This is a genomic window from Pedococcus bigeumensis (genome assembly GCF_039531795.1).
Classification (GTDB): Bacteria; Actinomycetota; Actinomycetes; order Actinomycetales; family Dermatophilaceae; genus Pedococcus; species Pedococcus bigeumensis.
Window position 1 is genome coordinate 227,249 of sequence record NZ_BAAAQS010000005.1, and the last position, 55,166, is coordinate 282,414.

A 55,166-nucleotide genomic window follows, 5' to 3' on the forward strand; every position below is an offset into this window, starting at 1 on the left:
AGGGGAGCACCGCGGGGTACCCCTCCTCCGCCGGGAGCGCCCCGGAGCGGGAGCCGAACTCGCGCAGCGCCTCGGCCCACCGTGACGTCGAGTCGGCGATGACGACCACCTGGTAGCCCATGTCGCGGAAGTACTCCGCGACGGTGATGCCGCTGTAGATGCTCGCTTCCCGGGCCATCATGGGCATGTTCGACGTGTTGGCGATGATGACCGTGCGCTCCGCGAGCCGGCGACCGGTCGTGGGGTCGGCCAGCTCGCGCAGCTCGGACAGGACGTCGGCCATCTCGTTGCCGCGTTCGCCACACCCGATGTAGACGATCACCTCGGCAGTGCACCACTTGGCGATCTGTTGCAGGAGAACGGTTTTCCCGGTCCCGAACCCCCCGGGCACCGCCACCGTGCTCCCCTGGGTCACCGGGAACAGGGCGTCGAGCACCCGTTGACCGGTGAGCAGCGGCTCGGCTGCCTCGAGTCGCTCGCGCACGGGCCGCGGCCGGCGCACCGGCCAGTCCTCGATGCCCAGCACCGGTATCCCGTCCACCGAGGCGAGCGCTTCGTCGACGCGCCGGGTCCCCGCGGGGGCCACCCACTCCACCGTCCCGCCGAGGCCCGGGGGCACCAGCACGCGGTGCTCCAACGGCCCCCCGTCCGGGAGGATGCCCAGGATCTCGCCGGCGGACACGCGGGCTCCCGCTGCCACCCGCGGGGCCCACTGCACATCCACCGGGGCGGCGCCGGCTCGCGAGGCGTCCGTGGTCAGCCAGGTGGGGGCGTCGAGCAGCGGGCGGAGCAGCCCGTCGAACACTCCACCGAGCAGGTGCGGGCCCAGCCGCGCCGACAGGGGGCGCCCGAGGGCGGAGGCCGGGTCGCCCACCGCGAGACCACCGGTGTACTCGTACGCCTGGACCGTCGCCACCGGCCCCCGCAGGGCAACCACCTCACCCGGTATGCCGTGCGCGCCCAGCGCGACCACCTCCGACATCGCCACGTCGGACAGTCCCCGGACCTCCACCAGGGGGCCGCTCACCCGCGCCACCGCGGGGCCAGCACTCACGAGGCGGTCCACAGCTCCCCCAGGGCGAGCTGGTCCACGGCGCTGTCCGCCAGGGCGGCCACGGAGGCGGAGATGGTCTGCCCGTCGTCCGACACCGCCTCGAGCCCGCCGTCGGCGGTGGGCCGGATGGTGACCGAGCCGCCGAGCCGGCTTCGCAGGAGGGCCTCCAGACGGCTGCGCCGGCCCGGCCGGTCGAGGACCTCGGAGACGGTCCGACGGGCGGCTGCGCCCACCTCCTGGTGGGTCGCGGCCTGGGCCGCCAGGAGCCGGGCGCGAGACCGGCGACGCGCCCTGGCCAGCTCCGCCGCAGCCAGGGTCTCGCCCTCGGCCCACCCTCGCTCGGCGGCGGTCCGCACCTCCTCCTCGACCTGGCGCCGGCCGGCCTCGAGCGCCGCGCGGCCCTCGTCCTCCGCTCCCTGCACCAGCGAGGCGGCCTCCAGCCGCGCACGCCGCAGCAGCTCCTCGACCAACGGCTCGAGGGCGGAGCGTGGTGCGGTCAGGGTCGTCACGAGGGCAGCACCGCCGTCAGGGGACTTCCCGGGCTGAGTCGCTCGGACCCCAGGACCTCGGCCGCCGAGTCCGTGAGCACGACCAGCCCCGCGTCGTGGAGGTCGGCCCAGCCCTGCCAGACCTCCTGCGGAGTCGTCACGACCCGGATCCGCACACCGACGAGGCGCAGCCCGGCCAGCGCCACCTCGTCACCGAGGGCGGCGACGTCGAGCTCGCCGCGACGGGACCCGCGCGTCGTCATGCGTGGCCGATCAGGATGACGGACACGATCAGCCCGTAGATCGCGATCCCCTCGGCCAGCCCCACGATGACCATGGCGCGGCCGAACAGCTCGGGTCGCTCGCTGATCGCCGCGAGAGCTGCCGAGCCGGTGTAGGCCACGGCGATGGCGGCCCCGATCGACGACCCGGCGACGGCGATGGCTGCCCCGATCAGGGCCGAGCCGTTGGCGGCAGCAGGCTGCGCCGCGGCTGCCAGCTGGGCGACGGTGCCCGGTTCCGTGGCGTGCGCCGGGCCGGCCCGGCTGGCGAGCACCACCATGGCCAGCGCCGCCACCAGCAGGGCGCCATTGACCAGGGGCAGCCAGCGAAGCCGCCGGCCTCCGTGGCGCAGGACCAGGTACGTCGACGTGCTGACGACCGCGATCGCCGGAAGAGTGACAACCCAGCTGGTCATGCGACCTCCTCGGTGGTGATGGGGATGTGCCAGGGGCGGAACGGCACGCCCTCGCTGTCGAAGACCCGCGAGAACAGCTCGTAGTACTCCAGGCGCAGGGCCTGGATGGCGGCGACGAGACCCTCCAGGGCGAAGGTCACCGCGTTGCCCACGAGGAACAGGACGACCGCCCCCACCAGCGCGAAACCACCGCGCGACCAGAGTCCGGTCGTCCCGTCCCAGACCACCGCACCCAGGGCGGCGTGGGTCAGGCCGAAGGCCGCCAGCCGGGCGAAGCTCACCAGGTTCGACCCCAGCCGGACGACCAGGTCGAAGAGCTCGACCGCCGCCTCGACGGCGCCTGCCGCACCGCCGCCCCCCGCGGCCAGCAACCCGGCATACGAGGCGGTCAGCCCGGCTGCGGCGAGCACCACCGCTGCGCCCACCAGCGCCCCCACCCCGAGGTAGAGGCCCGAGGCGAGACAGACCAGGGCCAGGAAGAGCGTCGCCCCCGCGAGTCCGGACGGGGCGTAGACGGCCCGCCGCCACCCGCCTTCACGGAAGCGGTTGACGCTGCCGAGCGCGTAGGCGCCGGCGAGCAGCACGCCCCCCACGACCACGCTGGCCGTGATCAGCTCGATCGGGCTCTGCAACGGTTCCAGCCAGAGCACCGGGAGGACGCCGGTCGGCCCGAAGAACTCGCCGTAGAGGGCCCCGAAGACGATGCTCATCAGGCCGGCCCCGGCGAGGAACAGCCAGACGGGTCGCGCCGGGCGCATCCAGGCCGAAGGACGCCAGCGCACCACCAGCGCGGCAGCCAGGAGCAGCAGCCCGTGGCCTGCGTCGGCGAACATCATGCCGAACATCACGACGTAGGCGAGCCCGGCGAGCAGGGAGGGGTTCAGGTCGGCGTAGGGCACCGTGGCATAGGTCTCGACGAGCGGGGCGAAGTCCCGGGACCCGGCGCGGTCGCTGAGCAGCGTCGGCGGTTGCAGCCCGCGCGGCGCCACCAGCGGCACGACGGCGCCGCCGTGTCCCGCGACCCGGTCGGCCAGCACCGGCAGCCGGTCCACCGGCGCCCAGCCCACGAGGGCGGAGACACCGTCGCGGGTGAGGGCCTGGGTCATCCGCTGCTCGACCGCGGCCTCCCCCGCGATGAGGTCCAGGCGTCCCATCCGCTCGCACCGGTCCAGGTCGGGTGACCGGGTCGAGAGGGTCGGGGGGAGCTCGGCCCGCACCCGCAGCCTGAGGAGCCGCTCCGCCGCTGCCCCGTGGCCGGCCTCGCCGTCCCCTTCCGGCTCCTCGAGCTGGACGCAGCCCTCGTCCGCGGCCTGCACGAGCACGTCGCGCAGGCTGTCACTGCAGGCGGCGAGGGCCACTCGCTGCATCGCCGCCGGTTCGAGGGTGTCACGCCACCGCATCTGCGTCCTCCCCTGCTTCCCCGCCACGAGCGGCCAGCTCCAGGGCGGCCCGCACCCGCCAGGCGTCCGCACCGAGCAGGCCGACAGCACCCACGAGCACGGCACGACCCGGCATGCTGCGGGCCACCAGGGTGGACGCGTCATGGTCCAGCCGGCTCCACCAGCGCGCTTCGGCGCGCCAGAGGTCCTCGGGCCGGTCGACGTCCGCGAGGGCCCACCGGGCCTGCCGCGGCAGGGCCGCCGCCAGCTCGGCGAGACCGGTCGCGGACACGGCCGGCCACCCGACCACCCGGGCGGCCGCCACCCGACAGGCCTCCGGGAGGTGTCCACGGCCGGAGCCCAGCTCCCGGGCCAGCAGGAGGGCGACCTCACCGGCGGTCCACTCCTGCGCCTCCGGCACGACCGAGACGAGCCGGTCGGCGGCGACCGCCTGCATCGAGAGGCCGATGGTCCGTGTCCCGTCGTCCCCCGGGTCGCCCCAGGGTGAGGTCGCGAGCACCTGGCGCAGCTCGGAGGCGTCCTTCGTCAGCGCGAGCCGCGACCAGGCGGTGCCCAGGCCACCGAGCTGGTATGCCGCCGCAACCGGGCGCCCCGCGAGCGCCTCGCGGTGGCGGAGGGTGTTGGCGATCTCCAGCCTGGTCACCATGGCGCGGAGGATGCCGACTCCCTCACGGGGCGCCCACCCGGCGAGGACCCGCAGGTTCCAGACCATCGTGTCCACGACCGCGTGCTGCGCTTCGGCCAGGCCCTGGCCGGGACGCACGCGGTCGCCATAGGTCGTGGTGGCCAGGGTCTCCACGGCCTCGGCCAGCGACCCGAGCCGGGCGAGCTGGGTCGTCCCCCGCGCTCCGAGCCGGCGGCTGGTCATGGCTCGTGCGCGGACGCTCACCGCCACCCAGCCGACGCTCACGACGACGCGCCGCCGGACTGGACCGGGCCCTGCGGACCGGAGGCGAGGAGGGCCTCCACCGAAGCGGCGACCTGCTCACGGTAGGACGGCAGACGGTCCTCCAGCCGGCGGTGCAGGGCGTCGAGCTGGGCGTCCGTGACGACGCCCAGTCGCTCGGCCTCCGGGCCGGCCTCGGCCTGGCGCTGGACCTTCGCGGCAGCCCGGGCCGTGGCCGCCCGGGCGTCCGACGAGGCGAGCAGCTGTCGGAGCCCAGTGTCGTCGCGGGCGTGGATCTGCGCCGCGTGCCGCCGGCCCTCCTCCACGGTGGCGCGGCAGTCGGCCAAGGTCGACGCCAGGCTGGCGAAGACGGGCTCGAGCTCCTCGGCCAGCGCCCGCTCGCGGTCCGCGGGGACGCCGGCCCGCGTCGCGGAGCCGGGGCTGCCGAGTGGGCGGAACCGGTACAGCAGGTCACGAACGCGGGGCACGGCTGACCTCCTCTCCCCGCGTCAGGCTAGGGAGCGGTGATGGCCATCCGAAGGGCCAAAGGTCCTGCCGCCGTAGGTCGCTCGGGGCGGGACCTTGGTCCCCGGCGAGGGTGCCGGGCCCCGACGTAGCCTCGAGGGACAGACGCCGAGCGACCGACGTCGCCGGCTGGCGGACAGAGGTGGGTCATGTCAGACATCGAGCGCGCACGCATCCGCAAGGAGGCGGCAGACTCTGTCGTCGCCAAGCCCCCGCGGGAGGACGACGCCTCCGGCTCCGCAGTGCGCCGGTACCTCGGCATCGCCCTGCAGCAGACGCTTCGCCGTCGCCGCGAGACGGTGCGCAAACCTGCGCCACCCGCCACCGCGAGCCCGCCGGAAGCGAAGGGTGCGCCGGAAACGAAGAGCACGTCGGAAGACTCGGAGCAACGGCCGTGAGCGGCCGGGTCGACGAGATCCTGTCGTGGTACCCCACCACGAGCCACCGCGCCCTGGCCAACCTGCGCCGGATGCTGGAGCAGGGTCGGACAGGTGGCTCGGGGAAGCTCGTGGTGCTCCCCGTGGACCAGGGCGTTGAGCACGGCCCGGGGCGCAGCTTCGCGGCGAACCCGGCCGGGTACGACCCGCGCTACCACGCCCGGCTCGCCCTCGACGCGGGCTGCAGCGCGCACGCCCTCCCCCTCGGCGCGGCCGAGCTGGTGGCTCCGGAGTACGCCTCCGAGCTGCCCCTCATCCTCAAGTGCAACGGCTCCGACTCGTTGTTCACCGGTGCGGACCCGGAACCGGCTGTGGTCGCGAGCGTGGATGACGCCGTGCGACTGGAGTGTGCGGCGGTCGGCTTCACCATCTACCCGGGCTCGGCCGCCCGCAACCACATGTACGAGAACCTGCGTCGGTTGGCGGTGGATGCGGCCGATGCCGGCCTGCCGGTCGTGGTGTGGTCCTACCCCAGGGGCTCGGGGATCTCGACCGAGGGCCAGACCGCCGTCGACGTCGTGGCGTATGCCGCGCACCTGGCCTGCCAGCTCGGTGCCCACATCGTCAAGGTGAAGCCGCCCACGGCCCACATCGAGAGCGACGCGGCGCGCGCCGCGCTGGAGAAGGCGGGGGTACCCCTGGAGACGCTCGCCGACCGGGTCCGCCACGTCGTGCAGTCGGCCTTCGACGGGCACCGGATCGTCATCTTCTCCGGCGGGGCGGCCAAGGAGACCGCAGCCGTCCTCGAGGAGAACCGCCAGACGGCGATGGGCGGGGGGTTCGGGACCATCATGGGACGCAACTCCTTCCAGCGGCCGCATGACGAGGCAGTCCACCTCCTGCACAACGTCATGGACATCCACCTCGAGTACGCCCGCTGATCGCCCCCCTCTCGTCCCCTGCCCCCGGGCGTCCCGTCGAGGCACGGCCCCGTCGCCTCGGCGCCGTGCCGCCGTGCCGCCGTGCCGCCGTGGGACCTAAGCCACTGTCCCGGGCGCCGGCCACGGCATCGACTGGGAAGGAGGGGACAACCATCCCGGTCGTCCCGTGGAAGGAGAGAACGATGAGCACCAACACCCCGACGAGGTCGACCGAGCTGCGCGTCCGGTCGCCATGGGACGTCTCACCGTGGGCTGACCTGGCACCGTGGTCGCCGCGGCTGAGCGACCTCATGCAACAGATGTGGCCGTCCGGCACGACCTCGGGAGAGTTCAGCCCCGGCGTCGAGCTGCACGAGACCGACGAGGCCTTCGAGCTGGAGGTGGACCTGCCCGGTGTCGACCGCAAGGACATCACGATCGACATCACCGGTCGCAGGGTCCGCGTCCACGGCACCAAGACGGTGAAGGAACGCGACGGCATCCTGCGTCACTCCACGCGGTCGGTCGGCGCCTTCACCTACGAGGGAGTCCTGCCCGCCCCGGTGAACGAGGGAGCCGTGCAGGCTCGCCTCGCCGACGGCGTGCTCTCCGTGACCATGCCCAAGGCCACCGAGGCCAAGACCACCCACATCGAGATCACCTGACGACACCCGCGGGAGCTCCCGCGGACTGGAGGGCGCCGGGCCCGGCGCCCTTCGCCGTGTCGCGACGCGCCGGTCCGGCACAGTGTGTGCGGACCCCGAACTGGGGTATGCCTTCTCCATCGACGAAAGGCATCTCCACATGAGGTCGTGGCGCAAGTCCGAGGCCGGCGGTCTCGCCAGGCTGTTCGCGTGGCTCGTGGTCACGTTCCGCTGGTTCCTGGTGGCGGGGTGGGCCGTCGTCCTGGTCGCGGCCGCCGTGTGGCTTCCGGCGAAGACCTCCAACGCCGACCTCGGTGGCTTCGCGCCACCCGACAGCCGCGCCATCGCGACGGAGACCACGTCGGCCAAGGCCTTCGGGTTCCCCATCCTGTCCCGGACCATGCTGGTCCAGCGCGACGCCGGCGGCCTGTCTCAGGCCGCGCAGCAGCGTGCGGTCGAGCGCGCCGTCGCGGTGGCCAAGCACACCGCCGGTGACGTCGGTCCGATCGTGGCCGTCGTGCCGATCGCCAACGCCCAGGGCGTCTTCCCCTCCTCGTCGGAGCGCGACACCACCGCCCTGAGCTACGTCTTCACCAAGCCGGGCACGACCTTCGGCCAGGAGGTCGCCGCCGCGCGCACCTACGCCCACCAGCACGTGAACCAGCCCGATGACCACTTCGTCGGGGTCACGGGGACGATCCCCTCACAGCTCGCCCAGTCCGACCTCCTCTACGGCCACCTGGTGCTGCTCGAGATCGCCACGCTCGCGGTCGTCATCGGCATCGTGGCCCTCAAGTTCCGCTCCGTCGTCGCGCCGCTCGTGGCGCTCGTGACCGCGGCGGCGTCGTACTTCCTGGCCGTCCGGGTCACGAACTACGCCGGGAGCTTCGTCGAGGGCGGAGCGCCCGAGGAGCTCAAGCCGTTGGTGCTCGCGCTGGTGCTGGGCATCGTGACCGACTACGCGATCTTCTACCTCTCGAGCATGCGCACCGGCCTCGAGGACGGCTTGGACAAGGTGGCGGCGGCCAAGGCCTCGGCCACGCAGACCGGTCGGATCGTGCTGGTCGCGGGGATCGCGGTGGCCGCCGGCAGCGCGGCGATGCTGGTGGCCAGGTCGGGCTTCTTCCGCGCCTTCGGACCTGTGCTCTCGTTGTCCGTGCTGTCGGCGGTCGTCGTCTCGCTGACCCTGCTGCCGGCCCTCATGGCGATCTTCGGCCCCGCGCTGTTCTGGCCCAGCCGGCCGAGGCGGGCCGGCAGGCGGGTGGTGTCGCGGGCCGCCGCCCGGGTGCTGACGGTCAGGGTGGTGGCGCTGGTCCTTGGAGGGGCGTGCGTGGTCGGGCTGGCGGCCCTGGTCCCCCACGCGCAGCGCCTGCACCTGGGCGTGTCCTTCGAGGTCGCCCTCCCCGCCGACAGCCCGCCGCACCTGGCGGCGCAGGCCGCGTCGTCCGGTTTCGCACCCGGCATCGTCGCGCCGACCGAGCTCCTCCTCCAGGGCACGGGTGTCGGCGGCGACCGGGCCAAGCTGACCCGCCTGGGCCAGGAGCTCTCGGACCAAGAGGGTGTCGCGGGCGTGCTGAGCCCGGAGGCACTGCCCGAGGAGGTGGTCAGTGGTGCGCTGGTGACCAAGAGCGGCGACGCGGCTCGCCTGATCCTGGTGCTCGACCACGACCCCTTGGGACCCACGGCGATTCGCGACCTCAACAGGATGACGGCGGCCATGCCCGACCTCCTGCGGCAGGCGGGGCTGGGTGATGCCCGCTTCGGCTTCGCCGGTGACACCGCCGTGGCCAGCGAGCTCGTCGCCACGACCAACGCCGACCTGCGTCGCATCGCGGTGGCGGTGCTGCTGGTCAACCTGGTCCTGCTGATGGTCTTCCTGCGGGCCATCGTCGCCCCCGTCCTGCTGCTCGCCTGCAGCCTGCTCGCCCTCGCCGCCTCGCTGGGCTGTCTCACGCTGGTCTTCCAGGACCGGCTGGGCCACGAGGGAGTGGCCTTCTACGTGCCGTTCGCCGCCTCGGTCCTGCTGCTTTCCCTCGGGTCCGACTACAACATCTACGGGGTCGGCCACGTCTGGACGCGGGCGAAGCAGACCACCATGCGCAAGGCCATCGCCGAACGCGTGCCCGAGACCTCCGGCGCCATCACGGCAGCGGGCATCACCCTCGCGGCGAGCTTCGGGATGCTCGCCCTGGTCCCGCTCCGCCAGTTCCGCGAGCTGGCCTTCGTCATGGGGCTCGGGGTGCTCATCGACGCCCTCGTCGTGCGTGCCGTCATGGTCCCGGCCCTCCTCGCCCTCCTGGGCGGGTTCAGCGCCTGGCCGCGCAAGCTCCGCGGTGCCGACGTCCCTCTGACCCGTCGCGGCGACGTCCAGCCCATCCGGCGACCGGCTGACGAGCGTCCCTCCGGCGGAGCACACTGGCCGGAGGAGTCGTCGCCAGGAGGCCCAGCATGACCGCGTCGCCATCGGAAGCACCCCCACCACAAGGCCTTCCTGCCGGAGTCCGAGCGCAGATCCTCGCCACCGAGCACTGGAGCCTGCTGGCCACGCGAAGCATGACCTGGTCCGAGGTGATGAGCCGGATCACGATCCACCTCACCGTGGCCTCGGCGTCGCTGGTGGTGCTCGCCCTGTTCGCGCAGGCGTCCGGGTTCGACACCGCTTTCAAGGTGATGGCCATCGGGCTCGCCGCGGCAGTGCTCGTCATGGGCACGCTGACCCAGATCCGGGTGGTCAACGCCAGCGTCGACGACGCCTCGACCATCCTCGGCATGAACCGCCTGCGCGCGGCCTACCTCGACCTCGACCCCGGGCTCGCGCCCTACTTCATCACCTCACCCCACGACGACCAGCAGGGCCTGATGCAGACCTACCTGATGGGCTGGCCCCGATCCACGCTGAGCCATGTGGCGGGGAGCACGAGCATCTTCCTGACGGTCGTCAACGCCATCGTCGCCGGCACGCTCGGTGCCCTGGTGGCCGATGCGGCCGGTGCCACGTCGCTCGTGGTCGTGGTCGCCGGTGTCCTGTGCGGCGCCGGCTACGTGGCGGGCCAGCTCGTCATCGGGCAACGGTCCTTCGCCACCCCGCGGCAGGAGTCACGCTTCCCCACGCCCGGAGACCGCTGACCCCCGTCCGTCCCGATGCCGCCGGCGCCGGTCGCCGTCCGGCCTGCGAGACGCGATGCCGACCTCGTGGACGAGTCACATCGACTCGTGCTCCACTGGTGACATGTCTTCGACCGCCGCAGTGACCGCCACGCACATGGTTTCCATGTGCTGCGGCGTCATGCGGCGTTGCTGCTGCGCCTGATCCCAGCCCCGCACCAGCCCGGCGCTCCATCTGAGCGAGCGCCCCCACCGCACCGGAGACCAACCCATGAGCACCATCCTCGCCAGCCACGCGGCATACCACCGCATCCACCTCGACCTGCACCTGACCCAGGGCTCTGTGTGTCACCGAATGTGTTGCCACGTCTCGCATTCCGACACCCAGACCACTGAACAGGAGCAGTTCCATGACCGCCATCACCACCGCCGGGACACCCGGCGTCAACCGCTTCACCCGTAGCCAGCTGCTGCGCACCGCGCGCCTCTTCGCCACCGATCCCGACCTCGACCGCCTCGTCGACCCCGGGGCCACCGAGCGCACCTGGCAGCGCCTCGACGCGACCGCTCACCTCGAGATCTGGCTGATCAGCTGGCCGGTGGGGGCCAGCACCGGGTGGCACGACCACCTCCAGTCGGAGGGCGCCTTCCTCACCGTCAAGGGTGCGCTCGCCGAGCAGTCGTGGACCGGCAACACCGCCCACGACCGCTACCTCTGGGAGGGTGAGGGCCGCACCTTCGGCCCGCACCACATCCACAACGTCGCCAACCTCGGCGACCGACCTGCCCTCAGCGTGCACGTCTACTCCCCCTCGCTGCGGGGCATGACGCGCTACGCGTTGCTCGACGGCCGGCTGAAGCAGACCGCGATCGAGCGGGCGGGTGAGCAGTGGTGACCGCCATCGCCGCACCGAGCACCATCGCCGCACCGAACACCACCGCCGCGCCGGTCACCCAGGGCGCCCCGACCGTGCACTGGGAGACCCGCCTCTTCAGCGACCCGACCGCGACCAGGGCGCCCTCGTCGGGCCGGGGCTGGGACGCACCCACCTACGCGGGCATCGACGACCAGCTGGGCGACGCGCGCAGCCGGCTCGAGCGGGTGAGCGTCCGGGCTGCCTACCAGGAGGTGCTCTACCGGCGGGCCCTCCTCGTCGACATCCGACCGGCTGCCCAACGCCTCGTCGAGGGCGAGGTGGCACCGCACCTCGGTGTCCTGGTGGTCGAGCGCAACGTGCTCGAGTGGCGGTTCGACCCGCGGCACGACGCGCGGCTCGATGTCGCGGCATTCGACGCGCGCGTGCTCGTGCTGTGCCAGGAGGGATACACCTCCTCACTGGCCGCAGATGCCTTGCTGCGCTTGGGGATCCACCGCGCGACCGATGTCGTGGGTGGGTTCCGTGCCTGGCGCGAGGCGGGCCTGCCCGTCGCCGCCTGACGCCTCACCCTGGCGACGAGCGTATGCCGCACGGCTGGCTCAGCCGCGCGGCGTGCTCAGCCGCGTCGGCGGCGGATCGCCCCCAGGCCGATGAGGGCGACGGCTGCCGCTGCCAGCGCGGCGATGCGCTCGGTGCGCAGGTCACCGGACTCGGTGCGGGTGGCCTCGGTGAACTTCGCCTTGGCCGACTCCACCTGACGCCGGGCGATCTCCTGAGGTGCCGTGCGGGTGTGCAGCTCGTCGACCGTGCCGGCGAGCCGCTCCCGCGCAGCGGCGATGTCGGCCTCGATCTGGTCGACCGACCTGCTCGCCTCTGCCGGGGTCTTGCCGTTCTGGTTGTCGCTCATGGGGTGCTCCTCGGTGGGTCGGTCGTCACGCCAGGCCCAGGTCGCGGCGGAGCTTCGCGACGTGGCCGGTGGCCTTGACGTTGTACCAGGCGTTCGAGACCTTGCCATCCTCGTCGACCACGACGGTGCTGCGGATGACGCCCTCGACGGTCTTGCCGTAGAGCTTCTTCTCCCCGAACGCGCCGTAGGCGTTCATGACCGACTTGTCCGCGTCGGAGAGCAGCCGGATCGCCAGGCCGTCCTTCTCGCGGAACTTCGCGAGCTTCTCGGGCTGGTCGGGTGAGATGCCCAGCACCTCGTAGCCCTCGCCGCGCAGGGTGTTGATGTTGTCGCTGAAGTCGCACGCCTGCGTGGTGCAGCCCGGGGTCATGGCGGCGGGGTAGAAGTAGACGATCACCTTGCGACCGCGCAGGTCGGACAACGTGACCTCACCGCCCTGGTCGTCGGGCAGGGTGAAGTCGGGGGCGGTGTCACCTGTGGTCAGTCGCTCGGCCACTGCTGTCTGCTCCTCGTCGTCGGGATAGTGTTATTGCGAGTGAGTTGCAATAACGTGGCTGTCACCAGCGGTTCCCAACCTATCCCAGCCGGGCAGGGAACACCTCAGGACAGCATCACCGCAGCAGCACCGGCACCCACAGCAACGACGACAGCAGCACCCAGCAGCGGCAGCCCAGCAGCAAGGAGCAACCCGTGCACGTCCCCGACGGTTTCCTCGACGCCCCGACGTCGGTCGGCACCGCGGTCGTCGCCGTGAGCGGGGTGGCCCTGGCCCTGCGCGGCGCCCGTCGCGAGCTCGACGACCGCACCGCGCCGCTCGCCGGACTGGTGGCGCTGTTCATCTTCTGCACGCAGCTGCTCAACTTCCCGATCGCCGCAGGCACCTCGGGCCACCTGCTCGGTGGCGCGCTGGCCGCGGTCCTGGTCGGGCCCTGCACCGCCACCCTGTCGATCACCGTGGTCCTGCTGGTCCAGGCGACCCTGATGGCCGACGGCGGCATCACCGCGCTCGGCACCAACATCACGCTCATGGGGCTGGTCGGGGTGTGGACCGGCTGGCTGGTGTTCGTCGCCGTGCGCCGGGTGCTGCCCAAGCGTCCGATGTGGGTGGTCCCGTCCGCCGCCGTCGCAGCGCTCGTCTCGGTGCCCACGGCCGCCTTCGCGTTCTCGCTGCTCTTCGACCTGGGCGGCACGGTGGACGTGCCGTTCGCCACGGTCGCCACGACCATGGTCGGGATCCACACCCTCATCGGCCTCGGCGAGGCGGCCATCACGGCGCTGGCCGTCCTCAGCATCGTCGTCGTGCGACCCGACCTGGTGCACGGAGCCCGGCCGAGCCTGCAGTCGCGCACCCTGGAGATCCGCGAAGGGGTGGCTGCATGACCGACCCGACGACCAGTCCCACGACCGACCCGACGACCAGTCCCACGACTGGCCCGACTGCGGGCCCCCGCCCTCGCGTGTCCACCCGGCGCCTCATGGTCGTCGGCGTCCTGGTCTGCCTCTTCCTGGCGGGGGTGGTCTCCTACTACGCCTCCAGCCACCCCGACGGGCTCGCGTTCGTGGCGCGGGAGAAGGGTTTCGCCGGCTCGGCCGGGCCCCACGCCAGCGACGGCTCGCCCTTCGCCGGCTACGCCACCCGGGGCATCGACAACGCCCGGGTCTCCGGTGGGGTGGCCGGCATCGTCGGCGGCGCGCTCGTCTTCGTCATCGCCGGCGGCCTCTTCCTCGCCGTGCGTCGACGTGACCGCGCCGGCAGCGACGCGGAGGCCGGCACCGGCGTCGCCGGCGACCACACGGAGCGGGACGACGACTGACGTGGGCGCAGGACACGGTCACCACCTCCACTTCCACGGGCACTCCCCCGTCCACCACCTCCCGGCGCACGTCAAGCTCCTGGCCCTCGTCGGCTTCGTCCTCACCGTCGTCCTCACGCCGCGCACCGCGTTCGCCGCGTATGCCGTCTACCTGCTGCTCGTGCTGGTCGCCCAGCGCGCGTCCGGTGTGCCGTTCGGCTACTTCGCGAAGCGGCTGGTGGTCGAGGTGCCGTTCGTGGTGTTCGCGCTGCTGATGCCGTTCGTCGCCACCGGCCCCCGGGTCGCGGTCGGTCCACTGCGGCTGTCCGAGCACGGGCTGGTCGGAGCCTTCGCCCTGCTCGCCAAGGGGACCCTCGGGGTGATGGCGTCGCTGGTGCTGGCCACCACGACCGAACCACGCCATGTGGTCGCCGGCCTGGAGCGGCTGCGGCTGCCCGGCCAGCTCGTGCAGATCATGGGCTTCATGGTCCGCTACCTCGAGGTCGTCACGGGAGAGGTGGCACGGATGAAGGTCGCCCGGGAGTCACGCGGGTTCCGTGCCACGTCGGTGCGGGCGTGGCCCGCCCTGGCCTCGACGGCGGGCGCGCTCTTCATCCGCTCCTACGAGCGTGGCGAGCGGGTCCACCTGGCGATGCTCTCCCGTGGCTACACGGGTTCGCTGCCGGTGACCCGTCCGGCCACCGCGACCGCCGCGCAGTGGCGGCTGGCCGGCATACTCCCCGCTGCTGCGCTGGCGACGCTGCTCGTGGTGGTGACGCGATGACCACCCCGGTGCTGGACGTGCGAGGTCTGGCCTACGCGTACCCGGACGGACACCAAGCGCTGTTCGGCGTGAATCTCCATGTGCACCAAGGCGAACGTGTCGCCCTCCTCGGCCCCAACGGCGCGGGCAAGACCACCCTGGTGCTCCACCTCAACGGCATCCTGACGGCCGGCGCGGGGTCGGTGTCGGTGTCCGGACTGCCGGTGACCGAGCCCAACCTCCTGGAGGTCCGACGACGGGTGGGGGTGGTCTTCCAGGACCCCGACGACCAGCTCTTCATGCCGTCGGTGCGCGCCGACGTGGAGTTCGGGCCGGCCAACCTCGGCCTGCGCGGCGCAGCGCTCGAGGCGCGCGTGGTGGCGGCACTCGGCCAGGTCGGCATGCTCGACTTCATCGACCGGCCACCACACCACCTCTCCTTCGGGCAGCGGCGGCGGGTCGCCGTGGCGACGGTCCTCGCGATGGAGCCGGAGATCCTGGTGCTCGACGAGCCCTCGTCTAACCTCGACCCGGCCTCGCGACGGGAGCTGGCCGACATCATCCGGTCACTCGACGTCACGGTGCTGATGGTGACGCACGACCTCCCCTACGCCTACGAGCTGTGCCCCCGTTCGGTGGTGCTGTCCGACGGCGTGGTGGTCGCCGACGGCGCGACGCGGGAGGTCCTGACCGATGACACCCTGATGGCCGCGCACCGCCTCGAGCTGCCGTTCGGCTTCGACCCGCGGAGCATCCCCGCCCCCTAGGCGTACGGACCTAGTCGGCTCGGTCCACCCACTCCGCCTCGTCGGCGCCGTAGCGCCGCCCCACCCACGCGAACTCGCGCGGGGAGTCGTCGAGGGTGAACGCCGGTCGAGCCTGGACGACGTGCCCGTATGCCGTGTCGGAGCCGACCGTCCACGGCGCCAGGTCGTCCAGGGGCAGCACGCTCCCGTCGAGGGCGTCGGTCTGCAGCAGCCAGTGGGCAGTGCGCGCCAGGTGGGCCTCCACCCGCCAGGTGCCGCCCTCCTCGGCGCGGCGACGCAGCGCCGACAGCACGCCGGCTGCGAGGAGGTAGCCGGTCGCGTGGTCGAGGGCCTGCGCGGGGAGCGCCCCCGGCACCTGCCCGTCACGGGACTCGATGAGGGAGATGCCGGTGGCCGCCTGCACGATGCTGTCGAAGCCGCGGCGCCGGCCCCATGGTCCGCTCGGGGTCCACGCGCTGAGGCTCGCGCAGACGAGGTGGGGGTGCTGGGCCGCGAGGTGCTCGGGATCGAGCCCGAAACCCGCGAGTGCCCCCGGGCGGTAGCCGGTCACGAGGACGTCGGCCGCTGCGAGGAGGTCGTGGAGGTGGTGGCGGGCGTGCTCGTTCTGCAGGTCCACCAGGGTCGAGCGCTTGCCGGAGTCGGTGTCGAGATGGATGGCGTCGAGCTCGGGGAGGTGGGGGCTGTCGACCCGCAGCACGTCGCAGCCCAGCTGGGCCAGCGCCCGCGTCGCGACCGGGCCGGCGAGGACACGGGTGAGGTCGAGGACGCGGGGCCGGCGCGGGGCGGGCACCGCAGCCGCGGCCCCGACCGACCGCACGGCCAGCACGTCGTGGCCGGCGACTGCGCTGGCCTGCTCGGAGGCCATCCACTCGGTGATCGTCCGCACCCGCACCGCGATGCCGTGGTCGGCGGTCACGAGGTCCTCGAGGGCCTGGGCCGGCCGGTCGGCGATCGCCGACACGGCGTCCTCACGGGTGGCATCCTCGCCCAACCCCAGAGCCCTGAGCAGCCGCATGCGGTGGTGGGGGTAGTTGGCGTGCGTGCGCACCCAGCCGTCGCTCGCCTCGAAGAAGCCGGACAGCGGGGCGAACCCGGGCTCCCGCCGGCCGTCGATCGTCTGTACCTGGTCGTTCCGGAACGCCACCGACACCTGGCGTGGATCGACTCGCACCCGCTGCGCACCGCGCAGGGCCGCGCCGGCCAGCCCGGCAGCAGCGACGGCACCACAGGCGAGCGTGTTGACGGGGAGGGCGGAAGGAAGGGCGCCGCCGGGTGCGAGCTCGAGGTGCGCCGCGGCATACCCCTCGTCGAGAGCCAGGGCGGGGAGCACCTCGCGCAGCAGGTGGTTCACACCTCGACTCTAGGACGCCGCGGGGCTTCGTCGCGGCGGACCGCGGACCGGGTCGTCGCCCCGGTCGCCGGCGCGGCCCACCCATGACACATGTCATGGGTGGGCCTGCGCCATTGGGCGGAGCCCTCCGGGGGGCGCCCCACCCACCGTGTGACCAGGGGACCACGAGGCCCCACTCCTCCATCCAGGGAGCACACGATGACCCTTCGAATCGGCCTGGCGACAGTAGTCGCCGGATGCCTCGGCCTTGCCGCCGGAGCCCCCGCTCTGGCCGGCAGCTCGGCACCGGTGTCCACCGGCACCTCACTGTCGGCGCGGGCCCCCGAGTCCGCGTTCCACGCTGCAGGTGGTGCCGCCAGCGCGGCCGACCCGGCCAGCTGCACGCGTCCGGCCCCTGACAACCGGGTGAGCACGACGATCCACTGCTACACGCCCGACCAGATCCGGGCGTTCTACGGGCTGGCACCGCTCACGCCGTCGACGACGGATGGGGCCGGCCAGACGATCGTCCTGGTGGACTCCTACGGCAGCCCCACCGCCGCGAACGACGTCGCCTTCTTCGCCCAGACCTTCCACGGCCCGACGCCCGACTTCGAAGCGGTCTTCCCGCTGGGCAAGGTCGACTACACCCACGCCACGGGCAACGGCAGCGGCACCGCCGGGCCGACGTCGGCCGACGGCTGGGCCGGTGAGGCCAACCTCGATGTGCAGTGGGCCTATGCGATCGCCCCGAAGGCGCACATCGTGCTCGTGGCCACTCCGGTGGCCGAGACGCAGGGCGTCCAAGGAATGCCCAACTTCATGAACGCCATCGACTGGGCCATCGCGAAGTACCCGGCCGGCACCGTCTTCTCCATGTCGTTCGGCACCAGCGAGGAGGCGTTCGGCGGGGCTTCGGCGAAGTCGCAGTTCGCCCGGTTCGACCAGACCTTCCAGCGCGGGCTCGCCAAGCACGACACCTTCCTCGCCTCGTCGGGCGACGACGGGTCGCTCGGGGTCGGCCGCGCCCACCACCAGGGCCAGTTCGTCGACCACCCGTCCGTGAGCTACCCCAACTCCTCCCCCTACGTCACCTCGGTGGGCGGCACACAGGTGCAGTCGGGGTGGACGTGGGCACCGACCCAGGACAAGCCGTTCAACGACGACGGCAGCCGCAACCCGCTCTACTGGGCATGGACCCCGGGTGGCAGCAGCCAGGCCGTCTGGAACGAGAGCTGGGCCTCGATCGGCACGGGCGGCGGTCTGTCGAGCGCCTACTCGCGCCCGGCCTTCCAGTCTGGCGTGGCCAGCGTCGTCGGCAACCACCGAGGCGTCCCGGACCTCGCGTGGAACGCCGCCGTCAACGGCGGGGTGCTCGTCTTCCACACGTACTTCCCGGAGATCGAGGGCCCCCCGGCCTGGGGTGTGTTCGGCGGGACGTCGGCGAGCTCACCGCAGGTCGCCGCGCTCACGGCCATCGCGAACGCCTCGCGGAAGGCAGCCGGCAAGGCAGGCATCGGCAACCTCAACGCGGCCATCTACGCCAACGGCTTCCCGCGGGCCAGCGCGTTCAGCGACGTGACCGCCCACACCTACGGCACCGTGCCCAGCGGCGTGCTGCAGGACAACCGGATGTGGGAGACGGGCGCGGACGGCTTCGTCACGCCGAGTGCGGTGACCGGCTTCCCGACGACCACTGGCTATGACCTGACGACAGGTTGGGGCAGCCCCAAGGCAGCCGGCTACGTCGCCGGGCTCACCGCGGCCCCCTGACATGCCCGAAGTCGGTCCCGGGGCGGTATCCGCCCCGGGACCGGCATCACGTCGGCGCACCGTGTCTTCGCAGTCGCTCCATGCGTCGCCCCCGTGAGGGCGGGTAGGCCCCCACGAGCACCCCTCGTCCCGGTGCCAGACCGACCGAGCAGCTCCGCCCGAGCGGGCCGGTCAGGCCGCTTGGTGGCCGTGGCGGTCCAGGGGTCGGGTGGTGTGGGTGCGGCCGTCGGGGGCGGTCCAGGTGCAGACGCCGAGTGCGTCCATCTCGACCTGCCAGCCGGCGTGGTGCTTGAACCCGTGGTGGGTCGCGCACAGCGACTGGAGGTTGGTGACGGTGGTCGGGCCGTCGGGATGTCGGATGACGTGGTCGAGCTGGCACCGCCCGGCGTTGGTGGCGCAGCCGGGGAACCGGCAGGTGCCGTCGCGGGAGCGGACGGCGCGCGCGGTCCGGGCGCCGGGGCGGTAGGTGCGCGGGTCCTGCCAGCGGGTCGCGCCGGTGACCGAGTCGCTGCGGGCCAGGCGGAGGGTGACGTCGGGGTCGTGCAGCAGGTCGACCACGTCGGCGGGCAGCAGGGACCCGAGCAGGGGCACCTCGGTGTGGCAGGACACGAACCACAGGTCACCGTCGTGGTCGTGCAGGACCCCGTCGTCGAGCTCCTCGCAACCGCCGAGGTCGACGTAGCCGCCGTTCGGCTCGGGCGACTCGAGGTCCGACAGCTCGTCGAGACACCCCGCAGAGACGCCGAGGCCTGGCCGGCTGGCGTGGCCGCTGTCGATCGGAGCGACCAGCTCGATCGTGGTGCTGATCGTGGCACTTGCTGCGATGAGGTCGCTCAGGGCGTCGACCCGTGCGGCCCCCATCCGCAGGCCCGGGTTCGCCCGGGCGTACTCACCCGCGAGGCCGTCCACGGCACCCCAGATGCGCATCGCCACTGGCGTCGGCAGGTCGGCCACCAGCCGAGTCATCCCCGAGCACTCCCCCGGACGCACTCGCACATCGCTACGGGCCCGGGAGAGCTCGGCCAGGTGGGCCGCGTCATCGGGGGCGCACCGCTCAGCCGCGCGCCGGGCCCGCCGCCGCAACGCCGCACACGAGGTCTCGGTGATGCCGCCCTCGAGCACGCGCGCCTCGAACTCGTGCCACCTCGACGGCGGCGCAGCCGCCGACTCGGCCACCACCGCGTCGACCCGGTACGGCTCCAGGTCACCCGACCACGCCAACGCCTGCACACCCGGCAACGCACACACCACCCGGCGAGCCCGGGCGATCCGGGTCGACATCGTGCGCGGCGACACGTGCAACAACGCCGCCAACGCCCCCGCCGCCACCGCGTGACCCGACCACCCCTGACGCCGCCCACCCCCCACCACACCCGCCGCGAACACGTCAGCCGCGTCGAGCTCGGCCCGCTCGTCGCACCGCCGGGCCACGGTCTCCATCGCCGAACTCTGCCGGGCCGTCACTGCGCTCACCACCCGTTGCGCGGCCAGCACCAAAGCCTCCGCCTCCTCAACCGACAGATCGACGATCGCCTCGTCCGTCAGTGCGAATACGGCGCCGGCGAGCGTGGCCGGATCGGCCACCTGCACCGCCGCCACGCTCTCGAACATGGGCCCAACCTAGTGCCCACCACCGACAGCGCACCCCGCCTGGCAGGCGAGGAGCACCAACGGCGGGCCGCCCGCATACCAGGTGAAAACCGTTGGGGAACAAAGGATCGCCGACGTCGTCAGCGGGCGACCTGCGCCTTCCAGGCCGCGTACTCGGCGCGCATGCAGGTGCCGCAGGGGCGGTAGCCCGCGGCGACGGCGGTCGGCTCGTCCGCGAAGAAGACCCGGTGTCGGACGTAGCCACCCTGTCGGATGGCTCGCAGCGCGGACGGACAGTCGAGGCGTCCGTAGACCCTCCCCCGGCGGTTGCCGCCCAGCGTCCCGGGGACCTCACTCTCGCAAGGCTTTCCGTCGGCACCGATCAGGGTGAACACGACGAGCTAGTAACCCTCCGGCAGGAGCTCACCGACCGGGGTGCTGGGCTCGAGCCGGTTGCCGGCCGGCGCCAGCGGGCAGACCCAGCGGTAGTCGTAGACGCACGACGGGTTGTAGGCGAAGTTGAGGTCGACCACCCAGCGGCCGGCGTCGTCACGACCGAGGTCGGTGCCCTTGACCGTGTCGAGCAGGTAGCGGCCGGCTCCGTAGGTCTCGGCGCCCGCGGAGCCGTCGCGCACCGGCAGGAAGATCCCGCCGCCGTACGAGTTGAGCCACCACACGTCGAGCGTGCCGAGGCCGTCGAGGGTCACCCGACCGGCACCGGTGAACGGGACCACCCCGTCCGTCGCGGACCTGAACTCCCACGGCTGCTGGGCGTGCGGGTCGTCCGCCGCCACGGCCTGCACCTCGACGACGAACCGGTAGGCCGGGTCGTACGCCGCGTGCCGCAGCTGCTGCCCCTCGCGGCGCGGCGACGCGGGGTGATCGAGGAAGAGCCGGGACCGCCGGTCGACCCACAACGCGTGGGCGGTGGCGGGGTCGGGCTCGGCCCGCACCGCGGCATACAGCGCGTGCACCTCACGTCGCCAGGCGGCGACGTCGAGGGCCGAGGGGTAGGTCAGCTCCTCGTCGTCGAGATCGGTCACGGGTCAGTCCTCCAGGGCGTGGTCGTGGACGAAGCGTTCGGCCCGACGGTCGGGGACCAGCCACGCGACTGCGACGGCGACGTAGGCCACCATGCCGAGCCACGGGGACACGAACGACCCGAGGATGCCGAGCACGTAGACCCAGGGGCTGAGCTTGCCCTTGAGGTCGCGGCCGACCGCCTGGCGCAGGAGGCCGTCCGGCCCGTCGCGACGGAACACCGCCAGCTGGAGGACGTAGTACGCGACGGCCGCCCCCAGCAGGTTGATCCCGTAGACGACGACCGGCAGCTGGGCGAACCGGGTGTCGTCCATCCACGCTGTAGTGAAGGGCACCAGGGAGAGCATGAAGAGCAGGCCGAGGTTGGCCCACAGGATGGCGCCGTTCACGTGCCGGACCAGCTGGAACATGTGGTGGTGGTTGTTCCAGTAGATGCCGATGTAGACGAAGCTCAGCAGGTAGGTCAGCAGCCCGACCAGGGACGGCCTGAGCGCTTCGAACGTCGGCTCCTCGGGGACCTTGAGCTCGAGCACCATGATGGTGATGAGGATGGCGAGGACTCCGTCGCTGAACGCCTCGAGCCGTCCGGTTCGCATGTCGGGAGTCTAGGCACATCCCCCGGGAACCCCGCCATCTCCGCGATGGTGCGCAAGGCGGGACTTGAACCCGCACACCCGAAGGCACCAGGACCTAAACCTGGCGCGTCTACCTATTCCGCCACTTGCGCGCGCGGCAACTCTAACGCGGCGACTCAGCCGAGGAGCTCGCGCAGGTGCGGGACCATGGCGCGGAAGGCCTTGCCGCGATGTGAGATCGCGTTCTTCTCGTCCGGGCTGAGCTCGGCTGCGTGGCGGGTGTCGCCCTCGACGACGAGGACCGGGTCGTAGCCGAAACCGTTGGCGCCCTTGGCCTCGTGCGCCAGCGAGCCCGCCATCCTGCCCTCGGTGGCACGGATCGTGCCGTCAGGGAGCGCCAGCACCGCCGCGCAGACGAAGGCCGCACCGCGGTGCTCGTCCTTGACGTCCTCGACCTGCGCGAGCAGCAGGTCGAGGTTCGCCCGGTCGTCGCCGTGGCGTCCCGACCAGCGCGCCGAGAAGATGCCGGGTGCGCCGCCCAGCACGTCGACCGCGAGGCCGGAGTCGTCGGCGAGCGCGGGCAGACCCGTGTGGGCGGCCAGCGCCACGGCCTTGAGGCGGGCGTTGCCCTCGAAGGTCACCTCGTCCTCGACGACGTCGGGTGCGCCCTCGAACTCGGACGCTCCGACGATCTCGAGGCCGAGCTCCTCACACACGTCGGCGAGGATGGCCCGCAGCTCCCCGACCTTGTGGTCGTTGCGGGTGGCGAGGACGATGCGGGTCACAGCAGACGCTCGCGCGGGGTCGTGGCCAGCGCCTCCTGCTGCTTGCGGGTGAGGTCGGCACACCCGACGGTGGCCTTGTCGAGCAGCAGGTTGAGCATCTCCCGGTCGAAGGGCACGCCCTCGGCGGTGCCCTGCACCTCGACGAACCGGCCGTCTCCGGTCATCACGACGTTCATGTCCGTCTCCGCGGTGGAGTCCTCGGGGTAGTCGAGGTCGATGACGGCCTCGCCCTTGACGATGCCCACCGAGACGGCCGCGATCGAGCCGGTGAGGGGCTGGGCGTCCTTGCGGATCAGCCCCTTGGCGCGGGCGTCCTCGACCGCGTCGACCAGCGCGACGTAGGCGCCGGTGATCGAGGCGGTGCGGGTGCCACCGTCGGCCTGGAGCACGTCGCAGTCGAGCACGATGGTGTTCTCGCCCAGGGCCTTGGTGTCGATGATGGCGCGCAGGCTGCGTCCGATGAGGCGGCTGATCTCGTGGGTGCGCCCCCCGACCTTGCCCTTGCGCGACTCGCGGTCGGAGCGGGTGTTCGTCGACCGCGGCAGCATCTCGTACTCCGAGGTCACCCAGCCGGTGCCCCTGCCCTTCAGCCAGCGCGGCACGCCCTCGGTGAACGACGCCGCCACCAGCACGCGGGTGCGACCGAACTCCACGAGGACGCTTCCCTCGGCGTGGTCGAGCCAGTTGCGCGTGATGCGCACCTCGCGGGTCTGGTCAGGGGTGCGTCCGTCGTGGCGAGTCATGCGGCAAGGCTAACGGGGGCCTGCCGGGGGTCGGTGGCCCGGCCTAGGGTGGGGCCATGGCTGACACCACTCGCCTCGGCGCCCACGTCGACTCCGCCGACCCCGTCACCGCTGCCCAGGAGCGCGGCGCCGGTCTGAGCCAGTTCTTCCTCGGCAACCCGCAGGGCTACAAGGGTCCGGAGTACGCCTACGAAGCCGGTCCGGACGCGTTGCGCGCGGCTGCCGAGGCCGCCGACGTCGACCTCTACATCCACGCGCCCTACCTCATCAACGTCGCCTCGACCAACAACCGGATCCGCATCCCCAGCCGCAAGCTGTTGCAGCAGTTCATCGACGCCGGCGCCCAGATCGGGGCGAAGGGGCTGATCGTCCACGGTGGCCACGTCGAGCAGGCCGCCGACGTCGACAAGGGCTTCGACAACTGGCGCAAGGCCATCGAGGCCACCGACCTCAAGATCCCGCTGCTGCTCGAGAACACCGCCGGCGGCGACAACGCGATGGCCCGCACCCTCGAGCGGATCGCCCGGGTCTGGGACGCGATCGGCAGCGCCGCGGGGTCCGACAACGTCGGCTTCTGCCTCGACACCTGCCACGCCCACGCGGGCGGGATCCCGCTGGCCACCGCGGCCGACGACCTCCGCGCCATCACGGGCCGGATCGACCTGGTCCACTGCAACGACAGCCGCGACGAGTTCGACTCCGGCGCCGACCGCCACACCAACCTCGGTCAGGGGCTCATCGACCCCGACGAGCTGGTGGGTGTCGTCAAGGCGGCCGGCGCACCCGTCGTCATCGAGACCCGGGGCGGCCTCGAGGGACAGCAGGCCGACCTCGACTGGCTCCGCGCGCGGCTCTGACCGGGCATGGCTCCGACCCGCGCGCGGCTCTGACCCCGGCGCAGCGCCGACCGTTCAGTCGACCGTCGGGTGCGTCGAGAGGAACCGGCGGATGTGCTCGCGCGGCTGGTCGGCCAGGTGCGGACCGTGGGTGAACGCCGCCGTCGTGTAGTCGAGCTCGGCGAGCCGGTGGGCGGTCTTCGTGGTCAGGGCGAAGCTGGTGCAGAACGACTTGATCGGCCACCTCAGGCCGCGGACGTTGAAGATCGAGTCACCGGTGATCAGCACGCCGGACCCGCGGTGCAGGTAGGCCGCGTGGCCGGGTGAGTGCCCCGGCGTGTGCACCACCTCGAGGCCGCCGGCGATGTCGAGCACCTGCCCGTCGACGAGCCGCTCCCCCACGGTGACCGCGGGGAACGCGTTGCTGCCCATGAACCTGGTCATGAGCCTGGCCAGCCAGAACGACTGGTCCCGCGGAGGGCTCTGCCCGGCCTCGGCGTACGCCGCGTCGTCCTCGTGGATCGCGAAGTCGCGGCCGGTCTGCTGGGCCACGTGCGCGGCGCCGCCGGCATGGTCGGGGTGGGCGTGCGTCAGGAGCAGCTGTGTGACGTCGGAGGGACCGGATCCGATCGACGCGAGCGCGGCCAACACCTTGGGCCCGGACTGCTTGACCCCCATGTCGACCAGCGTCACCTGGCCGTCGGCGTCGCGGAGGATGAAGCCGTTGACGAAGTCGCCGAGGAGGGGGATGCGCCAGACACCGGACGCGATCGGGACTGCTGCGGCTCTGGCCATGGTGCGAGCGTAGGCGATCACCGAACCCGTCGTCCGCTCCTGTCGCCCCCTCCATCACCCGCTCCCGTCACCCGCTCCCGTCGCCCCCCTCCCGTCACCCGCTCCCGTCACCCGCTGCGGGCGTCCGTTCTCGGCTCCGGCCACCCAGGCGGCACGGCGCCTCGGTCAGTCGGCCAGCTCGGGTGGCCAGACGATCCGGAACCGCTCGAAGACGACCTCCAGGTCGTCGGAGAACTCGATCCCGATCCGTTCGCACTCGCGCCGGAAGAACCGGCGGTGGCTGTCCAGCCAGCTCTCGAGCGAGCGGTCGTACTCCCCCTCGTCCCACGCGAACGAGGCATCGACGCTGTGCAGCGGCCCGACCCGCAGCTCGTGGGTGCGCAGCACGACCCGAGGGGCGCCCGACCCGTCGCAGGCGACCCAGTGCGCACCGATGCGGGACAGCTCGTCGCCGTCCGCGGCATACGCGGCCACCAGCCCGGCGGTCGCGCGTTTCGGGCCGTCGATGACGAAGGCGATGAGCTCGTCGGCCAGCTCGGGGCTGTCGCCGAAGCACTCCACCGGCACGTCCGGCTCATCCGGCAGGAACGGTCGGCTCGCGCGGTAGTCGGCCCACAGCTGCCCGGCGGCGGCGCGGTCGACCTCGATCGGCTGGCTCATGGGCTGAGGGTATGCCGCGCGCGGGCTGCGTCAGTCGGCCAGGTCCGGGGGCCAGACCAGCGTGAACCGCTCGAAGCAGATCTCCAGGTCCTCGGAGAACTCGATGCCGAGACGGGCGCACTGCCGCTCGTATGCCGCGCGGTGGCCGTCGACCCAGGTCGCCAGGGTGCGGTCGTACTCCCCCTCGTCCCAGGCGAACCGGGCGTCGACGCTGTGGAACGGCCCCAGCCGCAGCTCGGTGGTCCACAGGACGGCCCGTGGCACCCCGGCTCCGTCGCAGCAGACCCAGTAGGCGCCCAGGGGCGGGAACGGGTCGCCGGAGGCGTGGTAGCCCGCGACGAGGGTGGCCGTGGCGCGCTTGGCCCCGGTGACGATGAAGCCCAGGATCTCGTCGGCGGCCGCAGGGGTGTCCCCGAAGCAGATCACCTCGGTGTCGTCGCGCCGCGGGACCTCGGGATGGGCCGCGAGGAAGTCGTCGTACATCCGCCGCCCGGCGGCGCGGTCGACCGGGACCGGACCGGCAGCACCCGCCGGAGCCGCCGAGATCGCCGGACCGACCGGAGTCGCCGAGCCCGCCGGAGCGGCCGGCGCCGTGGGAGGAGTGGGGTCCTCGCTCACGTGCTGCCGCCCACCTCGTAGGTCGCATCCTGGCAGGCGAGGTCGAGCGGTCCGGACCAGATCGCGGCCGCCTCGGCCCGGCACTGCTCGGGGTCGTTCCACGGCGGGATGTGGGTCAGGACGAGGCGCCGGACCCCACCGGCCGCGACTGCCGCTGCGGCAGCTCGTCCTCCGGAGAGGTGGACGCCCTGGCTGTCGTCGCGCCCGTCGACGAAGGCACTGTCGGTGAGCGCGAGGTCCGCCCCCGTCAGGAGCGGCCTCAGGGCCTCGCACGTGTCGGTGTCGCCGGTGTAGGCGATCACCGCGCCGTCGGCCTCGACGCGGAAACCGTAGGCCTCGACCGGGTGGTTCACCCGGTAGGCCGTGACGGCGAACGGACCGACGTGGCTCACCTGGGTGTCGGCCAGCTCGTGCACCGCGAACTCGTTGGTCATCCCGCCGTGCTCGAGCCCGTGGTACATCAGCGCGAAGCGCTCGGCAGCCCCGGACGGGGCGTGCACGGGGAGCTGGCCCTCGACCGGACCGCTCGGGCGGTACTTGCGGGTGACGTAGAGCCCGCAGACGTCCACGCAGTGGTCGGGGTGCAGGTGGCTGATGAAGACGGCATCGAGCTCGGCGAGGTCGACGTGGCGCTGGAGCGGGCCGAGGGCTCCGTTGCCGAGGTCGAGCACGATCGACCACGTGCGCCCCTGGTGCTCCGCCTGCACGAGGTAGGAGGAGGCGGGCGACGCCGGTCCCGCGAAGGAGCCGGAGCAGCCGACCACGGTCAGCCTCATCGGGCGACCACGACCGTCCGCACCACGGAGTTGCCGTAGACGTCGCCGACCTCGGGCCCCAGGAACCGGCGGGCCAGCGCGCGGAACTCCTCGGCGTTGCCGGTCGTGGTGAACCCGTGCTCGGGCGGGGGCAGGTGGCCCGGTCGCAGCAGGTCGCGGTCCGCGAGCACGCGGTAGAGGTCCTTGGCGGTCTCGTCCGCGGAGGAGACCAACGTGACGCCGTCACCCATGACGTAGGAGATCGCGCCGGTCAGCAGCGGGTAGTGCGTGCAGCCGAGCACCAGCGTGTCGACGTCGCGGTCGGCCAGGGGCGCGAGGTAGCCACGCGCGACGTCGATGACCTCCGGGCCGCTGGTGACCCCCGACTCGACGAACTCGACGAACCGCGGGCACGGCACGCTGGTGACCTCGAGGTGCGGGGCCGCCGCGAAGGCGTCGACGTACGCGCCCGACTGGTGCGTGCCACGGGTGGAGATGACCCCGACGCGATGGTTGCGGGTGGCGCGGGCAGCGCGGCGGACCGCCGGTCGGATGACCTCGACGACCGGCACGTCGTAGCGCTCGCGGGCGTCGTGGAGGACGGCCGCGCTCGCGGTGTTGCAGGCGATGACGAGGGCCTTCACGCCGTGGTCGACCAGTCGGTCGAGGCACTCGAGCGCGAACTCCCGGGACTCGGCGATGGGACGCGGCCCGTAGGGCGCGCGCGCCGTGTCGCCGAAGTAGGCGATCGACTCGTGGGGCAGCTGGTCGAGGACCGCCCGGGCCACGGTCAGCCCGCCATAGCCCGAGTCGAAGATCCCGATGGGTGCGTCCGCCACGGGGTCAAGGCTAGGTGCGGACCGCGGTCGCGTCCTCATCCTTCTGGCGTCTGGTGTGTCACAGGGCACGGCTCAGGGCGCCAGGGCGTGCGCGAGGGTCTCCTGGAGCCAGGTGAGGAAGTCGTAGACGGCCAGGGCGTAGACCGCTGGGTCGTCGTCCTCGAGCCCGGACACCTGCTCCTCCAGCAGCTCCATGTCGTCGTCCTGCTTGAGCCCGAGCCGCTCCCCCAGCACCAGGCGCACGTCGGTGAGGGCGATGAGGAGGGCCAGGGCCTGCGGCTGCTCGAGGGTGACCTTCTGGTCGTCGAACGCCGACAGCGCCGTGATCGCGGTCGTCAGGTTGGCCGCCTTGCGCGCCCGGAGCCCGTCCTCGGTGAGGCGGCGGAACTCCGCAGCCACCTGCTCGTCCTCGCGGTTCGCGGTGGGGAAGATCCGCTCGAGGGCGGGGTCACGGGGCTGCGGCACGGAGCCGGAGAGCTCGGGCAGCTGGTCGGACGCCGACAGCGAGACGCCCATGCCGATGCCGCCCAGCCCGGCGACGATGCGGTCGAACTCGTCACCGTCGGTCGTCTCGGGGTCCGCCACAGGCTCGGGCTCGACCAGCTCGAGCACCTGTTCCATCAGGCCGACGACGAGCCCCCGCTCGACCGCGTCCAGCTTGGCGACGAAGCGCCCGTCGCGACGTTTGAAGCCCCGGGCCACGTCAGCTGTCCTTCTGGAAGGTGGCCCACAGGCCGTATCCCTGGAGGGCCTCGGTGTCGGTCTCCATGCGCTCGCGGGTGCCGGTCGACACCACGGCGCGGCCCTTCACGTGGACGTCCATCATCAACCGCTCCGCCTTGGCCTTGGAGTAGCCGAAGTAGGTCTGGAAGACGAAGGTCACGTAGGACATCAGGTTGACGGGGTCGTTCCACACCAGGGTGATCCACGGGACGTCCACGTCGGCCAGCTCGTCGGTGGAGACACTCTCCTGCTCGACGGGCGCGATGGACATCACCGAAGTCGACGTCATGACGGGGACAGCAGGGGGCACGGGTCCACCTTAGGCTGCCGACGTGACGCCACGATCCCCCAGCACCGCGCTGCTGACCGACCACTACGAGCTCACCATGCTCGAGGCCGCCCTGCGCAGCGGGGCCGCCTCGCGCCGCTGCGTCTTCGAGGTCTTCGCCCGCCGGTTGCCCGACGGCCGTCGCTACGGCGTCGTCGCCGGCACCGGCCGGCTGCTCGACGCGATCGAGCGGTTCCGCTTCGCGGACGACGAGCTCGAGCACCTGCGTGACGTCGTGGACGCGACCACCCTGGACTTCCTCGCCGACTACCGCTTCGACGGCGACGTCTGGGGGTATGCCGAGGGCGAGTGCTACTTCCCCGGCTCACCGGTGCTCGTGGTCGAGTCCGACTTCGCGCACGGGGTGGTGCTGGAGACGCTCGTCCTCAGCATCCTCAACCACGACAGCGCGATCGCCTCCGCGGCCTCGCGGATGACGTCGGCGGCGGGCGACCGGCCCTGCATCGAGATGGGGTCGCGCCGCACGCACGAGGAGGCGGCGGTGGCCGCCGCCCGCGCGGCATACCTCGCCGGGTTCGCCACCACCTCCAACCTGGAGGCCGGACGGCGGTTCGGGGTGCCCACGGCCGGGACCGCCGCGCACGCCTTCACCCTCCTGCACGACGACGAACGGGAGGCCTTCACGGCCCAGATCGCGGCGCTCGGCAAGGGCACGACGCTGCTCGTCGACACCTACGACGTGCCCACTGCCGTCGCGCTCGCGGTCGAGCTGGCCGGCTCCGAGCTCGGCGGGGTGCGCCTGGACTCGGGCGACCTGCTCGTGCAGGCGCGCGACGTGCGCGAACAGCTCGACCGGCTCGGCGCCACGCAGACCCAGATCGTGGTGACCAGTGACCTCGACGAGTACGCCATCGCCGCGCTGGCAGCCGGTCCGGTGGACCGCTACGGCGTGGGCACCTCGCTGGTGACCGGCTCCGGCGCTCCGACCGCCGGCATGGTCTACAAGCTGGTGGCTCGCACCGACGACGACGACGTGATGGTCGGGGTCGCCAAGAAGAGCAAGGACAAGGCGTCGGTGGCTGGTCGCAAGTACGCGTTGCGCAGGCGGAACGCCAAGGGTGTCGCCGAGGCCGAGGTGCTCGGCATCGGCGAGCCGCCCGTCGACGACGGCGACGACCGCCCGCTGCTCGTCCCGCTGATGGCAGCCGGACGCACCGTCTCCACGTCGACCCTCGAGGACGCCCGAGAGCGGCACGCGGCGTCGCTCGCCGAACTGCCCGTGGCGGCGCTGCGGCTGCAGCGCGGTGAGCCGGTCATCCCCACGGTCTACGAGGACTGAACCCGGGCCGCGGCCGTCCGACGACGGGTCGGACTCTCCCGACCCGCCGTCGGCCCCGGTCACGGACGGGCGACCGAGGGGCCACGCAGGGTCACGACGATGGTGCCGCCGACGACCATGTCGACGCGGGTGCAGGACGCGGTCTCGTCGGGGACTGTGGTCACCTCGTCGAGGCTGTCGACGAGGGTGCGCGCGACGCGCTTCGCCTCCGGCAGTGCCAGGCACCGGGTGGCGATCTGCGTCCGCAGCCCCCGTGCGGTCGTGAAGACGGCCGGCGCGATGTCGTCCGGGTCCTCGGCGATCGGCGGGCGGCTGTGCTCGCGCACCTCGACGACGTGCTGGTCGGCGAACACGACGAGGGTCGAGCACGGTCCGGGCGTCGGGTTCTGCGGATCCTCGAAGACCCGCGTCGTCCAGCCCGGCAGACCGATCCGCGCCAACGTCGTCCGGGCGTACTTCGTCGCCTCGTCGACCGTGAGGCACCGCTCCTTCGGCCCATCGACCCAGTCGTCCATCGCAGCCTCGAGCTCCAGCACGGCCGACTGCTGGGCGGCCGGCCGGGATTCCTGCGCCCCACGCACCACCTCCGGTGGGACACCCGCCCGGCTGACCACGTAGTGCGTGCCCTGGTAGACGAAGGCGTAGGGGTCGGCCAACGCCGCCCGACCCGCATCCGCCCGGAGCTGCGCACAGTCGGCGAGGTCGTCGCCGCTCGCCGCGGCCCCGTCGACGGCACCAGTGAGGTGGACGCCGTCCGCGTCGAGGGTCATGGCCTCCGCGCAGTTGAGCCGGTCGAGGGTCGGGGTGTCCGCGAGCTGCGAGACGGCATAGGCCGCTCCGCCGCCCACGAGGGTCAGGGCGAGCGCCCCGGAGACGAGGCCACGACGACCGAGGCGTCGACCCCTCCGCGGCACCTCGGTCGTCGGTGTGGCGTGCCTGTCGGTCATGGTGATCCCCTCTCGCATCGCGACGAGCGCGTGTCGGTCGGTCACCGCGGCGATCCCGGCGTCGTCGGCCCTGCGCGTGTCCCTCAGGGCCTGCACCAGCTCGTGGTCGTTCATGAGATCTCCTCGGTCCCGCGACGGGCGGTCGCCCATCTGTGAGATTCATGTCCGGATACCGTGATCCGTTGCACCGCAACGCCTTCCATCTCCTGCTCGATGTCGCGCATCGCTTCACGAAGGCGTGCGCGAGCCCGGTGGAGCCGCACCCGGACAGCAGCGCGCGTCAGCCCCATGGCCACCGCGATCTCCTCACGGGCGAGCTCCTCCCACGCCAACAGGTGCAGCAGCTCGCGGTCGTCGTCGCCCAGCCGCTCCACCGCTCGCTCGACGAGGGTCGGCTCGTGCACCTCGGGCGGTGGCACGGCCTGGTGCAGCGAGTCCCTGAGGCGGTCGGCCAGCGCGAGCCGCCGCCGCTCGCCCCGGTAGTGGTTGGCCAGCACCCGTCGGGCGACGCCGAACAGCCAGGGCCTCGCCTCGGGTCCCGTCGGCACGTCCTCGAGCCGGCGCCACGCCACCAGGTAGGTCTCCGCGACCACGTCGGCAGCATCGGCCGGGTCGCCGACCCGACGCACGGCATACCCCAGCAGTGCCACGTGCGTTCGTTCGAACAGCTGCGAGAACAGCTCCTCGGGCGAGCTCATCGGGTCCCCCTCCACGGCGGTGAGTCTGACATCCCGGACATGTCCGGAAGGGGCGCAGGCGTTACCGGCACCCGGGAGGCATCTGGGGCGCGACGCCGAAGTAGCGTGGGGTGATGAGCCGTGCGCTGGTCATCGTCGACGTGCAGAACGACTTCTGCGAGGGCGGTTCGCTGCCCGTCGCCGGCGGGGCCGAGGTGGCCCGGCGGGTGAGCGAACTCGTGCTCGCCCACCTCGACGACTACGCCGCGATCGTCGCCACCGCCGACTGGCACGAGGACCCCGGACCGCACTTCTCGAGCCACCCCGACTTCGTGGACAGCTGGCCGGCGCACTGCCGGGTCGGCAGCGACGGCGCGCTGTTCCACCCTGCCGCCGAGCCCGCGTTCGAGCACGTCGAGGCGATCTTCCGCAAGGGCCACCACAGCGCCGCCTACAGCGGTTTCGAGGGGTTCACCGTCGAGGCGGACCGCCGGGTCGCGCTCGCGGACTGGCTCCGCGAGCGGGCCATCGAGCAGGTCGACGTCGTGGGGATCGCCACCGACCACTGCGTCCGGGCCACGGCACTCGACTCCGCGGACGAGGGCTTCGAGACGACGGTGCTGCTCGACCTGACCGCGGGGGTCGCCCCCGACACCACACGGGCCGCCCTGGCCGAGCTGGCCGCCGCTGGAGTCGAGACGACCGGCGCACCGGTCTGACCCCTCCGGTCGAGGGTTTACAGGGACGTCACACGGGCACCCTCACCGCGAAACAGCCGGTGCCTAGCGTGACGGCGTGGACGAGGACCCCGATGGTGCCGCCGGACCGCGGCCGACCCCCGCGCGGATGGCGTCGACGCGGGTGCCGCCCCAGCGGGTCGCGCCCCAGCTGGTGGCGCCCCAGCTGGTGGCCCTCTGCAGCCTCAAGCACGTGCCGACCCGGCACGGTGCGGCCTTCACGGTCGCGGGGGTGGCCCTCGCGCTGTTCCGCGCCGACGACCGCGTCTGGGCGGTCGAGGACCGCAACCCCTACACCGGGTGCGGGGTCGCCGGCGGCCGGATGTCACGCGTCGGGCGCACCCCGGTGGTCGTGTCGCCGATGTACCACCTGGTGTTCGACCTGCGGACCGGCGCCTGCCTGAACGCGGTGGACCTCCCCCAGCTGCGCCTGCGCACCGTCCCCGTGGAGGTGGTCGCGGACGTCGTGCACCTCGACCTGGCCGCCCTGCGAGCCGACCGTGCGGTCGCCGCCGCGGTCAGCGCGTAGAACTTCTCACAGCCACCGTAGACCGCTTGTGCGGCAATGGTTACGGAGGCTTTACGGCAGCCGCCCGGTCGGGAAACACGCTGTTGCCACGCTGACTGCGTGACCACGAACCTGAGCCCCGAGCCGACCACCACCACGTCGTCGACCACGTCGAGCGGCACGACCCCGACGGCTGCGCCAACGCACCGCAGCGGACGCTGGATCGACCACTGGGATCCCGAGGACCCCACCTTCTGGCGCGGCGGCGGCCGCGCGATTGCCCGCCGCAACCTCACCCTGTCCGTGTTCGCCGAGTTCCTCGGCTTCTGTGTCTGGGCCCTGTGGAGCGTGGTCGTGCCACTACTCCCCGGGGCGGGCTTCAGCCTGACCCTCGACCAGCAGTTCTGGCTCATCGCAGTGCCCAGCCTGGTCGGGGCGACGGTGCGGATCCCCTACACGTTCGCGGTGCCGCGCTTCGGCGGCCGCAACTGGACGATCATCTCGGCGCTGCTGCTGCTCCTGCCGGCGTCGGCCCTCGCGTGGGTCGTCAGCGACCCGACGTCGTCGTTCGGGCTGCTGCTCGCCTGCGCGGCCCTCGCCGGTTTCGGTGGCGGCAACTTCGCCTCGTCGATGACCAACATCTCCTTCTTCTTCCCTGAGGCGGAGAAGGGCAAGGCGCTGGGGCTCAACGCAGCCGGCGGCAACCTGGGCACCGGTCTCGTGCAGCTGGTGGTCCCGGCGGTCATCGCCGTCGGCGCCGGCACGCACCTCGACCGGGCGGGGCTGATGTTCATCCCGCTGGCCCTCCTCGCCGCCGTCCTGGCCTGGCGCGGCATGGACAACCTGACCGGCGCCAGGGCCGACTACCGCAGCTTCGCCGCAGCCACCCGCAACCGGCACACGTGGATCATCTCGTTCCTCTACATCGGGACCTTCGGGTCGTTCATCGGCTACTCGGGGGCCTTCCCGACCCTGCTCAAGACCCAGTTCCCCGAGACGCCGACCACCATCGCCTTCCTTGGCGCCCTGATCGGGGCGCTGACCCGACCGCTCGGTGGCATGGTGGCCGACCGGCTCGGCGGCGCCCGCGTCACGATCGCCTCGTTCACCCTGCTGATGGTGGGTGCGGTGGGAGCGATCGAGGGCCTGGAGTCCCACAGCTTCGTCGTGTTCTTCGGGTCGTTCCTGGTCCTGTTCGTCGGGGCCGGGATCGGCAACGGCGCCACCTACCGGATGATCCCGGCCGTCTTCCGGGCCGGAGTCAGCGCCGAGCGGCTCCCCCTGGCTCGCAAGACGGCCGCCGGGTGCATCGGCATCGCCGGCGCGGTGGGTGCCTACGGAGGCTTCTTCATCCCTCGCGGCTTCGCGATGGCCAAGGCGCAGTACGGGTCGCTGGTCCCAGCCCTCTGGGTGTTCGTGGTCGCCTACGCCCTCATGGCGACGACGACGTATGCCGTGTACGCGCGGCGCGGTTCCGCCCTCGCCGCCGAGACCGTCTGAACCAGGAAGCCCAGTGACCCCGACGCCGCACGCCACCGGCAACCCGACTCCCCGCGGCAGCACCACGGGGAGCCCGGGTGTCGCCACCCACTGCCCGTACTGCGCCCTGCAGTGCGCCCAGACCCTCACGGCCGCCCCCGGGCTCGACGGTGCCGACGGCGTCACCGTCGAGGGCCGGGCCTTCCCGACGAACCGGGGAGGCCTGTGCCAGAAGGGATGGACGAGCGGCGAGCTGCTGGTGACCCCCGACCGACTGACCGCACCGCTCGTGCGCGGGGCCGACGGCGAGCTGGCGGCGGCCGGCTGGGACGAGGCCCTGGACCTCGTGGCGGACCGGCTCCGCCGGATCCGCGCGGACGACGGCGCAGATGCCGTGGCCGTGTTCGGTGGCGGCGGCCTGACCAACGAGAAGGCCTACCAGCTGGGCAAGTTCGCCCGCGTGGCGCTCGGCACGGCGAACGTCGACTACAACGGACGGTTCTGCATGAGCAGCGCGGCTGCGGCAGCGAACCGCTCCCTGGGCATCGACCGCGGCCTGCCCTTCCCGCTGACCGACCTCACCGGCGCCGACGCCGTCCTGCTGTTGGGCAGCAACCTCGCCGAGACGATGCCACCCTCCGTCGCCCACCTGTCCGAGGTGCGTCGCCGTGGCGGGCTCGTGGTCGTCGACCCGCGCCGCAGCGCCACGGCAGACCTCACGAAGGACGGCCAGGGGCTGCACCTGCAGCCGTTGCCCGGCACCGACCTCGTGGTGCTGCTCGCGATCGCCCACGTCCTGCTCTCGGAGCACCTCACGGACGACGACTACCTGGCTGCCCGCACCAGCGGTCTCGCGGACGTGCGCCAGCGCTGCACCGCGTGGTGGCCGGAGCGAGCCGAGCAGGTGTGCGGAGTCCCTGCGGGGACGCTGCGCGAGGCTGCCCGGCGGCTGGCCGCCGCGAGTCCCGCGCAGGCTGGCCGCGGCGCCTTCGTCCTCACCGGGCGGGGTGTCGAGCAGTCCCGCCAGGGGACGGCAACGGTCTCCGCCGCGATCAACCTCGCCCTCCTGCTGGGACTGCCCGGCCGCGTGGGCAGCGGGTACGGCGCGGTGACCGGGCAGGGCAACGGCCAAGGGGGGCGCGAGCACGGACAGAAGGCCGACCAGCTGCCGGGCTACCGCATGATCGACGACCCCGCCGCACGCGCCCACGTGGCGCGGGTCTGGGGTGTGCCACCAGGGACGTTGCCGGGCAAGGGGAAGCCGGCCGTCGAGCTGCTCGCCTCACTGGGCCGCCCCGGTGGCCCGCGCGCCCTGCTCGTGCACGGCTCCAACCTCGTCGTGAGTGCCCCCAACGCCCAGCCGGTGGCCGACCGGCTGCGCTCGCTCGACCTCCTCGTGGTCTGCGACTTCGTCCCCTCCGAGACGGCGCTGCTCGCCGACGTCGTCCTACCCGTCACCCAATGGGCGGAGGAGGAGGGCACCATGACCTCGCTCGAGGGCCGCGTCATCCGGCGCCGCAAGGTCGTCGACGCCCCGGCCGGGGTGCGCAGCGAGCTGTGGGTGTGGGCCCAGCTCGCCTCGCGGCTCGGGGCGGCCGGCACCTGGGACACCGAGCCGAGCCTGGTCTTCGACGAGCTCGCGCGGGCCAGCCGTGGGGGCCGAGCCGACTACAGCGGCCTCAGCCACGCGCGGCTCGACCGCGGCGAGGCGCTGTACTGGCCCTGCCCCGCCACCGGCGACGAGGAGCCCAACCATGCGGGCACGCCACGCCTCTTCGCCGAGTCCTTCCCCACCGCTGACGGCCGGGCCCTGATGGTCGCGGTCGACCACGGCGGGCCGGCCGACGACCTGCGGCCCGACGCCCCTCTCTACCTCGTCACCGGTCGGGTCCTGCAGCACTACCAGTCTGGCGCCCAGACCCGCAGGGTGCCTGCCCTCGCGGGAGCCGTGCCCGGTGCCTTCGCCGAGCTCCACCCCCTGCTCGCCGCACGGATCGGGGTCGCGGACGGTGAGCAGGTGCGCCTGACCACGGGCCGGGGATCGCTGGCCGTCCCCGCGAGGGTGACCGACTCGATCCGCCCCGACACGGTGTTCGTGCCGTTCCACTGGGCCGGCACCGGCAGCGTCAACCGGCTCACCACCGACGCGACCGACCCCGTCTCGGGCATGCCGGAGTTCAAGGTCTGCGCCGTCGAGGTCACCTCGGCGCGGGTGCAGGGCGCAGGGTCTCGCGCGGCGACGTCGGGGGTGCCGGCATGACGCGCCTGGTCGTCGTCGGCAACGGGATGGTCGGCTCGCGGTTCGTCGAGGACCTGCTCGCCGCCGACACCAGTGGCCGCTACGACGTCACCGTGGTCGGGGAGGAGGCGTGCGAGCCCTACAACCGCGTGCTGCTGAGTGAGGTCGTGGCGGGCAAGCACGACCTCGCGGCCCTCACCCTGCCCACCCCCACCAGCCCCCGACTGACGGTCCTGCGCGGCCAACCCGCCGCGCACCTAGACCGCGAGGACCGCGTCGTCGTCACCAGCGACGGCCGACGCCTGCGCTACGACCGGCTCGTGCTCGCGACCGGTTCGGCGGCCCGGGTCCCCCCGCTCGACGGGCTGCGCAGCCGAGACCAACAGCACGGCCACGACCGACACCGGGGTGGCGACCACCTGACCGCCGGCGTCCACGCGCTGCGCACCATCGACGACGCGCGTGAGGTGGTGGCCGCCACCCTCAACGCCAGGCGGGCCGTGGTGCTCGGCGGGGGCGTGTTGGGGATGGAGGCGGCCTGCGGCCTGGCCCGGCGTGGGGTCGTCGTCACCGTGGTGCACCCCGCGAGCACGCTCATGGAGCGCCAGCTCGACGCCGCGGCCGGGCGGGTCGTCGAGCTCGCGATGGCGCGCCTCGGCATCGACCAGCGCGTCGGTGTCGGGGCCACCAGTGCCGTCGTCGAGGGCGGCCACCTGACCGGACTGCGGCTCGACGACGGCGAGCTCGTCCCGGCCGACCTCCTGGTGCTCGCGACCGGCACCGTGCCCAGCACCTCGCTCGCGGCCGGCGCGGGGTTGACGGTGGACCGCGGGGTCGTGGTGGACGACGACCTCCGCTCTCCCGACGACCACCGGGTGTTCGCGATCGGCGACTGCGCGCAGCCGCCGGAGGGCGGCACGGGGCTGGTGGCCCAGGGCTGGGAACAGTCCCGACGGCTCGCCGCCCACCTCTGCCGCGAGTCCGTCGCCTCCGCCAGCGCCTCCTTCGGCTCCTCCCACAGCTCCTCCCCCGGCGTCGCCGCCAACGGCTCCACCGCCAGGCCGCTCAGCACCGGCCGGGCTCCTCGGTCGTCGACCTCCGGCAGCGACGTGGTGCGGCTCAAGGCCCACGGCCTCGACGTGGTGACCATGGGCGTGTGCGGGTCGGACAGGGCGGACGACCCGGCCCAGCGGACCCTGCGCCTCAGCGACCCCGACGTCGGTCGGCACGTCGAGGTGGTCGTGTCCGGGGGTCGCCTGGTCGGCGCCACGTGTGTGGGCGCCGGCGCCGTCGCTGCCGACCTGGTCACGACGTACACCCGGCGCACGCCGGTGCCGGCCGACCCGGCATACCTGCTGCTGCCGGCCCTCGCGCCGCACCCGGCCGCCGGGCCCACCTCCCCCGCCGACCTCGCCGACGACACCACGGTCTGCCGGTGCAACGGCGTGACCAAGGCCGACATCGCCGCGAGCGTCCACGGCGGCGCGACCAGCGCCGCCGACATCGCCACCGCCACCCGCGCGACGACCGGTTGCGGCGGCTGCCGCGACGACGTCTGCGCCCTCCTCGACTGGCTGACGCCCGCGTCCTCACCCGACGGCGCCGGCACCGGAGAGAACCACGTAACGAAGGGGAAACACATGATCCACAGCACCGAAACGGCAGGCTCCTAACGTGGCCGCCATGGTCCAGCCCACGTCTCCCCGCCAGCTCGTCGTCGTCGGCGGCGGCATGGTCGCGCGCCGGCTGGTGGACGCCCTGCGCTCCCGCGACGTGGACGGCCGGTGGGCGGTGACGCTGCTCTGCGAGGAGCCCCGCGCCCCCTACGACCGGGTCGCCCTGACGTCGTACTTCACCGGACGTGACCCCGACGACCTGGCGCTGGGCGGCCAGGAGCTCTGGGACGACCCGCTGGTGACGCTGCGCCGCGGCGTCGCCGCGACCTCGGTCGACCGCGAGGCCCGCACGGTCAGCACCTCCGACGGCCGGGTCGTCCCCTACGACTCCCTCGTGCTGGCCACCGGTTCGTATGCCGCCGTGCCCCCGGTCCCGGGCAAGGACCTCCGCGGGGCGTTCGTCTACCGCACCATCGACGACGTCGCCGGTCTCCGCACCTACGTCGAGAGCCTTCGCACCGAGGTGGGTCGCCCCCTGCGCGGAGCCGTCGTCGGCGGCGGCCTGCTCGGGTTGGAGGCGGCCGGCGCACTCACCGCCCTGGACGTGCACACGACCGTCGTCGAGTTCGCGCCGCGCCTGATGCCACTGCAGGTCGACGAAGGGGGCGGGGAGGCGCTGCGCCGGCTCATCGAGGCCCTGGGTGTCACGGTCCGGACGGGCACCGCCACCGCCAAGATCGTGGGACGGCTCGGGCGGGTCGCCCGGATGGAGTTCGCCGACGGGGCACCGCTCGACGTCGACGTGGTCGTCTTCGCCGTCGGCGTCCGGCCGCGCGACGAGCTCGCCCGGGAGTCCGGCCTCGAGGTCGGCGAGCGCGGCGGGGTGGTCGTCGACGACGCCTGCGCGACGAGCGACCCGGCCGTCTGGGCCGTGGGCGAGGTCGCCTGCATCGGTGGCCGCACCCTCGGCCTGGTCGCCCCCGGTTACACGATGGCGGAGATCGTGGCCGACCGGCTGCTCGGCGGGGAGGGCACCTTCCCGGGCGCCGACCGGTCCACCAAGCTCAAGCTGCTCGGCGTCGACGTCGCTTCCTTCGGCGACGCCTTCGCCGCCGAGCCCGGCGGCCTCGAGGTGGTCATCTCGGACCCCGTTGCAGGGGTCTACAAGAAGCTCGTGATGTCGGATGACGCCCGCACGCTGCGTGGCGGCATCCTCGTCGGTGACGCCAGCGCGTACGCCGCGCTCCGCCCCATGGTGGGCCGCGCCCTGGGTGCCGACCCCGCGGCCTACCTGCTCCCCGAAGGGGCCGCGCCCGCCCCGGCCGGCGACCTGCCCGACGACGCGTCGGTCTGCTCCTGCAACAACGTCACGGCCGGCGCGATCCGCTGTGCGGTGACCGACGCGGGCTGCACCGACCTGGCCGGGGTGAAGGCCTGCACCCGCGCCGGGACGAGCTGCGGCTCCTGCCTGCCCCTCGTGAAGCGCCTCGTCACGACCGAGCTGGAGAAGTCGGGCATCGAGGTCAGCAGTGCGCTGTGCGAGCACTTCGAGCTCTCGCGGGCGCAGCTGTTCGACGTCGTGCGGGTGCAGGGGCTGACCACCTTCAGCGAGATCATCGCCCGGCACGGCACCGGCCGCGGCTGCGACATCTGCAAGCCGGTCATCGGCTCGATCCTCGCCTCCCTCGGCACCGGTCACATCCTCGAGGGCGAGCGGGCCTCGTTGCAGGACACCAACGACCACGTGATGGCGAACCTCCAGAAGGACGGCTCCTACTCCGTGGTCCCGCGCATCCCGGGGGGCGAGGTGACCCCCGAGGGCCTGATCGCCATCGGCGAGGTCGCCAAGGACTTCGGGCTCTACACCAAGATCACCGGCGGTCAGCGGATCGACCTGTTCGGGGCGCGCATCGAGCAGCTGCCGAAGATCTGGAAACGACTCGTCGACGCGGGCTTCGAGTCCGGGCACGCCTACGGGAAGTCGCTGCGCACGGTGAAGTCCTGCGTCGGCTCGACGTGGTGTCGCTACGGCGTGCAGGACTCCGTGGGGCTGGCCATCGCGTTGGAGCTGCGCTACCGCGGGCTCCGGTCTCCCCACAAGCTCAAGCTCGGGGTGTCCGGCTGCGCGCGCGAGTGCGCCGAGGCCCGCGGCAAGGACGTCGGCGTCATCGCGACCGACCACGGCTGGAACCTCTACGTGGGTGGCAACGGCGGCTTCACCCCGCGGCACGCCCAGCTCCTGGCCGAGGACCTCGACACCGAGACCCTGGTGCGCACGATCGACCGGTTCCTCATGTACTACGTGCGCACCGCCGACCGCCTCCAGCGGACAGCAGCCTGGGTGGAGGACCACGAGGGGGGCCTCGACGCCATCCGGGCCGTCGTGCTCGAGGACTCACTCGGGATCGGCGCCGACCTCGACGTCGCGATGGCCGGTCACGTCGACGGCTACGAGGACGAGTGGGCCGCCGCCCTGGACGACCCCGACACCCTGCGGCGCTTCGGGTCGTTCGTCAACGCCCCCGACCAGCCCGACGACCGGCTCGCCTACGTCAGCGAACGCGGACAACCGCGCCCGGCCACGGAGACCGAGCGAGCCGACACGGGCGTCCTGATCGCCGGCACGACGCTGGAGGTGCGGCGATGAGCGTGGAGGTGGGCACCGGGGTGGGCACCGAGGTGGGAACCGGGGTGGGAACCGGGACGGTCGCGGGGACGGTCGTCGCGGTCGACGGCACCCTGACGTGGCACGAGGTGTGCGTCCTGGGTGACCTGTCGCCTGAGCGCGGCGCCGCCGCCTTCCTGGACGGCGTGCAGGTGGCGTTGTTCCGCACCCACGACGACCACGTGTATGCCGTGCAGCAGCTCGACCCCTACAGCGCCGCCAACGTGATGTCGCGAGGGATCGTGGGGAGTCGAGGTGACGTGCCGACCGTCGCGTCACCGATGTACAAGCAGGTGTTCGACCTGCGCACCGGTGCGTGCCTCGACGCCGTGGGCCAGGAGCCCAAGCCCCTGCGGTCCTACCCGGCCACCGTCGTCGACGGGGTGGTCAGGGTGGCCCTGAGCGCTTCCGCCCCGCCCGGCGGTGCGGGATGACGACGCTCGTCGGCCTGGACCTCTCCGGCCGCCGTGTCGTCGTGGCCGGCGGTGGCCCGGTGGCCGCCCGACGCGCCGCCGCCCTGGCACGGGACGGGGCCGTCGTCACGGTCGTCGCCCCACAGCTCTGCGAGGACCTCGTCGACGCCGTTTCCGACGGCACCGTCGCCTGGGTCGACCGGGAGGTCGAGGAACGTGACCTCGCCGACACCTGGCTGGTCCATGCCGCGACCGGCGACCCGGGCGCGAACGCCCGGGTCTCGCAGTGGGCTACCGCCCGTCGCGTGTGGAGCGTCTGCGCCAGCGACGCCGAGCTCGGGACCGCGCGCACGCCCGCCACCACCGAGCACGCCGGACTGCTCGTCGGGGTCGTGTCGACCGGCGCGGCCGACCCCCACCGCACCAAGGCCGTGCGTGACCAGCTCGAGCAGACCCTGCAGTCCGGAGTGGTCGACCTGCGCGCCCGCCGCCGCCAGGGCGGTGCCCGCGGACGGGTCGTGCTGGTGGGTGGCGGACCCGGGGCCGCCGACCTGATGACCCTGCGGGCCCGTCGGCTGCTGTCCGAGGCCGACGTGGTGGTGACCGACCGGCTGGGACCGAACAGCGTCCTGGCGGACCTGCCGTCCGACGTCGAGGTCGTCGACGTCGGCAAGACGCCCGGCCTGCACGCTGTGACCCAGGAGGAGATCAACCGCATCCTGGTCGACCACGCCCTGCGCGGCCGGCTGGTGGTGCGCCTCAAGGGCGGCGACCCCTTCCTCTTCGGGCGCGGCGGCGAGGAGGAGCTCGCCCTGGCGGCCCACGGCATACCGGTCGAGGTCGTGCCGGGGGTGAGCTCGGCCTTGTCGGCTCCGGCGGCGGCCGGCATCCCCGTCACCCACCGCGGCACGGTCGCCGCCGTGCACGTCGCCCACGGCCACAGCCGCCTCGACGACACCGCCGTCGGCGCCGTGGTGCTCGGCGAGGCGACCCTCGTCGTGCTGATGGGGATCAGCCTGCTGGCCGACCACGTCGCCCGCCTGCTGGCAGCCGGGGCGTCCGAGCAGGTGCCGGTGGCGGTCATCGAGGACGCCAGCCTCCCCACGCAGCGGGTCACGCGAGGCACCCTGTCGACCATCACCGCAGCCTGCGCGGCGCGGCAGGTCCGTGCGCCCGCGGTCGTCGTCGTGGGTGCCGTGGCTGCCGAAGGCTTCCTGGCGGCACCGCCGTGAACACCCGTCTGGGACAGGTCATGACCGGCTGCGTCGTGCTGGTGACTGCCGACCGCCGCTCGGGTGAGCTGGCGTCGGCGCTGACCCGCCGCGGTGCGACGGTGCGGCACGCCCCGGCCCTGAGCATCGTGCCCCACGAGCACGACGAGGAGCTGCTGGCCCACACCCGGGAGCTCCTCGACGCACCACCCGACATCGTGGTCATCACGACGGGGATCGGGTTCCGAGGCTGGGTCGAGGCTGCCGACGCGGCCGGCCTCGCCGACCAGCTCGTGCAGGTGCTTGCGGGGGCGCGGGTCATCGCGCGGGGTCCCAAGGCCCACGGGGCGATCCAGGCGGCCGGCCTCCAGGCGGACTGGGTGGCCGAGTCGGAGACGAGCGCCGAGATCCTCGACCTGCTGCTGGCCGAGGGCGTCACCGACCAGGTGATCGCCGTGCAGCACCACGGCGCCGGGGCCGACGGCCTGGACACCGAGCTCGCCGCCGCCGGGGCACAGGTCCGCAGCCTCGTCGTCTACCGCTGGGGTCCCCCGCCCGACCCGGTGGCCCTCAAGCTGTCGGTCATCGCCGCTGCCGACGGCGAGATCGACGCCGCCGTCTTCACCTCCGCGCCCGGGGCGGCGGCCTGGCTGGCCGAGATGGATGCCCAGGGCGTCGGGGCCGAGATCGTGGCCCGGGTCCAGAGTGGCACCATGGTCGTGGCCGCCGTGGGACCAGTGACCGCAAAGCCGTTGCAGGACAGAGGAATCCAGCCGATCGTCCCCGACCGCGGTCGGCTCGGAGCCCTGGTCCGCGCGCTGGTCAACCACTACGAGCAGGCACAGACCTCCGCGGTCCAGACGACCGCCGGTCGCCTCCAGGTCCGGCGCACGGTGGCCCTGCTCGACGACCACGTCCTCCCGGTGTCGCCCAGCGGCCTCGAGGTGCTGCGGGTGCTGGTCGAGGCCGGGGGCGAGGTCGTCACCCGCGCCCAGGTCCTGTCGGTCCTGCCCGGCGACTCGACCGACCCGCACGCGGCGGAGGTGGCCATCGCGCGGCTGCGCGAAGCCATGGGGCACAAGGGAGTCGTGAAGACCGTGGTCAAGCGCGGCTACCGGCTGACCACGACCTGAGCTCGAACCGGACCTGGTCCCACCGGACCTGGTCCAACCGGACCTGGGCCGCGACCTAGTGGCGGCCGCCCTCTGCGGCTCCCTCGACGACCACCGGCTGGCCGTTCGCGACGAGCTTCCAGTCGTAGGTCGTGAAGGTGGTCGGGTCGATCACGCCCTGCTCGGTGGTCCAGTCGATCAGCAGCTGCCGGATCTCGACCTGGGCGTTGTAGAGGACCGGCGCCGTCGTCACACCCGGGAAGCCACCGCCGCCGGACTGGCGGTAGTTGTTGATCGCGACCACGAACCCGGCCGCCGGGTCGACGGGCTGGCCGGCATAGGTGAGGTTGACGATCCGCTGCCCGGCCGGCTGGGCGATGTCGATGTCGTAGGCCAGCGAGCCCTCGAGGCCGCCCATGATGTCGTAGTTGTAGTCGGGGATCGGGCTGCCGGTCACGGGCGGGCGCAACGCGTTGGTGATCGAGTCGGGGGTGAACGGCCCGGCGCCGGTGACGGTCTTGAAGTAGGCCGCGGAGTACTCGAGGTAGTCCTTGACCTGCGCACCGGTGAAGCGGATCCCGAGGAGGGTGTTGTCGTAGATGTAAAGGCCCGCGACGTCGCGGACGGTGACGTTGCCCGCTGGGATCGCGGCGTCCCGGTTGAAGGGCGCGGCGATCGACAGGACCGGCAGCGACTCGTCAGGCGTGCCCGCCAGGGCGGCCTTCACGGCGTCGCCCTGCACGTGGTTGATGAAGTCGATGGCAGCGGTGTCCTCGAACCGCGCCGTGGCCGCCGACATGGCCAGGGTGCAGGTGCCGATGACCGAGTTGACGTACGTCCGCACCACCGCGTGGTCCTCGCGCACGAGGTCAGCCACCTCCGGGTCCTCCGGCACCGTGTTGGCGTTGAGGAGGGTCGACCGCGAGCCGGTCAGGGTCCACCGGCCCTTGCTGAACTCGAGGTCGAAGTCCATGACGGTCAGGCGCATCCCCCACTTCAGCGGCTCGCTGAGGAGCACGGTCTTGCCAGGAGTGACCTTGCTGGGCACGACCAGCTGGGCGATCTCCTCGTGCGCGTGACCCACGAGGACGGCATCGACACCCGCGACCTCCTCGGCGAGCTGCCGCGATGCGTTCTCCGGGACCGGCAGCGCGTCGCCGTAGGACGAACCGGGCTTGGCGCCCGAGTGGCACGAGACGATGACGAGGTCGCAGCCGGCGTTCTTCAGGCGCGGGACCATCACCTTGGCCTGCTCGACGATGCCGGGGAAGCGGACCAGGCCCTCGACGTTGGCCTTGTCCCAGATGGCGACACCCGGTGTCACGAGGCCGAGGATGCCGACCTTGACGGGCCGGCCGCCGTTGACCTTGAAGGTGCGGATCACGTAGGGCTTGAAGATCGGGGCGCCGCTGGTCCAGTCGACCGAGTTGGCGCTGAGCAGGGGGAAGTTGCACTGTGACTCGAAGGCCCGCAGGGTGTCGAGGCCGTAGTTGAACTCGTGGTTGCCCAGGGCGGCCGCGTCGTAGCCGATCGCGTTCATCGCCTTGGCCATCGGGTGCTTCGACCCGCCGGTGATCGGGTCGACCTTGGCGTAGTAGTAGGCCAGCGGCGTGCCCTGGATGGTGTCCCCGGCGTCGAGCAGGAGGGTGTTCTGGGCTCCCCGCTCGTGCCGCACCGCGCTGACCAGGGTGGCGACCTTGGCCAGGCCGATGTCGTTGTGGGCGGAGTCGTCGTACTCGACGTCCTTGAAGTAGTCCCAATTCAGGGCGCTGCCATGGGTGTCGGTGGTGCCCAGGACGGTGAGCCGGAAGCTGGTCGGCCGCTTTGCCCCCGGGCGGCCCGCCTCCGGCACCGCGTCGGCGCGGGGTGCGCTGGCGAAGAAGGCGGCTCCCGCGCCCCCGACCACGGCCAGCGCGAGCATCTCGCGGCGGCTCTGCTCGTGCTGGACCAGGTCCCGAACGGCGGTGCGGGCAGACGTCACGATTGCCTCCAACGACAAGTGGCCGGGAGCGGGGTGGTGTCCCGGGGCGCGGGCCCCGTCGTCGTCGACGGGGCGGGTCTTTCAGACTAACCCGGTCACGGGCCGAGAGGCCATGCCGAAGGGGGATCTCCCGGTCAGCCGATGCTGTAGTCCGAGCCGTCCCCTGTGCCGTCCCGCCCGGCGCCATCCCGGCCGGCGCCGCCACGGCTCCACGACCAGGCGTACTTCCCGTCGTCGACCGCCCGACCACCCTCGCCGAGCTCCAGAGGGCGGAAGGTGTCGACCATGACGGCCAGCTCGTCGAAGTACTCGATGCCGATCGACGCCTCCGAGGCGCCGGGCTGGGGTCCGTGGGCGTGGCCACCGGGGTGCACCGAGATCGACCCCTTGCCGATGCCCGAGCCCTTGCGCGCCTCGTAGTCGCCGTCGACGTAGAACATGATCTCGTCGCTGTCGACGTTCGAGTGGTAGTAGGGCACCGGGATCGACAGCGGGTGGTAGTCGACCTTGCGCGGCACGAAGTTGCAGATCACGAAGTTCCAGCCCTCGAAGACCTGGTGCACCGGCGGCGGCTGGTGCACGCGTCCGGTGATCGGCTCGTAGTCGCGGACGTTGAACGCGTACGGGTAGAGGCACCCGTCCCAGCCCACGACGTCGAGGGGGTGGAACGGCAGGGTGTGGACCGTGCCGACGATGCCACCCGCGCCGTGGCCGCGATGCTTGATGTAGACGTCGGTCTCGTCGCCCGGCTTCGCGCCGACGTCCTCCGCGAGCAGCGGACCGGATGGCGCACGCAGGTCTCGCTCGCAGTAGGGCGCGTGCTCGAGCAGCTGGCCGTACTTGGACAGGTAGCGCTTGGGCGGCGCGATGTGCGAGTTCGCCTCGATGCAGTAGGCCCGCAACGGGTCCTTGGTCGAGCGCTGCGGAATCCAGCGGTGGGTGGTCGCCCGCGGGATGACGAGGTAGTCGCCCTCGGCCACGTCGAACGCCCCGAAGACCGTCTCGACTCGCGCCTTCCCGCGCTCGACGTAGACGCACTCGTCGCCGATCCCGTTGCGGTACCACGGGCTCGGAGCCCCGGCCACGGCATACGAGATGCGCACGTCGCCGTTGCCGAGGACGAGGCGACGCCCGGTGACGACGTCGGTGTTCTTGACGTCCTTGGCCTCGAAGAGGTCGTGCAGCTTGAGGTGCCTGGGCATCAGCGGGTGGTTGGGCGTCGTCGACAGGTCGCCGATCGTCCACTCGCGCGCGCCGGCGACCGTCGAGGGGATGTTGCGGTGGTACAGCAGGGAGGAGTCGGAGGAGAAGCCCTCCTCCCCCATCAGCTCCTCGTAGTAGAGCTCGCCCTGCTTGCCGCGCCCGGCCGGCCGACGGTGCTGGGTGTGCCGCTTCGGCGGGATGTTGCCCTGGTGCTGGTAGAACGCCATCGCTCACTCTCTCGTCCGGTGTGGGGCGAGCATTGCACGACCAGCCGCCGCCGGGACACCTCGGGCTGCCGGTCTCGACCGGTCGGGTCGCCGGTAGCCTCACCGCCATGACATCGCTGTCGGACGCCGCGACGGCCCGCCCGGCCGAGCCGGCCCTGTTCGCCGGCCTGGTCGACGATGCCGCCGTCTTCCCCCCGGGCAACGCACCGCTGGCGGAGGCGGTGCGGCTGCACCGCGTCCACCGCGCGAGCGGGTATGCCGCGTGCGTGGGTCCGCTGCTCGTCCCCGCCTCCGCGGCGGCCGAGCTGGCCGGCCTGCTGGAGGGGGCGCCGTTGCGGGTCGCGGTCATCGGACGCCCCGGCACCCCGGCCGCCGAGGTGGCCGACGCGGTGACCCTGCTCCGACAGACCCCTGGCGTCGAGGTCGCGGGGGTGGAGCTGGGCTGGACGCCCGACTGGAGGGCCACCGACTTCGGCGGCCTCCCCCGCACGCTCGAGGTGCCCCGCGGCCCCGAGCAGGAGGCAGTCGTCGCCGACATCGCTGCCGAAGCCTCCGACTCCGTCGTCCTGCAGGCGAAGTTCCGCACCGGCGCGACCGAGACGTGGGCCTGGCCCGACGAGACGGAGCTCGCGGCCTTCGTCCGCACCGCCGTCGACCACGACCTCGGCTTCAAGCTGACCGGCGGGCTGCACCACGTCGTCCGCGGCACCCACGACGGTCACGACCAGCACGGCCTGCTCAACGTCCTGTCGGCGGTCCGCTGGGCGCTCAACGGCGAGGACGTCGACGAGCTGGCGCCCCTCCTGGCCGAGCGTGACGTGGCCGTCCTGGTCCCCCAGATCACCCGCATGAGCGCCGCGGACGCGGCCATCGTGCGGGCCTTCTTCACGGCATACGGCTGCTGCGAGGTCACCGACCCGCTCGCCGAGCTGACCACCCTCGGCCTGATCCAAGGAGCCTGACGTGTCCACCCCCTCGACGCCTGTCGCCACCCCCTCGACCGCCGCCTGGCTCGACCTGCCCGCCGACCACCCCTACGGGCTCGCCCACCTCCCCTATGGCGTCTTCTCGACCGCGGACACCGGCCCTCGGGTCGGGGTGCGGGTCGGCGACTGGGTGCTCGATGCCAGCGAGGTCGCCCGGATCGGCCGCGAGGCGGTGGGTGTCGGCGACGGTCCCGACCTCACGGCGGCCTGGGAGCAGCCCAGCCTCAACGCGTTCCTCGACCTGGGGCACGAGGCCTGGGCGGTGGCCCGCGCGTGGCTGGTCGAGATCCTCACCGACAACGTCCACGAGGAGGGCGTCCGGCCCCACCTGGTGCCGCTCGACGACGTCACCCTGCACCTGCCGGTCGAGGTCGCCGACTACGTCGACTTCTACGCCAGCGAGCACCACGCCACGAACGTCGGCCGGATCTTCCGCCCCGACTCCGAGCCGCTCACCCCGAACTGGAAGCACCTGCCGATCGGCTACCACGGTCGCGCCGGGACCGTCGTCGTGTCGGGCACCGACATCGTGCGGCCCCAGGGGCAGCGCAAGGCACCGACCGACCCCGCGCCGACGTTCGGGCCGAGCCGCAAGCTCGACATCGAGGCCGAGCTGGGCTTCGTGGTGGGCGGCGGCACCGCGCTCGGTGAGCCGGTCGACGTCGACCGGGCCGCCGCAGAGCACCTCTTCGGGGTGGTCCTGCTCAACGACTGGAGCGCGCGCGACATCCAGGCGTGGGAGTACGTCCCCCTGGGGCCCTTCCTCGGCAAGTCCTTCGGCACCTCGATCAGCGCCTGGGTCACGCCGATGGCAGCCCTGGCGTCGGCCCGCGTCCCGCTCCCCGGCCAGGACCCCGCACCACTTCCCTACCTGCGCGGCGGCGTCGACTCGGTGTTCGGGCTCGACCTGCACCTCGAGGTGGAGTGGAACGGCACGGTCGTCGCCCGACCCGAGGCCCGCGACCTCTACTGGTCACCGGCCCAGATGCTGGCCCACCTGTCCGTGAACGGCGCCTCGATCCGCAGCGGTGACCTCTTCGGCTCCGGCACCATCTCGGGCGCCGCGAAGGAGACCCGGGGCAGCTTCCTCGAGCTCTCGTGGAACGGCACGGAGCCCGTGCGGCTGGCCGACGGCAGCGAGCGCACCTTCCTCGAGGACGGCGACACGGTCGTCCTGCGCGCGTGCGCGACCGGCACCGACGGCACCCGCCTCGAGCTGGGCGAGGTCGGCGGGACCATCCTCCCCGCCCACGAGGCGTAAGCAGCCCGCAAGGTCGGGTCGCCACCCATCCTGCGGACCGGCTGGCAGGGTGGGTGCATGAAGGTCGTCGTCACCGGCGGTGCCGGATTCATCGGAACCGCCGTCCTGCGCAGCCTGGCCGGGTCCGGTGACGAGGTGGTCGTGGTGGACTCGCTGCGCCCCGACGTGCACGCCGACGGCGGCGCCGGAGCTCGCGAGCGCGTGGCCTCGCTCGGCGCGCGACTGGTCGAGGCCGACGTCCGCGACCTGGCCGCGGTCCACGAGCAGCTCCGCGGGGTGGACGCGGTGGTGCACCTCGCTGCCAAGGTCGGCCTCGGCGTCGACCTCGACGACATGGACGACTACGTCTCGAGCAACTCACTGGGCACGGCCACCGTGCTGCGCGCGTGCCACCTCGCCGGAGTCCGACGCGTGGTCCAGGCGAGCTCCATGGTGGTCTACGGCGAAGGGGCCTACCGGTGCCACCTCGACGGTGCCGTGGCGCCGAGCCCACGCACCCCCGAGCGCCTCTCGAGCGGCGAGTTCGAGCCCGTGTGCCCGCACTGCGGCGCCGACCTCGACCCGGCACTGGTCGACGAGGGCGCACCGATGGACCCACGCAACACCTACGCGGCAACGAAAGTCGCCCAGGAGCAGCTCGCCTCGGTCTGGGCGCGCGAGACCGGCGGCACCTGCACCTCGCTGAGGCTGCACAACGTCTACGGCCCCGGTATGCCGCGCGCCACGCCCTACGCCGGCGTCGCCGCCATCTTCTGGTCGGCCGCGGCCGAGGGGCAGTCACCGCAGGTGTTCGAGGACGGTGGCCAGCGTCGGGACTTCGTCCACGTCGACGACGTGGCGATGGCCTTCGTCGCCGCGCTCTCCCGCGACGGTGGCGGCCACGCGGCGTACAACGTGGGCTCGGGGGCGGTGCACACCATCGGCGACCTGGCGACCGAGCTGGCCTCGCTCGCGGGCGGGCCGGACCCCACCGTGACCGGTCGCTACCGTCTTGGGGACGTGCGGCACATCACCGCGTCGAGCGACCGCGCCGCGCGCGAGCTGGGCTGGCGGGCCACCAGGTCGCTGCGAACCGGCCTGCGAAACCTCTCGTTCAGCTGACCGGGGCGTCCTGCTCCACGACTCCCCCGGGCTCGGCCGCGGGAAGCGCCACCTCGAAACGGCAGCCGCCCTCGACATTCGCCACCGAGATCGATCCCGCGTGCGACTCGACGATCCCCTTGGCGATGGCCAGCCCGAGGCCTGCTCCCGCATCGCGACCACCGCGGTCTGGGTCGGCCCGCCAGCCCGCCTCGAAGACCCGCAGCAGGTCGGGCTCGGCGATTCCGCCACACTCGTCCAGCACCGAGAGCTGTGTGCGGCCGTCGGCACACCGCTCCGCCCGGACCACGACCGACCCTCCCTCGCTGGTGTGCCGCACGGCGTTGCCCACGAGGTTGCCGAGCAGACGGGTCAGCTCGTCGCCGTTGCCCGTGACGGCCAGTCGGTCGTCGTCAGGGGCGACCTGCAAGCGCAGGTCCACCAGGCGCTGATGGGCGTGCTGCTGCAGCTCCCCCACCACGTCGTGGGCCACCTCGACGAGGCTGACCAGGGTCGCGTCGTCGCGGGGCCCGGGATCCGGTGCGCTGACCCGAGACAGCTCGAACAGGTCACCGACCAGGCCGTCCAGCCGAGCCACGGTCTGACGCACCTGCCGCAGGGCCGGGGCGGGTTCGATCACCCCGTCCTCCAGGCCCTCGGCCAGGGCTCGCAGCCCGGCCAGGGGAGTCCGGAGGTCGTGCGACATGAAGGCCACCAGCTCTCGCCGCGAGGACTCCAGGGCGCGCTCACGCCTCTCGGACGCCTCCAGCCGGAGACGGGTGGTGTCCAGCTCGCGACCGAGCGCGGTCAGCTCCGAGGAGACCGGGGTCGTGCGCGCGCCAGCCTCCTCCACGGGGATGCGCTCACCCAGTGACCGCACCGTCCTGGTCAGGGCGTGCGCCTCCCGCGCGACCTGGTGACCCAGGACGAGCGACAGCAGGATGCCGACCAGCCCGGCGCAGCCGAGGGCGACGAGCACCACCGTGGAGTCGTGGGTGGAGATGAACATCCGCCGGACGTTGACGAAGACGGCCACGGACACGGCAGCCAGCGGGACCAGCGAGGCGGCCACGACCAACACGGTGGTCGAGCGTCCTCGCAAGCGGGCCAGGACGAACGCGCCGACCGCCCCTGCGGCGAGGCAGACGACCACGGTGACCGCGACGACCTGCTGCATGTCGTTCATGCCTGCTCCTGCTCCCCGTCCTGCTCGTGCTCCCGGTCCTGCTCCTGCTCCAGGTCTCTCGCCCGGGTGGCCTCCCGGTCATCCGCCGCCACGTCGACCACGTCGTCGATCCCTTCGTCGACCGTGTCGCCGAACCGGTAGCCCGCCCCCCGGACGGTGACGATCCGCCGCGGGTCACTCGGGTCCTCCTCGATCTTCTCCCTGACCCGCCGCACGTGCACCGTCACGGTGGAGGTGTCCCCGAAGTCCCAGCCCCAGACCCGGCGCATCAGCTGCTCCTTCGTGAACGTGAGTCCCGGGTGCGCCATGAGGTAGGCCAGGAGGTCGAACTCACGGGTGGTCAGCTCGCAGCGCCGTCCGTCGACCGTCGCCGTCCGTGCCCCGGTGTCGACCCGGACACCGAGCCGCTCGACCACCCGCGGCCGGAGAGCCGCAGCACCCAGACGCTCGCCACGGCGCAGCAGTGCCTCCACCCTCCCGAGCGCCTCGCGAGGGCTGAACGGCTTGACCATGTAGTCGTCGGCCCCCAGCTCCAGCCCCAGCAGCCGGTCGTCCTCCTCGCCCCGCGCGCTGAGGACGATGACGGCCGCGTGGTCGTCCTCGGCACGCCGTCGCCGCAACACCTCCAGGCCGGACATGAGGGGCAGCATGACGTCGAGGATGACGACGTCCGGGCGGCGTTCCCGCCAGAGCTGCAACGCAGTGAGCCCGTCGGAGGCGAGCGCCGCCTCGAAGCCAGCCCTGGTCAGGTAGGCCGAGAGCACGCTGGAGACGGTGGGGTCGTCCTCGACGACCAGCACAGTTGCGACCACGTTCGAAGGGTATGCCGCGTTGCCGCTGCACGGTGCCGGACCGAGCGGAGGGCGCCCACCCGTAAGGGTTTCGTCATCGGCGGTGACGGCAGCCCGGCCGTACGAGCACCTAGCGTCGGGTCATGCCCCAGTCCGTCGCGGTCGACGTCGTCCTCCCCTGTCTCGACGAGGCGGAGGCGTTGCCCTGGGTCCTCGACCGCATGCCGTCCTGGGCACGGCCGATCGTCGCCGACAACGGGTCGACCGACGCATCGGTCGACATCGCGCGCAGCCGCCGCGTCCCGGTCGTCGAGGTGGTCCAGCGCGGCTACGGCGCGGCCTGCCACGCCGGGCTCATGAGTGCCAGGGCGCCCCTGGTGGCGTTCATGGACGCGGATGCGAGCCTCGACCCGCGATCACTGGAGCTCCTCGTGATGGCCCACCTCGAAGCTCCGGCGGACCGCCCCTGCCTGGTCGTCGGAGCACGGCAGCCGGTCTCCCGTGCCGCGTGGCCGGCCCGTCTGAGGCTCGCGAACCGCGTCCTCGCCCGACGGGTGCACCGGGTCACCGGAGCAGGGCTGGACGACATCGGGCCCATGCGGCTGGCCGACACCGTGGCCCTGCAGGACCTCGCAGTCGGTGACCGCCGGTCCGGGTACCCCGTCGAGACGGTGCTCCGGGCGAGCCGGGCCGGCTGGACCGTGACCGGCGTCCCCGTTCCCTACCTCGCCAGAGCCGGGCGGTCCAAGGTCACCGGCACCTGGCTGGGCGCCGCGCGGGCCGTGCACGACATGAGCAGGGTGCTCAGCGCATGAGCGCGCTGATCGAGGACGCCGCCGCGGACGCCCTGTCACGACAGACCTTGCAGGCCGTCGTCATCCTCGCGAAGTCGCCGCAGCCCGGTCGGGTCAAGACCCGGCTCACCCCGGTCTTCTCCCCCGCCGAGGCAGCCGCCCTCGCCGCCGCCGCCATCCGCGACACCCTCGACGCCGCCCGGGCGACCGGGGTCCGCACGATCTTGTGCTGGGACGGTCCGACCCCCGAGTGGCTGCCGCGTGACGTGCGGCTCCAGCGTCAGCAGGGCGATGGGCTGGCGCAGCGCCTCGACCAGGCCTTCCGCGACTGCCTGCCCACCACGGGCGACCACCCGACGCTGTTGATCGGGATGGACACCCCACAGCTCGACGCCGCCGACCTGTGCGTCGACTGGGACGGCGCGGACGCGGTGCTGGGACTGAGCGACGACGGCGGCTACTGGGCGATCGGCCTGCGGCGCTACCAGCCGGGGCTCTTCTCCGGCGTCCCGATGTCGACCGACCGCACGGGTGCCGAACAGCTCGAACGCCTTGTGTCGCAAGGACTCTCGGTCCACCTGCTGCCCACCCATCGCGACGTCGACGAGCCGGGCGATGCCGTCGTGGTCGCCCGGGCGCAACCCCACACTCGCTTCGCCCGCACCTTCCGGCGGATCGTCGCGACGCCGTGCCACCCCTCCCAGCTCTTCGACGCGGCCCTGGCCGGTGGCGGCATCCACGTGGAGGGCGTGGACGCCGCCTTCGGAGCTCCACAGCCCCTCGCCGTCGAGGCGTGGCTCAGCCTGTCTGACGTCGACGAGCTCATCGTGAGCCGGTGCGCCGGGCCGGTGATCGACATCGGCTGCGGACCCGGGCGGTTCGTGGAGGCACTGGCCGCGCGGGGACTGCCCGTCCTGGGCATCGACGTGTCAGGAGCCTCGGTCGTGCACACCAGGGCTCGGGGGGCCAGTGCCCTGCGACGCAACGTCTTCGAGCCCGTCCCGGGCGAAGGGCGGTGGCAGACGCTCCTGCTGGCGGACGGCAACATCGGCATCGGCGGCGACCCCCGGGCCCTCCTGGATCGATGTCGCCAGCTCCTGGGGCCGGAGGGATGTGCCCTCGTCGAGGTCGATGCCGACGACGACGTCGACGTACGCACGCACGTGACCCTCACCGGCCCCCTCGGACGGAGGTCGACACCTTTCCCGTGGGCGCTGGTGGGCGCCACGGCGCTGGTCCGGTATGCCGCGGAAGCTGGACTGCTCGCCGTGGAGGACTGGCGGCTGGACGGCCGGGCGTTCGTCACGCTCCGCCGGGCCGCCTGACACCTTCGAGGTCACGGCTGCGAGCCAACTGTGACGGGTGCGAGTCAGCGCCGGATGCCCCCGGTCGCCAGTAGGGGGATGAGCAACAACGCCACCGTCAGCAGGGCCAGGCCGCCGAAGCGGATGGCGGGACGGAGCCGGTCCGGCGAACGTCCGGCCACCAGCCACCCGGACACGACGCCCAGTGGTGCCAACAGCCCGTCGTGGACTGCGACCCCCGCCACGAGCCAGACGGCAACCCGCACCCAGCCCGTCTGGGGCACCTGGGCGACGAACTGCCACACCCCGACCAGTCCGAGGCCAACGCCCGCCAGCCCGAGCAGGACGCGCCCGGCCCCTGCTCCCAGCACCGCGGCATACGCGGCCCTCACGTCAGCACCTCGAGCTCGGTGACCCACTTGGTCTGGAGCACCCCGGGACGGTTCGGGGCGATGAGCCGCACCGGGTAGCCGTGGTCCCGCGTCAGGCGGGATCCGTTGAGCCGCAGGGCAAGCAGCGTGCTGGGGTGGTCCGCGTACGCGCGCGGCAGGACACTCACGGCATACGCACCACGGCGCTCGGCGGACACGATCCGGACGTCATCGACCGCGACTCCGACGAAGGCGAGCACGTCGCGGACACGGACTCCCTCCCAGGTGGCCGAGGCACTCCACCCCTCGACACACGCGATCGGTAGCGAGACCGTCCGCTGGGTCAGCGACCGGAGCTCCGCGGCCGTCACCGAGCGGATGCCGCCCGGACCACGGACCGTCACCGTCCAGTCGTCGTCGCCACCGGCAGGGTCGAGCGTCGGGTCGATCCCGGCCTGGGTCGCGGTCCGGTTGACCGGCACC

General features: G+C 72.7%; 59 protein-coding genes and 1 tRNA gene (2 of these 60 running past the window's edge). 28 read left to right on the forward strand and 32 right to left on the reverse strand.

Going from position 1 to position 55,166, the window contains the following annotated elements; genetic code table 11:
- The 7 genes in view from ABD262_RS16770 to ABD262_RS16800 are tightly spaced (at most 38 nt apart) and all read right to left on the reverse strand, a layout consistent with a single transcriptional unit that may run on beyond the window.
- A protein-coding gene (locus ABD262_RS16770) for a V-type ATP synthase subunit A (protein WP_344138685.1) crosses the window boundary here: on the reverse strand, window positions 1-1,054 show its 5' portion. The gene continues 668 nt to the left of window position 1, outside the view; 1,054 of the gene's 1,722 nt are visible here — the first part of the coding sequence; its start codon is at window positions 1,052-1,054; its stop codon lies off the left edge, out of view.
- Window positions 1,051-1,563: a hypothetical protein gene (locus tag ABD262_RS16775; protein WP_344138687.1), complete on the reverse strand. Its 513-nt coding sequence runs from the start codon at window positions 1,561-1,563 to the stop codon at window positions 1,051-1,053. Before ABD262_RS16775 ends, ABD262_RS16770 begins: the two co-directional genes overlap by 4 nt.
- Window positions 1,560-1,805 carry a hypothetical protein gene (locus ABD262_RS16780; protein ID WP_344138689.1) on the reverse strand — a complete coding sequence of 82 codons (246 nt, stop codon included), beginning with the start codon at window positions 1,803-1,805 and terminating at the stop codon, window positions 1,560-1,562. The genes ABD262_RS16775 and ABD262_RS16780 overlap by 4 nt, the downstream gene beginning before the upstream one ends.
- Window positions 1,802-2,239, reverse strand: a complete 438-nt coding sequence (locus tag ABD262_RS16785; protein WP_344138691.1) for an ATP synthase subunit C — start codon at window positions 2,237-2,239, stop codon at window positions 1,802-1,804. The genes ABD262_RS16780 and ABD262_RS16785 overlap by 4 nt, the downstream gene beginning before the upstream one ends.
- Window positions 2,236-3,639: a V-type ATPase 116kDa subunit family protein gene (locus ABD262_RS16790; protein ID WP_344138693.1), complete on the reverse strand. Its 1,404-nt coding sequence runs from the start codon at window positions 3,637-3,639 to the stop codon at window positions 2,236-2,238. Before ABD262_RS16790 ends, ABD262_RS16785 begins: the two co-directional genes overlap by 4 nt.
- The gene (locus ABD262_RS16795) at window positions 3,626-4,507 is read right to left on the reverse strand and encodes a hypothetical protein (RefSeq protein ID WP_344138695.1); all 882 of its coding nucleotides are present in this window, start codon (window positions 4,505-4,507) and stop codon (window positions 3,626-3,628) included. The genes ABD262_RS16790 and ABD262_RS16795 overlap by 14 nt, the downstream gene beginning before the upstream one ends.
- A gap of 38 nt (window positions 4,508-4,545) precedes the next feature.
- On the reverse strand, window positions 4,546-5,013 hold the full coding sequence (locus ABD262_RS16800; RefSeq protein WP_344138697.1) for a hypothetical protein: 468 nt from the start codon (window positions 5,011-5,013) through the stop codon (window positions 4,546-4,548).
- Window positions 5,014-5,199: 186 nt separating this feature from the next.
- On the opposite strand from ABD262_RS16800, the gene ABD262_RS16805 reads away from it, so the two are divergent.
- The 7 genes from ABD262_RS16805 to ABD262_RS16835 all read left to right on the forward strand — a co-directional run bounded on the left by ABD262_RS16805 (window position 5,200) and on the right by ABD262_RS16835 (window position 11,534).
- Complete coding sequence (locus ABD262_RS16805; protein WP_344138699.1) at window positions 5,200-5,448, forward strand: hypothetical protein; 249 nt, start codon at window positions 5,200-5,202, stop codon at window positions 5,446-5,448.
- Complete coding sequence (locus ABD262_RS16810) at window positions 5,445-6,368, forward strand: class I fructose-bisphosphate aldolase (protein ID WP_344138702.1); 924 nt, start codon at window positions 5,445-5,447, stop codon at window positions 6,366-6,368. Before ABD262_RS16805 ends, ABD262_RS16810 begins: the two co-directional genes overlap by 4 nt.
- Window positions 6,369-6,550: 182 nt before the next feature.
- Window positions 6,551-7,012: an Hsp20/alpha crystallin family protein gene (locus ABD262_RS16815; RefSeq protein ID WP_344138704.1), complete on the forward strand. Its 462-nt coding sequence runs from the start codon at window positions 6,551-6,553 to the stop codon at window positions 7,010-7,012.
- 139 nt (window positions 7,013-7,151) lie between these two features.
- The gene (locus tag ABD262_RS16820) at window positions 7,152-9,443 is read left to right on the forward strand and encodes an MMPL family transporter (RefSeq protein WP_344138706.1); all 2,292 of its coding nucleotides are present in this window, start codon (window positions 7,152-7,154) and stop codon (window positions 9,441-9,443) included.
- Window positions 9,440-10,117, forward strand: a complete 678-nt coding sequence (locus ABD262_RS16825) for a hypothetical protein (RefSeq protein ID WP_344138708.1) — start codon at window positions 9,440-9,442, stop codon at window positions 10,115-10,117. Before ABD262_RS16820 ends, ABD262_RS16825 begins: the two co-directional genes overlap by 4 nt.
- A gap of 389 nt (window positions 10,118-10,506) precedes the next feature.
- Complete coding sequence (locus ABD262_RS16830; RefSeq protein WP_344138710.1) at window positions 10,507-10,992, forward strand: cysteine dioxygenase; 486 nt, start codon at window positions 10,507-10,509, stop codon at window positions 10,990-10,992.
- Window positions 10,989-11,534 (forward strand): rhodanese-like domain-containing protein, encoded by a 546-nt coding sequence (locus tag ABD262_RS16835; RefSeq protein WP_344138712.1) that lies wholly within the window; start codon window positions 10,989-10,991, stop codon window positions 11,532-11,534. Before ABD262_RS16830 ends, ABD262_RS16835 begins: the two co-directional genes overlap by 4 nt.
- 56 nt (window positions 11,535-11,590) lie before the next feature.
- On the opposite strand, the gene ABD262_RS16840 is transcribed toward ABD262_RS16835, so the two are convergent.
- Together ABD262_RS16840 and bcp are read right to left on the reverse strand one after the other, a co-directional pair.
- Window positions 11,591-11,881 (reverse strand): DUF3618 domain-containing protein, encoded by a 291-nt coding sequence (locus ABD262_RS16840; RefSeq protein WP_344138714.1) that lies wholly within the window; start codon window positions 11,879-11,881, stop codon window positions 11,591-11,593.
- Between the two features lie 25 nt (window positions 11,882-11,906).
- Window positions 11,907-12,377: a thioredoxin-dependent thiol peroxidase gene (bcp, locus tag ABD262_RS16845; RefSeq protein WP_344138716.1), complete on the reverse strand. Its 471-nt coding sequence runs from the start codon at window positions 12,375-12,377 to the stop codon at window positions 11,907-11,909.
- A gap of 194 nt (window positions 12,378-12,571) precedes the next feature.
- Between bcp and ABD262_RS16850 the strand changes: the two genes are divergently transcribed.
- From ABD262_RS16850 to ABD262_RS16865, 4 genes are read left to right on the forward strand one after another with little or no spacing between them, the layout of a single operon-like run.
- A complete protein-coding gene (locus ABD262_RS16850) occupies window positions 12,572-13,261 on the forward strand; it encodes an energy-coupling factor ABC transporter permease (RefSeq protein WP_344138718.1) in 690 nt (229 codons plus the stop codon).
- Window positions 13,258-13,695, forward strand: coding sequence for a PDGLE domain-containing protein (locus ABD262_RS16855; protein WP_344138720.1), 438 nt, complete (start codon window positions 13,258-13,260; stop codon window positions 13,693-13,695). The genes ABD262_RS16850 and ABD262_RS16855 overlap by 4 nt, the downstream gene beginning before the upstream one ends.
- A 1-nt stretch (window position 13,696) precedes the next feature.
- On the forward strand, window positions 13,697-14,458 hold the full coding sequence (cbiQ, locus tag ABD262_RS16860) for a cobalt ECF transporter T component CbiQ (RefSeq protein WP_344138722.1): 762 nt from the start codon (window positions 13,697-13,699) through the stop codon (window positions 14,456-14,458).
- Window positions 14,455-15,204 carry an energy-coupling factor ABC transporter ATP-binding protein gene (locus tag ABD262_RS16865; RefSeq protein WP_344138724.1) on the forward strand — a complete coding sequence of 250 codons (750 nt, stop codon included), beginning with the start codon at window positions 14,455-14,457 and terminating at the stop codon, window positions 15,202-15,204. Before cbiQ ends, ABD262_RS16865 begins: the two co-directional genes overlap by 4 nt.
- Window positions 15,205-15,214: 10 nt before the next feature.
- Here the strand turns inward: ABD262_RS16865 and ABD262_RS16870 are convergent, their stop codons facing one another.
- Window positions 15,215-16,555 (reverse strand): CoA transferase, encoded by a 1,341-nt coding sequence (locus ABD262_RS16870; protein WP_344138726.1) that lies wholly within the window; start codon window positions 16,553-16,555, stop codon window positions 15,215-15,217.
- A gap of 198 nt (window positions 16,556-16,753) precedes the next feature.
- Here ABD262_RS16870 and ABD262_RS16875 point away from each other — a divergent pair, with 198 nt between their 5' ends.
- Entirely contained in the window at window positions 16,754-18,307 is a 1,554-nt protein-coding gene (locus ABD262_RS16875) for a S53 family peptidase (RefSeq protein ID WP_344138729.1), read from the forward strand.
- Between the two features lie 171 nt (window positions 18,308-18,478).
- Here ABD262_RS16875 and ABD262_RS16880 read toward each other — a convergent pair whose 3' ends face one another.
- The 7 genes from ABD262_RS16880 to rph all read right to left on the reverse strand — a co-directional run bounded on the left by ABD262_RS16880 (window position 18,479) and on the right by rph (window position 23,041).
- Window positions 18,479-19,918, reverse strand: a complete 1,440-nt coding sequence (locus ABD262_RS16880) for an HNH endonuclease signature motif containing protein (RefSeq protein WP_344138731.1) — start codon at window positions 19,916-19,918, stop codon at window positions 18,479-18,481.
- A gap of 119 nt (window positions 19,919-20,037) precedes the next feature.
- Complete coding sequence (locus tag ABD262_RS16885) at window positions 20,038-20,292, reverse strand: metal-binding protein (protein ID WP_344138733.1); 255 nt, start codon at window positions 20,290-20,292, stop codon at window positions 20,038-20,040.
- Window positions 20,293-20,298: 6 nt separating this feature from the next.
- Entirely contained in the window at window positions 20,299-20,940 is a 642-nt protein-coding gene (locus ABD262_RS16890; RefSeq protein WP_344138735.1) for a DUF1684 domain-containing protein, read from the reverse strand.
- Window positions 20,941-20,943: 3 nt separating this feature from the next.
- Window positions 20,944-21,534: a TMEM175 family protein gene (locus ABD262_RS16895; RefSeq protein WP_344138737.1), complete on the reverse strand. Its 591-nt coding sequence runs from the start codon at window positions 21,532-21,534 to the stop codon at window positions 20,944-20,946.
- A 46-nt stretch (window positions 21,535-21,580) separates the two neighbouring features.
- Window positions 21,581-21,665, reverse strand: a tRNA-Leu gene (locus ABD262_RS16900).
- A 24-nt stretch (window positions 21,666-21,689) separates the two neighbouring features.
- On the reverse strand, window positions 21,690-22,298 hold the full coding sequence (gene rdgB, locus ABD262_RS16905) for an RdgB/HAM1 family non-canonical purine NTP pyrophosphatase (protein ID WP_344138739.1): 609 nt from the start codon (window positions 22,296-22,298) through the stop codon (window positions 21,690-21,692).
- Window positions 22,295-23,041, reverse strand: a complete 747-nt coding sequence (rph, locus tag ABD262_RS16910; protein WP_344138741.1) for a ribonuclease PH — start codon at window positions 23,039-23,041, stop codon at window positions 22,295-22,297. Before rph ends, rdgB begins: the two co-directional genes overlap by 4 nt.
- A 56-nt stretch (window positions 23,042-23,097) precedes the next feature.
- On the opposite strand from rph, the gene ABD262_RS16915 reads away from it, so the two are divergent.
- Window positions 23,098-23,898, forward strand: coding sequence for a deoxyribonuclease IV (locus ABD262_RS16915; protein ID WP_344138743.1), 801 nt, complete (start codon window positions 23,098-23,100; stop codon window positions 23,896-23,898).
- A 54-nt stretch (window positions 23,899-23,952) separates the two neighbouring features.
- On the opposite strand, the gene ABD262_RS16920 is transcribed toward ABD262_RS16915, so the two are convergent.
- The 7 genes from ABD262_RS16920 to clpS form a co-directional block, all read right to left on the reverse strand.
- Window positions 23,953-24,672 (reverse strand): MBL fold metallo-hydrolase, encoded by a 720-nt coding sequence (locus ABD262_RS16920; RefSeq protein ID WP_344138745.1) that lies wholly within the window; start codon window positions 24,670-24,672, stop codon window positions 23,953-23,955.
- A gap of 165 nt (window positions 24,673-24,837) precedes the next feature.
- Entirely contained in the window at window positions 24,838-25,332 is a 495-nt protein-coding gene (locus tag ABD262_RS16925; RefSeq protein WP_344138747.1) for an ASCH domain-containing protein, read from the reverse strand.
- A gap of 30 nt (window positions 25,333-25,362) precedes the next feature.
- On the reverse strand, window positions 25,363-25,950 hold the full coding sequence (locus ABD262_RS16930; RefSeq protein ID WP_344138749.1) for an ASCH domain-containing protein: 588 nt from the start codon (window positions 25,948-25,950) through the stop codon (window positions 25,363-25,365).
- Window positions 25,947-26,726, reverse strand: coding sequence for an MBL fold metallo-hydrolase (locus ABD262_RS16935; RefSeq protein WP_344138751.1), 780 nt, complete (start codon window positions 26,724-26,726; stop codon window positions 25,947-25,949). Before ABD262_RS16935 ends, ABD262_RS16930 begins: the two co-directional genes overlap by 4 nt.
- Complete coding sequence (gene murI / locus ABD262_RS16940; RefSeq protein WP_344138753.1) at window positions 26,723-27,544, reverse strand: glutamate racemase; 822 nt, start codon at window positions 27,542-27,544, stop codon at window positions 26,723-26,725. Before murI ends, ABD262_RS16935 begins: the two co-directional genes overlap by 4 nt.
- Before the next feature lie 72 nt (window positions 27,545-27,616).
- Entirely contained in the window at window positions 27,617-28,246 is a 630-nt protein-coding gene (locus tag ABD262_RS16945; RefSeq protein ID WP_344138755.1) for a DUF2017 domain-containing protein, read from the reverse strand.
- A gap of 1 nt (window position 28,247) precedes the next feature.
- Entirely contained in the window at window positions 28,248-28,538 is a 291-nt protein-coding gene (gene clpS, locus ABD262_RS16950; RefSeq protein ID WP_344138757.1) for an ATP-dependent Clp protease adapter ClpS, read from the reverse strand.
- A 61-nt stretch (window positions 28,539-28,599) separates the two neighbouring features.
- On the opposite strand from clpS, the gene ABD262_RS16955 reads away from it, so the two are divergent.
- Entirely contained in the window at window positions 28,600-29,895 is a 1,296-nt protein-coding gene (locus ABD262_RS16955) for a nicotinate phosphoribosyltransferase (protein ID WP_344138759.1), read from the forward strand.
- A gap of 59 nt (window positions 29,896-29,954) precedes the next feature.
- On the opposite strand, the gene ABD262_RS16960 is transcribed toward ABD262_RS16955, so the two are convergent.
- Together ABD262_RS16960 and ABD262_RS16965 are read right to left on the reverse strand one after the other, a co-directional pair.
- A complete protein-coding gene (locus ABD262_RS16960; protein ID WP_344138761.1) occupies window positions 29,955-30,956 on the reverse strand; it encodes a hypothetical protein in 1,002 nt (333 codons plus the stop codon).
- Window positions 30,953-31,540, reverse strand: a complete 588-nt coding sequence (locus ABD262_RS16965) for an RNA polymerase sigma factor (RefSeq protein ID WP_344138763.1) — start codon at window positions 31,538-31,540, stop codon at window positions 30,953-30,955. The genes ABD262_RS16960 and ABD262_RS16965 overlap by 4 nt, the downstream gene beginning before the upstream one ends.
- 113 nt (window positions 31,541-31,653) lie before the next feature.
- On the opposite strand from ABD262_RS16965, the gene ABD262_RS16970 reads away from it, so the two are divergent.
- The 9 genes from ABD262_RS16970 to ABD262_RS17010 all read left to right on the forward strand — a co-directional run bounded on the left by ABD262_RS16970 (window position 31,654) and on the right by ABD262_RS17010 (window position 43,520).
- Window positions 31,654-32,238: an isochorismatase family protein gene (locus tag ABD262_RS16970; RefSeq protein ID WP_344138765.1), complete on the forward strand. Its 585-nt coding sequence runs from the start codon at window positions 31,654-31,656 to the stop codon at window positions 32,236-32,238.
- A gap of 76 nt (window positions 32,239-32,314) precedes the next feature.
- Window positions 32,315-32,785, forward strand: a complete 471-nt coding sequence (locus ABD262_RS16975; RefSeq protein ID WP_344138767.1) for a nitrite reductase (NAD(P)H) small subunit — start codon at window positions 32,315-32,317, stop codon at window positions 32,783-32,785.
- Window positions 32,786-32,884: 99 nt separating this feature from the next.
- Window positions 32,885-34,264 (forward strand): MFS transporter, encoded by a 1,380-nt coding sequence (locus ABD262_RS16980; protein ID WP_344138769.1) that lies wholly within the window; start codon window positions 32,885-32,887, stop codon window positions 34,262-34,264.
- 106 nt (window positions 34,265-34,370) lie between these two features.
- Window positions 34,371-36,503, forward strand: coding sequence for a molybdopterin oxidoreductase family protein (locus ABD262_RS16985; protein WP_344140022.1), 2,133 nt, complete (start codon window positions 34,371-34,373; stop codon window positions 36,501-36,503).
- Complete coding sequence (locus ABD262_RS16990; RefSeq protein WP_344138771.1) at window positions 36,500-38,155, forward strand: FAD-dependent oxidoreductase; 1,656 nt, start codon at window positions 36,500-36,502, stop codon at window positions 38,153-38,155. The genes ABD262_RS16985 and ABD262_RS16990 overlap by 4 nt, the downstream gene beginning before the upstream one ends.
- Window positions 38,156-38,165: 10 nt before the next feature.
- Window positions 38,166-40,745: a nitrite reductase large subunit NirB gene (nirB, locus tag ABD262_RS16995; RefSeq protein WP_344140026.1), complete on the forward strand. Its 2,580-nt coding sequence runs from the start codon at window positions 38,166-38,168 to the stop codon at window positions 40,743-40,745.
- The gene (gene nirD / locus ABD262_RS17000) at window positions 40,742-41,197 is read left to right on the forward strand and encodes a nitrite reductase small subunit NirD (RefSeq protein ID WP_344138773.1); all 456 of its coding nucleotides are present in this window, start codon (window positions 40,742-40,744) and stop codon (window positions 41,195-41,197) included. The genes nirB and nirD overlap by 4 nt, the downstream gene beginning before the upstream one ends.
- Window positions 41,194-42,408, forward strand: a complete 1,215-nt coding sequence (gene cobA, locus ABD262_RS17005; RefSeq protein WP_344138775.1) for a uroporphyrinogen-III C-methyltransferase — start codon at window positions 41,194-41,196, stop codon at window positions 42,406-42,408. Before nirD ends, cobA begins: the two co-directional genes overlap by 4 nt.
- A gap of 20 nt (window positions 42,409-42,428) precedes the next feature.
- The gene (locus ABD262_RS17010) at window positions 42,429-43,520 is read left to right on the forward strand and encodes a uroporphyrinogen-III synthase (RefSeq protein ID WP_344140029.1); all 1,092 of its coding nucleotides are present in this window, start codon (window positions 42,429-42,431) and stop codon (window positions 43,518-43,520) included.
- A gap of 55 nt (window positions 43,521-43,575) precedes the next feature.
- Here the strand turns inward: ABD262_RS17010 and ABD262_RS17015 are convergent, their stop codons facing one another.
- Together ABD262_RS17015 and ABD262_RS17020 are read right to left on the reverse strand one after the other, a co-directional pair.
- A complete protein-coding gene (locus ABD262_RS17015) occupies window positions 43,576-45,480 on the reverse strand; it encodes a bifunctional metallophosphatase/5'-nucleotidase (protein ID WP_344138777.1) in 1,905 nt (634 codons plus the stop codon).
- A 134-nt stretch (window positions 45,481-45,614) separates the two neighbouring features.
- A complete protein-coding gene (locus ABD262_RS17020) occupies window positions 45,615-46,910 on the reverse strand; it encodes a homogentisate 1,2-dioxygenase (protein ID WP_344138779.1) in 1,296 nt (431 codons plus the stop codon).
- A 107-nt stretch (window positions 46,911-47,017) separates the two neighbouring features.
- Between ABD262_RS17020 and ABD262_RS17025 the strand changes: the two genes are divergently transcribed.
- The 3 genes from ABD262_RS17025 to ABD262_RS17035 are packed head-to-tail and all read left to right on the forward strand — an operon-like array spanning window position 47,018 to window position 50,258.
- Window positions 47,018-47,872: a hypothetical protein gene (locus tag ABD262_RS17025; RefSeq protein ID WP_344138781.1), complete on the forward strand. Its 855-nt coding sequence runs from the start codon at window positions 47,018-47,020 to the stop codon at window positions 47,870-47,872.
- A gap of 1 nt (window position 47,873) precedes the next feature.
- Entirely contained in the window at window positions 47,874-49,157 is a 1,284-nt protein-coding gene (gene fahA / locus ABD262_RS17030) for a fumarylacetoacetase (RefSeq protein ID WP_344138783.1), read from the forward strand.
- Window positions 49,158-49,214: 57 nt separating this feature from the next.
- On the forward strand, window positions 49,215-50,258 hold the full coding sequence (locus tag ABD262_RS17035; RefSeq protein WP_344138785.1) for an NAD-dependent epimerase/dehydratase family protein: 1,044 nt from the start codon (window positions 49,215-49,217) through the stop codon (window positions 50,256-50,258).
- On the opposite strand, the gene ABD262_RS17040 is transcribed toward ABD262_RS17035, so the two are convergent.
- Both ABD262_RS17040 and ABD262_RS17045 read right to left on the reverse strand, forming a co-directional pair.
- Window positions 50,251-51,423, reverse strand: coding sequence for a sensor histidine kinase (locus tag ABD262_RS17040; protein ID WP_344138786.1), 1,173 nt, complete (start codon window positions 51,421-51,423; stop codon window positions 50,251-50,253). The genes ABD262_RS17035 and ABD262_RS17040 overlap by 8 nt on opposite strands.
- Window positions 51,420-52,235 (reverse strand): response regulator transcription factor, encoded by an 816-nt coding sequence (locus ABD262_RS17045; protein WP_344138788.1) that lies wholly within the window; start codon window positions 52,233-52,235, stop codon window positions 51,420-51,422. Before ABD262_RS17045 ends, ABD262_RS17040 begins: the two co-directional genes overlap by 4 nt.
- Before the next feature lie 122 nt (window positions 52,236-52,357).
- Between ABD262_RS17045 and ABD262_RS17050 the strand changes: the two genes are divergently transcribed.
- Window positions 52,358-53,029 (forward strand): glycosyltransferase family 2 protein, encoded by a 672-nt coding sequence (locus ABD262_RS17050; protein WP_344138790.1) that lies wholly within the window; start codon window positions 52,358-52,360, stop codon window positions 53,027-53,029.
- Entirely contained in the window at window positions 53,026-54,333 is a 1,308-nt protein-coding gene (locus ABD262_RS17055) for a TIGR04282 family arsenosugar biosynthesis glycosyltransferase (RefSeq protein WP_344138792.1), read from the forward strand. The genes ABD262_RS17050 and ABD262_RS17055 overlap by 4 nt, the downstream gene beginning before the upstream one ends.
- A 44-nt stretch (window positions 54,334-54,377) precedes the next feature.
- Here the strand turns inward: ABD262_RS17055 and ABD262_RS17060 are convergent, their stop codons facing one another.
- Together ABD262_RS17060 and ABD262_RS17065 are read right to left on the reverse strand one after the other, a co-directional pair.
- Window positions 54,378-54,704, reverse strand: coding sequence for a hypothetical protein (locus tag ABD262_RS17060; protein WP_344138794.1), 327 nt, complete (start codon window positions 54,702-54,704; stop codon window positions 54,378-54,380).
- Window positions 54,701-55,166: the 3' portion of a molybdopterin-dependent oxidoreductase gene (locus ABD262_RS17065; RefSeq protein WP_344138796.1), read on the reverse strand. The gene runs 674 nt beyond the window's last position; only the last 466 of its 1,140 coding nucleotides appear in the window; its start codon lies beyond the right edge, outside the window; it ends in the stop codon at window positions 54,701-54,703. Before ABD262_RS17065 ends, ABD262_RS17060 begins: the two co-directional genes overlap by 4 nt.

Excerpts from the sequence above, each read along its gene's own strand:
- ABD262_RS16780 (WP_344138689.1), bottom strand. The coding sequence starts at position 1,805 with ATGACGACGCGCGGGTCCCGTCGCGGCGAGCTCGACGTCGCCGCCCTC.
- ABD262_RS16785 (WP_344138691.1), bottom strand. The coding sequence starts at position 2,239 with ATGACCAGCTGGGTTGTCACTCTTCCGGCGATCGCGGTCGTCAGCACG.
- ABD262_RS16790 (WP_344138693.1), bottom strand. The coding sequence starts at position 3,639 with ATGCGGTGGCGTGACACCCTCGAACCGGCGGCGATGCAGCGAGTGGCC.
- ABD262_RS16795 (WP_344138695.1), bottom strand. The coding sequence starts at position 4,507 with ATGACCAGCCGCCGGCTCGGAGCGCGGGGGACGACCCAGCTCGCCCGG.
- ABD262_RS16805 (WP_344138699.1), top strand. The coding sequence starts at position 5,200 with ATGTCAGACATCGAGCGCGCACGCATCCGCAAGGAGGCGGCAGACTCT.
- ABD262_RS16815 (WP_344138704.1), top strand. The coding sequence starts at position 6,551 with ATGAGCACCAACACCCCGACGAGGTCGACCGAGCTGCGCGTCCGGTCG.
- ABD262_RS16820 (WP_344138706.1), top strand. The coding sequence starts at position 7,152 with ATGAGGTCGTGGCGCAAGTCCGAGGCCGGCGGTCTCGCCAGGCTGTTC.
- ABD262_RS16825 (WP_344138708.1), top strand. The coding sequence starts at position 9,440 with ATGACCGCGTCGCCATCGGAAGCACCCCCACCACAAGGCCTTCCTGCC.
- ABD262_RS16830 (WP_344138710.1), top strand. The coding sequence starts at position 10,507 with ATGACCGCCATCACCACCGCCGGGACACCCGGCGTCAACCGCTTCACC.
- ABD262_RS16840 (WP_344138714.1), bottom strand. The coding sequence starts at position 11,881 with ATGAGCGACAACCAGAACGGCAAGACCCCGGCAGAGGCGAGCAGGTCG.
- ABD262_RS16855 (WP_344138720.1), top strand. The coding sequence starts at position 13,258 with ATGACCGACCCGACGACCAGTCCCACGACCGACCCGACGACCAGTCCC.
- ABD262_RS16865 (WP_344138724.1), top strand. The coding sequence starts at position 14,455 with ATGACCACCCCGGTGCTGGACGTGCGAGGTCTGGCCTACGCGTACCCG.
- ABD262_RS16875 (WP_344138729.1), top strand. The coding sequence starts at position 16,754 with ATGACCCTTCGAATCGGCCTGGCGACAGTAGTCGCCGGATGCCTCGGC.
- ABD262_RS16880 (WP_344138731.1), bottom strand. The coding sequence starts at position 19,918 with ATGTTCGAGAGCGTGGCGGCGGTGCAGGTGGCCGATCCGGCCACGCTC.
- ABD262_RS16895 (WP_344138737.1), bottom strand. The coding sequence starts at position 21,534 with ATGCGAACCGGACGGCTCGAGGCGTTCAGCGACGGAGTCCTCGCCATC.
- rph (WP_344138741.1), bottom strand. The coding sequence starts at position 23,041 with ATGACTCGCCACGACGGACGCACCCCTGACCAGACCCGCGAGGTGCGC.
- ABD262_RS16915 (WP_344138743.1), top strand. The coding sequence starts at position 23,098 with ATGGCTGACACCACTCGCCTCGGCGCCCACGTCGACTCCGCCGACCCC.
- ABD262_RS16920 (WP_344138745.1), bottom strand. The coding sequence starts at position 24,672 with ATGGCCAGAGCCGCAGCAGTCCCGATCGCGTCCGGTGTCTGGCGCATC.
- ABD262_RS16925 (WP_344138747.1), bottom strand. The coding sequence starts at position 25,332 with ATGAGCCAGCCGATCGAGGTCGACCGCGCCGCCGCCGGGCAGCTGTGG.
- ABD262_RS16935 (WP_344138751.1), bottom strand. The coding sequence starts at position 26,726 with ATGAGGCTGACCGTGGTCGGCTGCTCCGGCTCCTTCGCGGGACCGGCG.
- clpS (WP_344138757.1), bottom strand. The coding sequence starts at position 28,538 with ATGTCCATCGCGCCCGTCGAGCAGGAGAGTGTCTCCACCGACGAGCTG.
- ABD262_RS16960 (WP_344138761.1), bottom strand. The coding sequence starts at position 30,956 with ATGAACGACCACGAGCTGGTGCAGGCCCTGAGGGACACGCGCAGGGCC.
- ABD262_RS16965 (WP_344138763.1), bottom strand. The coding sequence starts at position 31,540 with ATGAGCTCGCCCGAGGAGCTGTTCTCGCAGCTGTTCGAACGAACGCAC.
- ABD262_RS16970 (WP_344138765.1), top strand. The coding sequence starts at position 31,654 with ATGAGCCGTGCGCTGGTCATCGTCGACGTGCAGAACGACTTCTGCGAG.
- ABD262_RS16990 (WP_344138771.1), top strand. The coding sequence starts at position 36,500 with ATGACGCGCCTGGTCGTCGTCGGCAACGGGATGGTCGGCTCGCGGTTC.
- nirB (WP_344140026.1), top strand. The coding sequence starts at position 38,166 with ATGGTCCAGCCCACGTCTCCCCGCCAGCTCGTCGTCGTCGGCGGCGGC.
- nirD (WP_344138773.1), top strand. The coding sequence starts at position 40,742 with ATGAGCGTGGAGGTGGGCACCGGGGTGGGCACCGAGGTGGGAACCGGG.
- cobA (WP_344138775.1), top strand. The coding sequence starts at position 41,194 with ATGACGACGCTCGTCGGCCTGGACCTCTCCGGCCGCCGTGTCGTCGTG.
- ABD262_RS17010 (WP_344140029.1), top strand. The coding sequence starts at position 42,429 with ATGACCGGCTGCGTCGTGCTGGTGACTGCCGACCGCCGCTCGGGTGAG.
- ABD262_RS17020 (WP_344138779.1), bottom strand. The coding sequence starts at position 46,910 with ATGGCGTTCTACCAGCACCAGGGCAACATCCCGCCGAAGCGGCACACC.
- ABD262_RS17025 (WP_344138781.1), top strand. The coding sequence starts at position 47,018 with ATGACATCGCTGTCGGACGCCGCGACGGCCCGCCCGGCCGAGCCGGCC.
- ABD262_RS17035 (WP_344138785.1), top strand. The coding sequence starts at position 49,215 with ATGAAGGTCGTCGTCACCGGCGGTGCCGGATTCATCGGAACCGCCGTC.
- ABD262_RS17040 (WP_344138786.1), bottom strand. The coding sequence starts at position 51,423 with ATGAACGACATGCAGCAGGTCGTCGCGGTCACCGTGGTCGTCTGCCTC.
- ABD262_RS17050 (WP_344138790.1), top strand. The coding sequence starts at position 52,358 with ATGCCCCAGTCCGTCGCGGTCGACGTCGTCCTCCCCTGTCTCGACGAG.
- ABD262_RS17055 (WP_344138792.1), top strand. The coding sequence starts at position 53,026 with ATGAGCGCGCTGATCGAGGACGCCGCCGCGGACGCCCTGTCACGACAG.